47 protein-coding genes and 1 pseudogene are annotated in these 53,077 nt (G+C 40.8%); 38 read left to right on the top strand and 10 right to left on the bottom strand.

Annotated elements, in window-relative coordinates:
* Positions 1–342: 342 nt before the first annotated feature.
* Positions 343–588 (top strand): hypothetical protein, encoded by a 246-nt coding sequence (locus tag JQC92_RS05185; protein ID WP_204998646.1) that lies wholly within the window; start codon positions 343–345, stop codon positions 586–588.
* A gap of 290 nt (positions 589–878) precedes the next feature.
* On the opposite strand, the gene JQC92_RS05180 is transcribed toward JQC92_RS05185, so the two are convergent.
* Positions 879–1,835, bottom strand: coding sequence for a hypothetical protein (locus JQC92_RS05180; protein ID WP_204998645.1), 957 nt, complete (start codon positions 1,833–1,835; stop codon positions 879–881).
* A 496-nt stretch (positions 1,836–2,331) separates the two neighbouring features.
* On the opposite strand from JQC92_RS05180, the pseudogene JQC92_RS05175 reads away from it, so the two are divergent.
* Positions 2,332–2,561 (top strand): annotated as a pseudogene (locus JQC92_RS05175) (DUF6444 domain-containing protein); the annotation flags it as partial.
* Positions 2,562–2,649: 88 nt separating this feature from the next.
* Here JQC92_RS05175 and JQC92_RS05170 read toward each other — a convergent pair.
* The gene (locus JQC92_RS05170) at positions 2,650–4,638 is read right to left on the bottom strand and encodes an ankyrin repeat domain-containing protein (protein WP_204998644.1); all 1,989 of its coding nucleotides are present in this window, start codon (positions 4,636–4,638) and stop codon (positions 2,650–2,652) included.
* A 1,324-nt stretch (positions 4,639–5,962) separates the two neighbouring features.
* Between JQC92_RS05170 and JQC92_RS05165 the strand changes: the two genes are divergently transcribed.
* The 7 genes from JQC92_RS05165 (at position 5,963) to JQC92_RS05135 (ending at position 16,694) form a co-directional block, all read left to right on the top strand.
* On the top strand, positions 5,963–6,400 hold the full coding sequence (locus JQC92_RS05165) for a cupin domain-containing protein (RefSeq protein ID WP_204998643.1): 438 nt from the start codon (positions 5,963–5,965) through the stop codon (positions 6,398–6,400).
* Positions 6,401–7,294: 894 nt separating this feature from the next.
* Positions 7,295–8,659: a magnesium transporter gene (gene mgtE, locus JQC92_RS05160; protein WP_204998642.1), complete on the top strand. Its 1,365-nt coding sequence runs from the start codon at positions 7,295–7,297 to the stop codon at positions 8,657–8,659.
* Between the two features lie 92 nt (positions 8,660–8,751).
* Positions 8,752–9,663: a TolB family protein gene (locus JQC92_RS05155; RefSeq protein WP_204998641.1), complete on the top strand. Its 912-nt coding sequence runs from the start codon at positions 8,752–8,754 to the stop codon at positions 9,661–9,663.
* Between the two features lie 26 nt (positions 9,664–9,689).
* The gene (locus tag JQC92_RS05150) at positions 9,690–12,863 is read left to right on the top strand and encodes a glycoside hydrolase family 2 TIM barrel-domain containing protein (RefSeq protein ID WP_239480389.1); all 3,174 of its coding nucleotides are present in this window, start codon (positions 9,690–9,692) and stop codon (positions 12,861–12,863) included.
* Positions 12,864–12,866: 3 nt separating this feature from the next.
* A complete protein-coding gene (locus JQC92_RS05145) occupies positions 12,867–14,327 on the top strand; it encodes a solute:sodium symporter family transporter (RefSeq protein ID WP_204998640.1) in 1,461 nt (486 codons plus the stop codon).
* Positions 14,328–14,472: 145 nt separating this feature from the next.
* Positions 14,473–15,642: a galactokinase gene (galK, locus tag JQC92_RS05140; protein WP_204998639.1), complete on the top strand. Its 1,170-nt coding sequence runs from the start codon at positions 14,473–14,475 to the stop codon at positions 15,640–15,642.
* Positions 15,643–15,653: 11 nt separating this feature from the next.
* Positions 15,654–16,694, top strand: coding sequence for an aldose epimerase family protein (locus tag JQC92_RS05135; protein ID WP_204998638.1), 1,041 nt, complete (start codon positions 15,654–15,656; stop codon positions 16,692–16,694).
* A gap of 76 nt (positions 16,695–16,770) precedes the next feature.
* Here JQC92_RS05135 and JQC92_RS05130 read toward each other — a convergent pair whose 3' ends face one another.
* Together JQC92_RS05130 and JQC92_RS05125 are read right to left on the bottom strand one after the other, a co-directional pair.
* The gene (locus tag JQC92_RS05130) at positions 16,771–17,187 is read right to left on the bottom strand and encodes a hypothetical protein (RefSeq protein WP_204998637.1); all 417 of its coding nucleotides are present in this window, start codon (positions 17,185–17,187) and stop codon (positions 16,771–16,773) included.
* 306 nt (positions 17,188–17,493) lie between these two features.
* The gene (locus JQC92_RS05125) at positions 17,494–18,498 is read right to left on the bottom strand and encodes an NAD(P)H-quinone oxidoreductase (RefSeq protein ID WP_204998636.1); all 1,005 of its coding nucleotides are present in this window, start codon (positions 18,496–18,498) and stop codon (positions 17,494–17,496) included.
* A 224-nt stretch (positions 18,499–18,722) separates the two neighbouring features.
* Between JQC92_RS05125 and JQC92_RS05120 the strand changes: the two genes are divergently transcribed.
* The 4 genes from JQC92_RS05120 (at position 18,723) to JQC92_RS05105 (ending at position 23,124) form a co-directional block, all read left to right on the top strand.
* Positions 18,723–19,700, top strand: coding sequence for a cytochrome-c peroxidase (locus JQC92_RS05120; protein WP_204998635.1), 978 nt, complete (start codon positions 18,723–18,725; stop codon positions 19,698–19,700).
* 11 nt (positions 19,701–19,711) lie between these two features.
* A complete protein-coding gene (locus tag JQC92_RS05115; protein ID WP_204998634.1) occupies positions 19,712–21,313 on the top strand; it encodes a methyl-accepting chemotaxis protein in 1,602 nt (533 codons plus the stop codon).
* Positions 21,314–21,526: 213 nt separating this feature from the next.
* Complete coding sequence (locus JQC92_RS05110; protein ID WP_204998648.1) at positions 21,527–22,390, top strand: MaoC/PaaZ C-terminal domain-containing protein; 864 nt, start codon at positions 21,527–21,529, stop codon at positions 22,388–22,390.
* Between the two features lie 86 nt (positions 22,391–22,476).
* Positions 22,477–23,124 carry a two component system response regulator gene (locus JQC92_RS05105; RefSeq protein ID WP_129948650.1) on the top strand — a complete coding sequence of 216 codons (648 nt, stop codon included), beginning with the start codon at positions 22,477–22,479 and terminating at the stop codon, positions 23,122–23,124.
* On the opposite strand, the gene JQC92_RS05100 is transcribed toward JQC92_RS05105, so the two are convergent.
* Positions 23,117–25,855, bottom strand: a complete 2,739-nt coding sequence (locus JQC92_RS05100; protein WP_204998633.1) for an ATP-binding protein — start codon at positions 25,853–25,855, stop codon at positions 23,117–23,119. The two genes, JQC92_RS05105 and JQC92_RS05100, sit on opposite strands and share 8 nt — an antisense overlap.
* A gap of 440 nt (positions 25,856–26,295) precedes the next feature.
* On the opposite strand from JQC92_RS05100, the gene JQC92_RS05095 reads away from it, so the two are divergent.
* The 20 genes from JQC92_RS05095 (at position 26,296) to JQC92_RS05000 (ending at position 41,415) form a co-directional block, all read left to right on the top strand.
* Positions 26,296–26,694 carry a hypothetical protein gene (locus JQC92_RS05095; protein WP_204998632.1) on the top strand — a complete coding sequence of 133 codons (399 nt, stop codon included), beginning with the start codon at positions 26,296–26,298 and terminating at the stop codon, positions 26,692–26,694.
* Positions 26,691–28,142 (top strand): EscC/YscC/HrcC family type III secretion system outer membrane ring protein, encoded by a 1,452-nt coding sequence (locus JQC92_RS05090; RefSeq protein WP_204998631.1) that lies wholly within the window; start codon positions 26,691–26,693, stop codon positions 28,140–28,142. Before JQC92_RS05095 ends, JQC92_RS05090 begins: the two co-directional genes overlap by 4 nt.
* A 7-nt stretch (positions 28,143–28,149) precedes the next feature.
* Positions 28,150–29,355, top strand: a complete 1,206-nt coding sequence (gene sctD / locus JQC92_RS05085; RefSeq protein WP_204998630.1) for a type III secretion system inner membrane ring subunit SctD — start codon at positions 28,150–28,152, stop codon at positions 29,353–29,355.
* 9 nt (positions 29,356–29,364) lie between these two features.
* Positions 29,365–29,556 (top strand): hypothetical protein, encoded by a 192-nt coding sequence (locus JQC92_RS05080; RefSeq protein ID WP_204998629.1) that lies wholly within the window; start codon positions 29,365–29,367, stop codon positions 29,554–29,556.
* Between the two features lie 18 nt (positions 29,557–29,574).
* Positions 29,575–29,997, top strand: a complete 423-nt coding sequence (locus JQC92_RS05075) for a hypothetical protein (protein ID WP_204998628.1) — start codon at positions 29,575–29,577, stop codon at positions 29,995–29,997.
* Positions 29,998–30,049: 52 nt separating this feature from the next.
* The gene (sseB, locus tag JQC92_RS05070; RefSeq protein ID WP_204998627.1) at positions 30,050–30,655 is read left to right on the top strand and encodes a type III secretion system translocon protein SseB; all 606 of its coding nucleotides are present in this window, start codon (positions 30,050–30,052) and stop codon (positions 30,653–30,655) included.
* Positions 30,656–30,805: 150 nt separating this feature from the next.
* Positions 30,806–31,504: a helix-turn-helix transcriptional regulator gene (locus JQC92_RS05065; RefSeq protein WP_204998626.1), complete on the top strand. Its 699-nt coding sequence runs from the start codon at positions 30,806–30,808 to the stop codon at positions 31,502–31,504.
* Between the two features lie 10 nt (positions 31,505–31,514).
* Positions 31,515–31,730 carry a type III secretion system needle filament subunit SctF gene (gene sctF / locus JQC92_RS05060; RefSeq protein WP_129948641.1) on the top strand — a complete coding sequence of 72 codons (216 nt, stop codon included), beginning with the start codon at positions 31,515–31,517 and terminating at the stop codon, positions 31,728–31,730.
* Between the two features lie 27 nt (positions 31,731–31,757).
* A complete protein-coding gene (locus JQC92_RS05055) occupies positions 31,758–32,078 on the top strand; it encodes an EscG/YscG/SsaH family type III secretion system needle protein co-chaperone (protein WP_204998625.1) in 321 nt (106 codons plus the stop codon).
* A gap of 12 nt (positions 32,079–32,090) precedes the next feature.
* A complete protein-coding gene (gene sctI / locus JQC92_RS05050) occupies positions 32,091–32,450 on the top strand; it encodes a type III secretion system inner rod subunit SctI (protein ID WP_204998624.1) in 360 nt (119 codons plus the stop codon).
* A gap of 20 nt (positions 32,451–32,470) precedes the next feature.
* Positions 32,471–33,169 carry a type III secretion system inner membrane ring lipoprotein SctJ gene (sctJ, locus tag JQC92_RS05045; protein ID WP_239480385.1) on the top strand — a complete coding sequence of 233 codons (699 nt, stop codon included), beginning with the start codon at positions 32,471–32,473 and terminating at the stop codon, positions 33,167–33,169.
* A gap of 20 nt (positions 33,170–33,189) precedes the next feature.
* On the top strand, positions 33,190–33,849 hold the full coding sequence (locus tag JQC92_RS05040; RefSeq protein ID WP_204998622.1) for a type III secretion system domain-containing protein: 660 nt from the start codon (positions 33,190–33,192) through the stop codon (positions 33,847–33,849).
* Positions 33,846–34,712: a hypothetical protein gene (locus tag JQC92_RS05035; protein ID WP_204998621.1), complete on the top strand. Its 867-nt coding sequence runs from the start codon at positions 33,846–33,848 to the stop codon at positions 34,710–34,712. Before JQC92_RS05040 ends, JQC92_RS05035 begins: the two co-directional genes overlap by 4 nt.
* A 24-nt stretch (positions 34,713–34,736) precedes the next feature.
* A complete protein-coding gene (locus JQC92_RS05030; RefSeq protein ID WP_204998620.1) occupies positions 34,737–35,771 on the top strand; it encodes a TyeA family type III secretion system gatekeeper subunit in 1,035 nt (344 codons plus the stop codon).
* A gap of 85 nt (positions 35,772–35,856) precedes the next feature.
* The gene (locus JQC92_RS05025; RefSeq protein WP_204998619.1) at positions 35,857–36,219 is read left to right on the top strand and encodes a type III secretion apparatus; all 363 of its coding nucleotides are present in this window, start codon (positions 35,857–35,859) and stop codon (positions 36,217–36,219) included.
* Positions 36,220–36,278: 59 nt separating this feature from the next.
* On the top strand, positions 36,279–38,279 hold the full coding sequence (locus JQC92_RS05020; RefSeq protein ID WP_420851295.1) for an EscV/YscV/HrcV family type III secretion system export apparatus protein: 2,001 nt from the start codon (positions 36,279–36,281) through the stop codon (positions 38,277–38,279).
* 10 nt (positions 38,280–38,289) lie between these two features.
* A complete protein-coding gene (locus tag JQC92_RS05015; RefSeq protein ID WP_204998617.1) occupies positions 38,290–39,639 on the top strand; it encodes an EscN/YscN/HrcN family type III secretion system ATPase in 1,350 nt (449 codons plus the stop codon).
* Between the two features lie 8 nt (positions 39,640–39,647).
* Positions 39,648–40,049 carry a hypothetical protein gene (locus JQC92_RS05010; RefSeq protein WP_204998616.1) on the top strand — a complete coding sequence of 134 codons (402 nt, stop codon included), beginning with the start codon at positions 39,648–39,650 and terminating at the stop codon, positions 40,047–40,049.
* Complete coding sequence (locus tag JQC92_RS05005) at positions 40,042–40,527, top strand: hypothetical protein (RefSeq protein WP_204998615.1); 486 nt, start codon at positions 40,042–40,044, stop codon at positions 40,525–40,527. The genes JQC92_RS05010 and JQC92_RS05005 overlap by 8 nt, the downstream gene beginning before the upstream one ends.
* Positions 40,528–40,530: 3 nt before the next feature.
* Complete coding sequence (locus tag JQC92_RS05000) at positions 40,531–41,415, top strand: hypothetical protein (protein ID WP_204998614.1); 885 nt, start codon at positions 40,531–40,533, stop codon at positions 41,413–41,415.
* Here JQC92_RS05000 and JQC92_RS04995 read toward each other — a convergent pair.
* The 4 genes from JQC92_RS04995 to JQC92_RS04980 all read right to left on the bottom strand — a co-directional run bounded on the left by JQC92_RS04995 (position 41,393) and on the right by JQC92_RS04980 (position 43,550).
* Positions 41,393–42,550, bottom strand: a complete 1,158-nt coding sequence (locus tag JQC92_RS04995) for a C15 family peptidase (RefSeq protein WP_204998613.1) — start codon at positions 42,548–42,550, stop codon at positions 41,393–41,395. The two genes, JQC92_RS05000 and JQC92_RS04995, sit on opposite strands and share 23 nt — an antisense overlap.
* A gap of 115 nt (positions 42,551–42,665) precedes the next feature.
* Positions 42,666–42,932, bottom strand: coding sequence for a DUF3325 family protein (locus JQC92_RS04990; RefSeq protein ID WP_204998612.1), 267 nt, complete (start codon positions 42,930–42,932; stop codon positions 42,666–42,668).
* 13 nt (positions 42,933–42,945) lie between these two features.
* Complete coding sequence (locus tag JQC92_RS04985; RefSeq protein ID WP_239480384.1) at positions 42,946–43,263, bottom strand: PepSY-associated TM helix domain-containing protein; 318 nt, start codon at positions 43,261–43,263, stop codon at positions 42,946–42,948.
* Complete coding sequence (locus JQC92_RS04980) at positions 43,260–43,550, bottom strand: hypothetical protein (RefSeq protein WP_204998611.1); 291 nt, start codon at positions 43,548–43,550, stop codon at positions 43,260–43,262. Before JQC92_RS04980 ends, JQC92_RS04985 begins: the two co-directional genes overlap by 4 nt.
* 1,449 nt (positions 43,551–44,999) lie before the next feature.
* Between JQC92_RS04980 and JQC92_RS04975 the strand changes: the two genes are divergently transcribed.
* The gene (locus JQC92_RS04975; protein WP_204998610.1) at positions 45,000–45,788 is read left to right on the top strand and encodes a hypothetical protein; all 789 of its coding nucleotides are present in this window, start codon (positions 45,000–45,002) and stop codon (positions 45,786–45,788) included.
* A 32-nt stretch (positions 45,789–45,820) separates the two neighbouring features.
* Here JQC92_RS04975 and JQC92_RS04970 read toward each other — a convergent pair whose 3' ends face one another.
* Positions 45,821–46,732, bottom strand: a complete 912-nt coding sequence (locus JQC92_RS04970; RefSeq protein WP_129948622.1) for a LysR family transcriptional regulator — start codon at positions 46,730–46,732, stop codon at positions 45,821–45,823.
* A 199-nt stretch (positions 46,733–46,931) separates the two neighbouring features.
* Here JQC92_RS04970 and JQC92_RS04965 point away from each other — a divergent pair, with 199 nt between their 5' ends.
* The 4 genes from JQC92_RS04965 (at position 46,932) to JQC92_RS04950 (ending at position 53,012) form a co-directional block, all read left to right on the top strand.
* Complete coding sequence (locus JQC92_RS04965) at positions 46,932–51,485, top strand: ATP-binding protein (RefSeq protein ID WP_204998609.1); 4,554 nt, start codon at positions 46,932–46,934, stop codon at positions 51,483–51,485.
* 72 nt (positions 51,486–51,557) lie between these two features.
* Positions 51,558–52,103, top strand: coding sequence for a class IV adenylate cyclase (gene cyaB / locus JQC92_RS04960; RefSeq protein ID WP_204998608.1), 546 nt, complete (start codon positions 51,558–51,560; stop codon positions 52,101–52,103).
* Between the two features lie 67 nt (positions 52,104–52,170).
* Entirely contained in the window at positions 52,171–52,593 is a 423-nt protein-coding gene (locus JQC92_RS04955) for a GFA family protein (RefSeq protein ID WP_204998607.1), read from the top strand.
* A gap of 11 nt (positions 52,594–52,604) precedes the next feature.
* Positions 52,605–53,012, top strand: coding sequence for a hypothetical protein (locus JQC92_RS04950; protein WP_204998606.1), 408 nt, complete (start codon positions 52,605–52,607; stop codon positions 53,010–53,012).
* The last annotated feature ends 65 nt before the right edge of the window (positions 53,013–53,077 follow it).

Genomic DNA, 53,077 nt, shown 5'->3' with positions numbered 1-53,077 from the left:
CAGGGAACTGAATATAAGGCTGAATTAATCCCAGCCAAGTAATGAGTTTAAACAACAAAATGCTCAATCGAAGATGAAAATCAGCCAGTAAAAACAGTTAAGCACTAAGAGCTTTGAGCTCGTCGTACAGGTTTGTTTACTGGTTCGCGTAAATATCAGAGAGCCTGAGTTCGCTACTCAACATTGAGCTCGTACATAAGTACGCATTTATTCATCGATTAATAACAGTTTGTTGTTGACACGTGGGGAGTCCACATAAGTGCTTATATTGCCTCAATTCACCTGACAGGGTTAAGGTATTGTCTACTCCTTCATGCGAAGAAGAACGATGAAACCGGTAAAGTGAGTGACGCAAGAAACCTGCTTAGTGACAGTCTGCGCAATTTGGATTTTGCTTGTAAATTATGGGGATTATTTAAGGCATTGATCAGCGATGCCATCTCAAGTATCACTTCATTATCGACTAGTGAAGGTGATCTGATATTGAATAAAATCAACGAAGAAGTCACTTCGTTTTTTAATCAAGTCATGCAAATGGATACTTTCACTTTACGACAAGAGGCTATTTTAGCTGGAAAGTATCCATAATTTCAGGTGAAAATGAACTCCGAAACTTGAGTTATTAATAAAAAATAAAGAGTCATTAAAGAAAAGAATATATACCCATGATACCTGAAGATGCTGAAATCGAGCATCTTCAGGTATCATGGGTATATACGTCTAACTCACTTTATGTATGACAAAAAAACGTCAACACAAATCATGACGGTTTTAGCGTTCTCAATCAGAGTAATCTAAGCTTTTAATGCTGTGACATCTGTTTTGTCAAGGTCTGCGCCTCTGCTTGACCTTCCATGCTCAGTGATAACTCTAACGTGTTAATGTTCGCTAAAATTATTTGGGGTAGCTAAGGGTAAGCAGCGCTTATTTAATGGCTTAACACTGTTTCTAAGGTCGTTGAACGCTTTTATTTGTGGCATTAAACTTTTTGCGTTTGTTTCTGTTAGTTCAGTAGGATTTATGACCTCCCCACCATCGGTTAAATCAGTGCCATAATTTATCGTACTGTTACCACATACAGTAATTACGGCATTATTAGCTACGTGCGCACCGATGAAGTTGTTATCTCTCCCATTATTAACGGCTATATCTGCATTTTCGGCCGCTGAACCATATAACAAATTAACGCCACCAGACAGGGTTATCTGAGCATCTTTTGCCGCTGATTCAAATACCTTAACCCAGCCACCAGACAGGGTCATCTGAGCCTCATTTGCCGCTGAACCAGCTAGCAAAGTAATGCTACCAGGCAGGGTCATAATATGAGCACCTTTTGCCGCTGAACCATATAACAAATTAACGCCACCATCAACGCCACCAGACAGGGTTATCTGAGCATCTTTTGCCGCTGAATCATGTATATAATTCCAGCCACGAGACACGGTTATCTGAGCCTCTTTTGCCGCTGAACCATATATATAATTCGTGCCACCAGACAGGGTCATCTGAGAATCTTTTGCCGCTGAATCATATACCAAATTAGTGCCACTAAATAGCCTTATATCCGCACAAAAACCCTCATGACCCGATAAATCTTGATTTTCTATTACTCTGTCCACAGGACATCCAGATGAATCACCGTAGCCAAAGCCATCAGCAACCCCTAAATTATATTGAGCCCCAGCATTTCCTTGATTGGTCGATTTTGTTAACGTTTTAACGGATTCAACATTAGAATCTGTTTTTTCGTTTGTATTTCCAGCTTGCACAAAACCGCACTGGCTCATCAATAACAGACCACTAATAGTGGTTTGTAGGATTCTCTTAAATGTCATCAGTTCCTCACTTCAGATAAATGCCAATCCCCGATATTATCAGACCATAAAACGTAACCTTTCACCAAGCTCCTCTTGTTTTTTTGTGAAACAAGTCACTTGACCTAGCATTGTTACTTGAACGATCTTTTTATGGTGTTTTATGTACACATGAAAAACAAAAAATGCTTCGAGAAAGATGCTCCACAACCTGCCAATTTGAAAGATGCTAATTTGCTGATTCAAGAGTTATGGCAAAAACTTCGGGAATACGAAGATAGGTTAAACCTAGAAAACTCAGTTGGGTACGTTTTCAAGCGCAGAAAAAATTATCGGTAGCAAGGCAGAACGTGCAGCAAGTAGTTAATCTACTTGCAAATGTTCTAACGTAGATAACGGCAATTTTAGCCAGCTTGTAAGCGTAGAGCGATTCACCCAATAGGTGGTAAAATTTAATCAGATTATTTTTTTACTTTCATAAGCTTAAAAAGTTATTTAGCGTTCAACTGAGTTTTTTAGGTTAAAGCCGTCTTCTCAGAATTCATCAAAATCTCCGTCATCAGATACACCTGAAGCTAAGGCCGATAGAAAAAAGCTCAAACGCCTCGTAGCAGAAATAAGGTGGGCGCTCAGCCAGGCCACACGGGGCACAGAAGACCTTTAGCTGAACTGTCGGATGATGACATTGTAATTGAGTGCAAGCCTCAGTCTTATTGCAGTGCTTGTCATCACTCGGTTAAGGTAAATAATAAAATCTTCGATACGCATTATAGTAACCTTTGCAACGATTATTAGAGCTAATCATTCTAAGGTATTAAGTTAGAACAAGAACACATCAAGACTCAATTATTTCCCATTCCTCTGGGTTAAAATTTCCAATGTTACCAATTAATAATTTTTTTACGTCTTCATGCTCCAATCGTGAGGCATATTCAAAGGCTGTCCGTCCCGCTTTGTCTTGAATATCCGCCTTAGCTCCAGCGCTCAAAAGTAGTCTGACAATCTCGGTATACCCGCTTGCTGAGGCACATTCAATGGCTGTCCATCCCTCTTCATCTTGAATATCCGTCTGAGCCTTAGCGCCCAAAAGTAGGTTGACAATCTCGGTATGCCCGAATTGTGAGGCAGATTTAAGGGCTGTCCATCCCGCGTTGTCTTGAATATCCACCTTAGCTCCAGCGTCCAAAAGTAGTTTGACAATCTCGGTATGCCCGTTGTGTGAGGCACGTTCAAGGGCTGTCCATCCCTCTTTATCTTGAGTATCCACCTGTGCTCCAGCGTCCAAAAGTAGTTTGACAACCTCGGCATGCCCGTATCGTGAGGCAGCTTTAAGGGCTGTCCATCCCTCTTCATCTTGAGTATCCGTCTGAGCCTTAGCATTCAAAAGTAGTTCGACAATCTCGGTATGCCCGTTTAGTGAGGCACGTTCAAGGGCTGTCCATCCCGCTTTGTCTTGAATATCCGTCTGAGCCTTAGCATTCAAAAGTAGTTTGACAATCTCGGTATCCCCTTTGTTTGAGGCACGTTCAAGGGCTGTCCACCCCTCTTTATCTTGAATATCCGTCTGAGCCTTAGCGCTCAAAAGTAGTTCGACAATCTTGGTATGCCCGTTTAATGAGGCACATTCAAGGGCTGTCCATTCCTCTTCATCTTGAATATCCGTCTGAGCCTTAGCGCTCAAAAGTAGTTCGACAATCTTGGTATGCCCGTGTCGTGAGGCACATTCAAGGGCTGTCCATTCCTCTTCATCTTGAATATCCACCTGAGCCCCAGCGTTCAAAAGTAGTTTGACAACCTCGGCATGCCCGTATCGTGAGGCAGCTTTAAGGGCTGTCCATCCCGCTTTATCTTGAATATCCACCTTAGCCCCAGCGCTCAAAAGTTGTTCGACAATCTTGGTATGCCCTTGTCGTGAGGCACGTTCAATGGCTGTCCATCCCGCTTTGTCTTGAATATCCACCTTAGCCCCAGCGCCAAGAAGTAGTTCGACAATCTTGGTATGCCCGTTTAGTGAGGCACATTCAAGGGCTGTCCATTCCTCATTATTTTGAATATCCGTCTGAGCCTTAGCGCTCAAAAGTAGTTCGACAATCTCGGTATGCCCGTTTAGTGAGGCACATTGAAGGGCTGTCCATTCCTCTTTATCTTGAATATCCGTCTGAGCCTTAGCTCTCAAAAGTAGTTTGACAATCTGGGTATGCCCGTGTCGTGAGGCAGATTTAAGGGCTGTCCATCCATCTTCATCTTGAATATCCACCTTAGCCCCAGCGTTCAAAAGTAGTTCGACAATCTCGGTTTGCCCGTTTAGTGAGGCACATTCAAGGGCTGTCCATCCGTTCTCATCCTTTTTATATAAATTAACCCCATTTTTTAAAAGACCAATTACCGCATCTTTATTCCCTCCTCGGCAAGCGGAAAATAAATCAGCACTACTTCTATTTAGGCATGTTTCATATTCAGCAGCTTTTCTTGTAATTTCACCTTTTTTTTCACCTTTTTTTAGTTTCTCTGCAGGTTGAAACTTATACTGATCATCCTTAATTAACACATTAAACACCTTTTCTATTCGTGCGGGGGAATTTTCATCTTTGAGTACAAGCCTGATTGCTTGCGATTTATGTGCGGCCATAGCTATGGTTGTAACGATAGATGATGGTGAGTCAGTGTCTAAATACATGACATCACCTCCTTCTACAATTACCTCCTTAACAGAATACTCTTTTCCAATTGCAGTAACTTTCTTACATTCTAATGCATCACCGCTATCGCATAATGGAGGTTGCACCAATGAAATCTCACAGCTTTCACCTTTAAATGTAGACATAGACGTAGACATAGACGTAGACATAGAATCTCCAACCTTTATTACTGTAAAACATTTAATTAATTAATTAGAGGCTGTTGATATTTGTTCAATAATTCAGACATTCAAAACCCACCCTTTTTCTTAAATCTCAGAGCAAGATGACATTGACATATATACCCATGATACCTGAATATGCTCGATTTCAGCGAGAATGCACAGGTTGTTAATCAAGGCGACAGTGTGCGGTAATAGCAGTCAATTGTTAGCACTGGCAACACAGAGTAACAAGCTGTGTAACTCGCACTGCATGGTTCTCTCAGCACAAATTACTTTTTGTTACATTGGCTCCAAAGAATCCCGATATTCCTTCACCAATGCGCCTCAAATAATTTGCGTTGAGAAAGTCCTGAAACATGCATCTTCAGGTATCATGGGTATACAACCTCTAATAAAAAAATACCCAAGGTTATAAAATATTCTTTTACACCCTAAAATAAAAACAAATTATATTTCATCTCTAATCGCCCAATGACAGCTGTATAGATTATGGGATTATCTGTGTACGTCTCCGACGATATGTATTGATAGTGAAGTGAGGTATCTATGAACGATAATCCCACTACATAAGATAAGTACCTCAGGAAAACACCAATCCCCGAGATTATCAGGCCATTAAAGGCCCGCTCAGAAATGTCCTCACATTTAAATGAAATGCTCAAATGAGGCATCAAATATTACCGCTTAAAATCAGCATTTAGATCCAAGTAAAAACCATAACAGCAAAAGTGAAAGGCACAATCAAGAGCCTCTTTGCTCGCCGCAGCCGCACTATGCTTGGCAAGGCAGGTACTTACACCAGCAAAGCAGCAAACATCAGGCCAACATCAACAGCTCATAATGTAATGTAATTGACTGTAACCCTTGGTGCATAAGGCTTGTAGTAAATCTAACGCTTGCAGTAGTGGCCTGTTTAGGGCTATATTAGTTGGGCAGTACAGGCAGAGGTGCCGATGATTGCCCAGCTTTGCAAAAAACAGATAAATTTATCGGGTTAGATATTGGTTTCTGTAGTCGGGTAATAAAGGTTCATCCTCTATGACTCTGTAGACCTGATTAGTACGTTGAAACTTTAGGTATCGAAAGCCTAAAGTTTAATACTGATTCACTCTTAAAGGCATTTTTTTAAGAAAATTAAGTAATAAAGGTCATACCGAACGAAACACTCTTATGGACAAATGCTTGCTGCAATTTGTTTAAAATTAATACTTATTTATGTGCCCTATACTATTTTTATATGGAACGCAAGAGCAATTCGCTTAAGTACCCCTATAAGGATAGTAAGATGCAATCAAAAATTCTGGACATAAAAAATTATAATGTAGAGCTACAAACAAATGCTGCTGATACAACTACAGATGTAATTCAGTCTGTTATGTCTGAAGCCGGTGAGTATGGTTTTGTAGTTTTTAAACTTGATGAAAACCGCAAACAAAAGCCACACTTCCATACCTATGGTGATATTGATATATTCATGGTGGTAGAAGGTTCTGGTATTTTACATTTAGCAGAAGTCAAAGATGATCAAATTGTTTCAGGCTCTAATGAGTCTCTTCAGTTAAAACAAGGAGATATATACTCTGTAAAGCCATATTTTTTACATAGCATAGAAACTAAAAATGAACCTATTGTGATTGCGAATATTGCACCTCTTGCTCACAGTGATTTAAAAGAGGGAAGAAAGAATCAAATTGCCGTTGATCTTTTTTTCACGAAAAACTAGGCTCTAAAGCATCCAAATAGAGTTATTTATCTTATCATGTGCCAGTCAAACCAACTGGCACATTACAGTTTAATTATGTTCAGTTGTCATACAGATATTATTGTAAATGCAAGTTAACCACTGTGTATTAATCACTGTATGTTTCTTAATTACTTAAAAAACACCTCCCATCTTATCTATTGTTTTATCGAAGATAGTTATGAAAGCAATGGCTCAAAACCATTTTGGGGCAAAAGTTGGTTAAGAAAGTGCTTCGCACTTTAAAACGTCGCGGGCTTTCCACCCACACCCGAGCAAAGAGGAAACGCAGTAACGACAGTTTTGTATGTCGGTAATTCTCCAGCAAATCCCTTCTTGCATCCTCCCCCATGCCGCCCCACAAAGTTAAACGTTATTCCTCTTATGATAAAAAATACCTAACGTTTCCGATGGTGCATCCATACACCTCGTAACCTAGTGCAGCATCCATGCTGCACTTACTCTATTTTTCACCAACGAAGAATTACAACTTTGTCATGGGGAACATTGTAGCCTGCAAGGTTTCAGTTTTTTTCTAAAAGCTCTTACTTTATTAGATTGATATACTGTTTAATGGCTGATGCTCCCATCGAAGCTGTTGAAGATATTATTGAATGCAAAATGGCGTGGGCGAGACAGGACGTCGAGCTAAGCTCTGGGGTACAGGTCGTTCTCGCACATCCATGTGCTTCACGACATTCAGGCGTCCTGCCTATCAGATGTACCATCAGAGCTGTTAGTCATTTATTCAATCATATCTGAAATCGAGCATCTTCAGGTATGGGTATATACCTCGGATCTGGATCCCTTACCTCTGAAAAAAATCCCTAAATCCGCTACCCTTATTGCAATACATCATCTTGAGTTGGAGCCGCTATGCCATTAGAAATGTTGGATAATGAGCAAGCTGAACAACGTTTAATTCAATTAAACCATGCGTTGAATAGCGGGATGTTCGTGCATGTGCGCCAAATGATGTGTGATATGTCGCCATCAGATATTGCTCTTGTGCTTGAGTCTTCACCGCCTCAAACTCGTGAAGTGCTGTGGCAGCTGATTGATCCGCAACATACAGGTGAAGTGCTGGATGAACTGGGTGAAGAACTCAAAGACAGCTTTATTATGGAGATGTCTCCTGAGCGATTAGCAGTTATCGCTAAAGGTATGGATACCGACGATCTCGCATATGTACTAAGAAGCTTGCCTGACAGTCTGTATCAGCAAATTTTACAATCCATGACCAGTCAAGATAGGTTGCGCATCGAACAAGCCTTGTCTTATCCCGAAGATACGGCTGGCAGTATCATGAATACCGATAGCGTCACTATTCGTCCAGATGTGAATATCGATGTGATCCTGCGCTATCTAAGAGGTCGTGGTAGTTTACCTGATGCAACAGACCAATTATTTGTTGTTGATCGACGGGATAAATTTCTAGGTTCAATTTCGTTATCCCGCTTACTTACTTCAAGCCCGAATTCATCAGTGAAAGAAGTGATGAACACCGACATTGAAGGTATTCCTGTACTGATGGATGATGCCGACGTAGCGCAACTGTTTGAACGTCATGATCTTGTTTCTGCGCCTGTTATTGCTGATGACGGTAAATTACTTGGCCGTATCACCATTGATGATGTGGTTGATGTGATCCGTGAAGGTGCTGAACACTCGATGATGGGAATGGCGGGTCTAGAAGACGATGCAGATACTTTCGGACCCGTACTCAAAAGTTCAGTGCGACGCTCACTGTGGCTTATTATCAATCTGTTGTCTGCATTTTTAGCCGCTTCTGTGAGTAATTTATTTGAGGGAACGATTGAGCATATTGCAACGCTCGCAATTTTAATGACTATTGTACCGAGTATGGGCGGCGTTGCAGGTAATCAAACCCTAGCATTGGTGATTCGTGGTATTGCCTTGGGGCATATTGGGCAATTTAACACTCGTTGGTTAATCACCAAAGAGTTGGCCATTGGTTTTTTAAATGGACTGCTCTGGGCGACCATGGTGTTCATCGCTGTGTGGATTTGGAAGCACGATGTTGTGTTAAGCAGTTTAATTGCTTGCGCCATGCTGATTAACCTGACCATTGCCGGTTTAGCTGGAGCCGCCATCCCAATTGTTCTTAAAAAGATGAACATTGACCCAGCTTTAGCAGGAGGAATGTTACTCACGACAGTAACAGATGTTGTTGGTTTATTTGCGTTCTTAGGTTTAGCAACCTTGGTGTTATTGCATTAATTTTAGATGAAGTTTAATTTAATTAAGATTGTATACAATCTTCTAGTTATTCGGTAATGTGTAATAAAATTGTTAACAAAAAGAATAACAAGATGAAACGATTACTGACTTTACTTTCAATTAGCTTGCTTTCAAATTGTGCGATTGCTGGCGGTTATGATATTCAACTTTACCCTTTACATTTCGACGAAGCAAAACAAAAATGGTCGATCGGTAAAGGGAAATCCATTACAGAACGTGATGGTTATGATAACCAAGCTAGCTTTACTCGTAATAGTAAAAGCGTTGTTTTTGTTTCAGATCGTAAAGGTCAGTTCAATGATATTTACCGCTACGACATTAACACAGGAAAAATCACACAATTAACCGATACCCCGAACGAAAGCGAATTTTCACCAACAGATACTGAAAATGGGCTTGAATATGTCGTTGAGCAAGGCGTTCCGCATCAAAGTGTGTGGTATCAGCAAGGTAATAAACCTCGAACTCGTGCCATCAATAGCATGATCCCAACGGGTTACTATGCCACCAACCCTGAATTGGGTACTTTAATGTGGGCTCGTTACGCTTACAGTTTGTATTTTGAACCAAAAGGCGAAAGTGCCAACGAAGGCCATTTTGTTGCTTCTAATGTAGGAAGAAGCCTGCATGTGATCCCTAATACACTAACATTTAGCTATTTGCATAAGTTGATGGATGGTAACCGGATTGTCAAAAGTTTTAATCCAGCCTCTAAACAACACCAAGCTTTGGTCAGTTTGGGTACAGGCAGCGAAGACTATGCTTGGGGCGGTTTGAAAGCCAGTGGTTTATCATGGATTTTTAATGTAGAAAACGGCAAGTTACGTGCTTGGCCATATGAGCAAAATGGTAATGACTTTTCAAAGACTTCTTGGACACCAGTAGCTGATTTAATTCCTCCAACTCCGCAGCATCAAACGGCCAACCGAATTGCTATCAGTCCAGATAATCGTTTCATGACGATTATATGGAGCCGAAACTAATTTCAACAACATAAGAGAAGCGTATCATGGGTAGATTTAAATCAATCATCTCTAATACCTTGTATGTTGTTGGTATTACTTTTACTGCAGATGCCATGGCTAATGAACCATGGCGAGATCATACTATTTTTGAGGAAAATAAATTAGCACCGCATGCGAGTTTTTTTCCTCACTCGTCTAAAGCCAAAGCCATACTCGATGATGAGCGTCAGAGTAGTAATTACTTCAGTTTAAATGGCTTTTGGCAATTTCATTTTGCTGAAAATCCACAATCTGCGCCGCAGCAAATTTCGGCGGAAGCATTACCTAATGTGAAATGGAGCCACATCCAAGTTCCTGGTAATTGGGAATCACAAGGCTATGGAAATGCCATATACCTAGATGAACGTTATCCTTTTAGCACTCAGTGGCCTGATGTACCCACTGATTACAACCCGACAGGAAGTTATCGAAAGCAGGTTCAACTCCCTGAGGCCTGGAAAAACAAACAAATCTTCTTTCATTTAGGTGCAGCACGCTCTGCTTTTAGTCTTTTTATCAACGGTGAAAAAGTAGGGTATAGCCAAGGAGCTAAGACACCTGCCGAATTTGACGTTACTGAGTATCTGCGAGATGGAACCAATACCATTGGAATGAAGATCATTCGATGGAGTGATGCGAGCTATCTTGAAAGCCAAGATATGCTCAGAGTGTCAGGTATTGAGCGAGACGTTTATTTGTATGCGACTGAAAAACAGCGTATTCAAGATATCGAAGTTAATCAACAATTAACGAATGATTTAAAGCGAGCTCAAACTCAAGTCACACTTCAGCTAGCTAATCATGACTCAGAAACCCCAGTTACTGCTGAGGTGGAGTTACTCTCACCAACAGGTAAGTCTCATTCGTTATCTAGAAACATTGATTTAGACGATCAGCAAAGTGTGACATTTGATTTTGTGATTGAGCAACCTCAACTCTGGAGTGCCGAAACGCCTACTCTATACCAAGTCATTGCGACGCTTTATGATGAAAATGGCGAAATATTGCAAGCCAGTCGTCAACCCTTGGGTTTGAGAAAGGTTGCAATCAATAATGGTCAACTTACTGTTAATAATAAAGCGATTACTATCCGAGGGGTTGATCGCCATGAAACGGATCCAGTCACAACCCATGTCCTAAGTCGTCAGCGAATGGAGCAAGATATTCGCTTGATGAAACAAAATAATATTAATGCTGTACGTTCTAGTCATTATCCAAATGATTCATATTGGCTGAAGTTGACGGACAAATATGGCTTATATGTAGTTGATGAAGCCAACATTGAATCTCATCCGTTAGCGATTTCAGAAAAAACACAGATTGGTAATGAGTTGAGTTGGCTTCCAGCACACCAAGTGCGTGTTGAGCGCATGATAGAGAGAGATAAAAACCATCCGTCAGTGATAATTTGGTCGCTCGGAAACGAAGCTGGTGAAGGACGCATATTTGAGTCTTTATCGAATTGGATTAAGCAGCGTGACCCTTCAAGGCCAGTGCAATATGAACCTGCAGAGCATAAAACGTATGTTGATATTTATGCACCGATGTATCCATCAATTCAAAAAATCGAAAACTACGCAAAATCGAATCCGACTAAACCGTTAATTATGATTGAGTATGCTCATGCGATGGGGAACTCAGTTGGAAATTTACAAGATTACTGGGATGTCATTGAGCGATATCCGAGTTTGCAAGGTGGCTTTATTTGGGACTGGGTTGATCAATCTTTGTCTTATACCAATTCTAATGGTCAAAAATTTTGGGCCTATGGTAAAGATTACCACCCAGAAATGCCGACTGATGGTAACTTCCTAAATAATGGCTTAGTGGATCCTGATCGCAATCCACACCCACACTTGTCAGAAGTGAAGAAGGTTTATCAGCCCTTTACCTTCTCTAATTTTAATGTTTATGGTGATGCCGTCAGTGTTGAGTTATTAAATAAACACGATTTTATCAGTACAAATGGTTTCAGTTTATCTTGGTCATTACAGCAAGATGGCAAAGTGATACAAAAAGGACGCTTACCTTTACCACAGCTTATGCCAAAAGAGTCGGGTTTAATCTCATTGCCACTGAATTACGAGGTTCAACCAGAGTTTGAGTACCATCTGCTATTCGAAATTCAAATGGATAAGCCTCACCCTTTAATACCTACAGGGCATCTCATAGCTTTTGAGCAATTTCAAATTCAAGCTGTCACTCCGGCACGTAATAAAGCCGTAGAGCATCAACTTACTCAATACGATGCATTTTGGCAGTTAAAAGCCAATGACAATCAATATCGCATTTCAAAAGAGCACGGATGGTTAGAGCAAGTGCTGGCCAACAATCAGCCGATGCTGCAATTGCCCTTGGAAGCGAATTTTTGGCGACCACCGACAGATAATGATCTTGGCAACGATATGCCTAAATGGGCTAAACCCTGGCAAGACGCTGCTGGAGAGTTGCAGTTAGACGATATTGAGCGACAAGGTAAACAGTTGTTAGTGACCCATAAACACTCAACGATGGGGTTTACATTGGTCACACGTTATCAAATTGGTAGCGAGCAAGATTTAGTGATTACGACCGAATTTAAACCATCGGATAAAGCACTACCCGACTTGCCTAAGTTTGGTTTCAGAACTCAATTGCCGTTTAAATATCGCTTTATGCATTATTTCGGTCGTGGCCCTGAAGAAACCTACGCCGACAGAAAAACAGGTAATGCGCTTGGGTGGTACTCCTTACCTGTTGAGAAAGCATTTCATCGATATTCCCGTCCACAAGAGACAGGACAAAAAAGCGACGTGCGTTATGCCGCTGTCGTAGATAAAAATGGTGTTGGTTTACTTGCCACTGCCTCAACAACATTACAAACCAGTTTTTGGCCATTTGCTCTGAGTGATATTGATTTCAGAACGGGTGATGCACAAGATTCGGCATCAGGTTTGGTGCCAGTAACTCAAAATCATGGTGGCGAGATTTCGCTACGAGATTTTGTAACGTGGAACATTGACGCCAAACAAATGGGAGTAGGTGGTGACACTTCATGGGGGCGTCCTGTTCATAAACCTTATCGTATAGAGTCAAAGACAATGCGATTCAGCTTCAGTTTACTCCCTATTTCTGCGGGTAGTGATATTCAACGTATTGCTCGCAGTGTGGGTCAGTCAGAAGCTTTGGTACAGGATTAAATCATGGATACAGTGATTCAATTATCAATTTTCATTTTATTAACAGCTTTAGTTGCCATTGTTACTTACGTTAAATGTAAGCATGCTCCCAGAAGTAAGAGTGATAGCAAAGAGTATTTTCTTGCAGGTGGAGGTCTAAGCTGGGTGTTTATTGCTGGCTCATTAGTGATGACCAATATCAGTGCCGAACAGATAGTGGGAATGAATGGCGCTCAAACCTTGCTTGTTGCATGGTGGGAGATCGGTGCAGCTATAGGCATCATTATATTGGCCAAATGGCTCATCCCAATTTATTACAAGTACAACTGTACCACGACCACAGAGTTACTTGAGCGAAAGTACAATGACAAAGGCATTCGTGCCATGGTTTCTGTATTTTTTATGCTCGGATATGCATTTATTTTGCTACCCGTTGTGCTCTATACCGGCTCACTGTTTATGAAGTCGATGTTTGATGTTCAGTTGCCTGTGATTATGATTGCAGCCTTATTTGCTGTTGTTGGCGCAGTGTATGCTATTTTTGGTGGTTTAAGGGCTATTGCGATTTCCGACACTTATAATGGGTTCGGGCTGCTGATCATGGGAGCCATCGTTTCTTATCTTGCTATGAATGCGATTAATTGGGATTTTTCCGGTATTCCAGCCGATCACTTGACCCTAATTGGAGATAATAAATCTGATATTCCTTGGCATACACTATTTACTGGTATGATCTTCATTCAAATCTTCTATTGGGGAACCAATATGGTGATTACTCAGCGTGCGTTAGCTGCAGATTCAGTTGAAGAAGCACAAAAAGGGTTATATGCCGCTGTATTTGCGAAGCTACTCACTCCATTAATCGTCGTTTTACCCGGAATTGTTGCGCTAAAACTGTATGGGGATGTTGGTGATGTTGCCTATGGTAGGCTTGTTGGTGATTTATTACCTCATTGGATGTCTGGGGCATTTGCTGCTGTGATTGCTGGTGCCGTGTTGAGTTCGTTTAATTCATGCTTAAATTCAGCGGCTGCACTGTACACTTGCGATATTCACAAAAACTACATTAATCCTAATGCCGATGTGAAAAAGATAGCAACCCGTGTGGCACTTTTTTTCACTGTCGTTTCCCTTTCTCTTGTCCCTGTTTTTGCTAACTCTGACAGTATCATTGCATTGCTTCAACAATTAAATGGCTTATATTCTATGCCTGTTCTGGCAGCATTTATTTGTGCATTAGCCTTTAAAAACGTTCACGCAACTGCAATTAAAGTGGGCTTGATTTTTGGTGTGACTGTTTATGCGATATTCACATTCGTTTGGAGTCCATTGCATTACATTCACCTAATGGCGATTACATTATTAGTTACCGTCCTGTTTACGCTCATGTTAAGCCGCTTTTTAGGTGGGCAAAAGACCGTCTTAAAAGTCGATGATGAGTCACCGTCGACTGCTTACACTAAGGTGTCTGTTACAAACGCTTAAACAATTCCATTAAACGCTCTATCTCCTTGTATGGAGCGTTTTTTATTCCGTTAAAACTTCCAAACAACATTCAGTTACAAATTTATTTCAGACGTGATATAACTCACAGATACCTTCAAAAAAGTGTGTGGAAGTTGTATCAAATATGTCGAGCCCGGCCCAACGAGCAAAAAAACTATTTATAAGAACCTTTGGAACTAATGCTGACGATTGTTATCAAGCACCTGGCCGTATTAATTTAATGGGGGAACATACTGATTATAACGAAGGCTTTGTTTTACCTGCAGCCATAAACTTTCATGTCGTTATAGCAGCCAAGAAACGTGACGATGGTTTATTTAGAGCGGTAACAGATATCTTTCCTGATGAATTTATTGAATGGCAATTTGGTCTTGAAAATGAAGTAAATGATGACTCAGACACCCTTAGTCATTGGAGTCAGTATCTCAAAGGGTTTACCGCAACATTAGCTCAGTCAGGGTTATCAATTTCGGGTATGGACGTCGCCATAGTGAGTGATGTTCCAGTTGAGCAGGGGTTTTCGTCGTCTTCAGCTTTGGAAATTGCTTTTGGTACAGCCATTAACGACTTACACCAATTACATTTGTCACCACTCGCCGTTGCTCAACTGGCACAGCGAGGGGAATTTCACCATATGAAACTGACTTGTGGCATTAAAGACCATATGATCAGTGCCTTAGCTGAGGAAGAACAAGCGGTATTAATTGACTGCTTAGATTTAGATTATGATTCTATTTCATTACCTAAAGAATTAAGTTTAATCATTGTCCACTCTGGTAAATATGCTGAGGATATTCAACATAAATATCAAACGAGAAAGTCTGAGTGTCTAGAAGTCGCGGAGCATTTTGGGTTGGATAGCTTACGTCATGTTGAGTTATTCCAATTGGAGCGTGAAAAAAGCAATCTAGATGAGTCACTCTATAAACGTGCGCGACACGTTATTTCAGAAAATCGTAGAACACAACAAGCTGCTCGAGCATTAGAGATGAACAATACTCGAAGATTAAGTCAACTAATGGCAGATTCTCATCGCTCACTTAAAGATGATTTTGAGATCAGCCTGCCTGAGATTGATTTGTTGGTCGATATTATTAATAACGAAATTGGTGACCGAGGTGGTGTTCGTTTAACGGGAAGCGGTTTTGGTGGCAGTGTGGTGGCATTGGTTGAGCATGAGTTGACCGATGATGTTGTATTAGCCGTTGAACAAGAATATTACAAAAAGACAGGCATAGAAGCACAAGTATATTTATGCAGTGCGACCAGAGGTGCTTGTCGCATTGATGATTAGGGAATAGATCTATGGTCACCATTAAAGTATTAGAGCCTTGGAGCGACCCTCGTGGTGGTGAAATCGATAGGGTGAGAATTGATAATGGCATTATTGCCATGGAAGTGCTGAGCCTAGGCGGTATCATCAAAAGCTTATGGGTAGCAGGTAAAAGTGGGGATCGCCAAAATATCGTTTTAGGATGTGACTCTGCACAAGGCTACTTAGAGCAAAATGCGCATCTAGGTGCTATTGCTGGTCGTTTTGCCAATCGAATCGCAAACGGTGTTATTTCAAAAGACGGTGAGCGTTATCAGCTCGATATTAATCATACTGATCTTTGTCTTCATGGTGGTAGTGAAGGATTTAACCGTAAAAACTGGCAAATGGGCAGCTTACCTGATGGGGTTCGTTTGACGTTGCACAGTCCTGATGGTGATATGGGGTTTCCAGGTAATTGTCACGTACAATTAGATTACCGACTTGTGGGCAATAACCTCTTTGTTGAGGTGCAAGCTGATACTGATAAAGCGTGTCCGATTAATTTAACCCAGCACAGTTATTTCAACCTTGATGGCTCTAAATCTGTTTTAGAGCATGAATTACAAACGGATTGCGAGCAGTATTTAGCGACAGACGAAAACAGTATTCCTACGTCGAAAGCGAGCGTTTGTAATACCGTATTAGATTTTCGCCAACCTAAAGTTTTGTCTGATGTGGTGTTAGATAACGCATTGAGACAAACTCAAGGCGTCGACCATTGCTATTTAATGACTCCAAATGAAGGTCGTGAATTACAACGGTTCGGTCAGATTGTCAGTCAAAAAGCTGGGCTTTCGATGACCTTGTATACCAATCAACCTGGGGTTCAGGTGTATACATCAAACTTTTTGGCAGGAACGATAGGCAAGAAAAATCAATCGTTAAAACAGCATCAAGCTGTGTGTCTAGAACCACAATTGTTGCCTGACTCTCCTAATCAATCAGAATTATTAGGCAAAGGGTGGACTGAGCCAGATGAGATTTATCATCATATCAGTCGTTACCAATTTGATGCTCAACGTTCAGAATGAAGTGATTTACCTTTTTTAATAAAAAGTGGCGCAACATACCGTGCCACTTTATGGGTCGCTTTTTGATTAATGACAATTATTCTTCATATCCGTCATTATTCCATTCGTCTTGTTCGTAATCTACTTCGTCAGACTCTTCATCTTCCACAAAGTCTTCTTCTATGGTTTTCTTTGGGCTTGCCACTGCCTTCTCTGGCATGGAAGCAACTTCTTCAGTTAGCTCTAGATGATCTTTTTGAACATTAAGAAATTCTATACGTGCGTCTTTCCATGCGGCAGCATAGTTTTTCTGTGCCTGTTTGAGACTGGTATCATCAAGATCATAGAGGTTAGATTCAACGATATCTTTGACATACTCAATAATGGCGTGTCGGTTGGAGTTGTATAAATAGATTCTTCCGGGAGTCGCTTCCGGTAATGCTTGATCGTGAATTACAATGCTGTTTCCTCTGGAGGTGCGTAATTCACCATACCAAACTTTTAGTTTCGTCATGCTGTTCATATATGCCAATGCCCTTCATTTCAATTTCCAGCTCAAAAGCGGAAATATCACATATACAATTCAGAACTTACCCGTTTCATTGGGTCAGTTAATTTCCAGTAAAGTTCAATATTAAATTCTGATTTATAATTGAGCCAAAGCCTATAACATCAGTACTTCGCTCTAAATCATATTTACGACTTTAGCCGATTTTTTTTGTGCTTCAAGTTTTTTTTATTAAGTTTAATGTTAATTTAATTTTAACGTTTCGCTTAATAAACCAGCAGTTTGAGTAATCTATAAGGGGAAGATTACGTTTCAATGACAATGAGTTAAATCGAGAACAACCTTACCGACATGGTGACCTTTTTCTATTAATTCATGGGCTTTTGGCGCATCTTCTAAAAGAAAAATTTTATGGATAAAAGGTGTTAATTCTCCCGCTTCAATAAGCGGTATCACCTGTGATTTTAATTGAATCGCTATCTCTGCTTTTGCTTCGTCAGATTGAGGTCGTAAAGTGGAACCCGTCCATACGATTCTTTTCGCCATCAGTCGGAATACATCAACGTGAGCTTTCGCACCTCTTTTTAATGCAACGGTAACCATTCGACCATCCATTTTTAAAAGCTTCAAGTTCAGATTTACAAAGTCACCTGCGGCCATATCGAATACAACGTCGATCCCTTGAGGTGCAGACTCTTTAAGTCGTGATTCAAGTTCTGTATTGTGATAATCAAAAGCGTCATCAGCACCAAGTTGTTTGCAATGATGGCATTTTTCTGCAGAGCCAGCCGTTACAATGACGTGTGCACCAAATGCTTTCGCAAGTTTAATTGCGGTATTACCTAGCCCTCCAGAAGCGCCATGGATGAGAACAGTTTCTCCACTTTTAAGCCCGCCTCTGATAAATAAATTTCCCCAAACTGTAAATAAAGTTTCGGGTAACGCGGCCGCTATAAAGTAATCAATTGAATTTGGCATAGGTAAGCAATGATCTTGATGTGCGATGGCATAGTGGCCATAACCGCCTCCAGGAACGAGCGCACAAACCTTATCGCCAATAGACAATGAAGTGACATCATTGCCTTTGGCAACAATTTCGCCTGAAACTTCAAGGCCTAAAATAGGTGAAGCGCCTTTAGGAGCTGGGTATACACCTTGACGCTGAGCAATATCAGGACCATTGACTCCTGCTGCTTTGACTTTAATTAATACTTGTTGGTCATTAGGGGTTGGCATCGGAGAGCTGGTCAAAGTCATCGATTCAATCGTACCCGTAGAATCGTATTGGATGTGTTGATTTGAAGATGGCAATGTCATAAGGCATTTTTTACTTAGAATTTTGAATGATTGTAGCTGAAATTCAGGTCTTTTTTAGCATGAAATTGACTCAGCTTAAAATAAACGCATTTTTTATTTTGATAAGGGTCGAATGGTATGTTTTTGTACAGGCCATCACTTGAATCAATGGTATTGTTTATTCATAAAAATTAAATAAATACAACAAGAATAAAAGCCGCATAGACGGTGAAATTAGGTTTTAGATGAAAAAAATATTTCTTTTTTCTTTGATGACATTCTCATCAATTGTTTTCGCTGCAGATAAAAGCCAATTTGTTAGGCCAGATCATATCCCTTTCCCAGCTACTAACCCATACAGTGCGTCTAAAGCTGCACTGGGTAAGATGCTGTTTTTTGATCCAAGACTCAGCAAAAATCGCAATTTAACCTGTGCAAGTTGTCATAACCCGAGTTTTGGTTGGGAAGATGCAACTGTTGCAGCAGTCGGCAGCCAAAATACTCAATTAGGCAGGCATTCTCCGACTATTATCAATGCTGCATGGGGAAAAGAGTTTTTCTGGGACGGCCGGGCAAAAACGCTCGAAGAGCAAGCTCAAGGGCCTATCGAAGCAGCGGTAGAAATGAACATTTCTTTGGAAGAAGTCGTGGAGCGGTTAAGTGCTGTTGAAGGGTACCGTAATCTATTCTCTCGAGTATTTGGTGTTTCTGGTATCAATGAACAAAATATTCGTAAATCAATTGCAACATTTGAACGCACAATCGTATCGGGTGAAGCGCCTTTTGATCGCTGGGTTGAAGGGGATGAATCTGCTATCAGTAGCAATGCCAAAAGAGGCTTTGAACTGTTTAATGGCAAAGCGCAATGCGTAAGCTGTCACACTGGATGGAATTTTACTGACCATAAGTATCATGATATCGGAATTAATAGCGACGATGACGGAAGAATGTTGATCACTGGCAATCCTCAAGATGAAAAAGCATTCAAAACGCCAAGTCTCAGAAACATTACTCAGAGAGCTCCTTTTATGCATGATGGCTCTATGGAAACACTGCGTGAGGTCATTGTGCATTATGTAGCTGGTTTCAATCGTAGACCGTCACTGTCGAATAAGATCCAGCCGCTTAAATTAACTGAGCAGGAAATCACGGATCTAGAGGCGTTTTTAATGACACTAACTGGCGAAGATAAAGCGATTACGCTTCCCTTACTTCCGTATTAAGCAGGTTGAAAATGAAAATAAAACATAAAGTTATCGTTAGCTTTGCTAGCTTAATCTTAATATTTTCCTTGCTGAGTTTATATTTGATTAAACAGCTTCAAGAGCAAGGTCAGCAAACCGTATTTGCTTTTAACCAACCATTACAAGCTGTTGATAATAGTCATGGCGCATGGGAAACCTTTTTGGCTTTTGAAATGTATGCAGATGAAGTGTTGGCCATGACTGAGCCAGCCAATATCAATGAAGTTCAGCAAGAGATTCAAACATACAGTAAACAATTCAACCAACAAATTCAAAATGCAGCTGATGCCAGTATTGAAGAGCGTGCAAAAGTTCAAGCATTAGAAGTAAAAAAATCGACTAACGCATGGATAAAGCAGATCAGTGAGCATCTGGCTGGCACCAATAAAACACAACTGCTTGATCGCAGAATCTTAGCGGATGAAAAGCTAGAAATTCAGCTTAAATTGAAAGCGTTAGTGACTCAAACATTAAGAGAATCTCAGCACCTCGCACAAAAAGTAGAGAGTGACATTAATGATCAAATGTCCACGGTATATATTGTACTGAGCGTGATTGCATTGCTGGCGATTGTTGTGGCTTTGATTATCACAAACAGCATCGTGACACCTATTCAGAAGTTAACGGCAGCTGTTGTTGAGTTGACTCGTGGCGATGGTGATTTAACTCGTCGATTGGATGAGAATGCAACTGATGAAATGGGTTGTTTGTCTCATGAGTTCAATTTATTTATTAGTAAAGTACATCAATCCGTGTCAGAGATTGCCAGTTCAGTTGAGACCATGAATCAGCAGTTTGGCGAGTTTGCCTCAATCACCGAGCAAACGAAACAAGGCTCACTGTCTCAAAAGCAGCAAATTAACCAGATTAGCCAAGCGATGGATTCAGTAACAGCGTCGGTGGTAACCGTTAGTGAAAGTGTTGTAGTTGCTAAAGATCAAGCGTGCAATATTTTAACGGGTACACAAGGTAGCTCTAAACTCGTGGAACAAGCGACGGCCGAGCTGAATGTATTAACGGACAATGTGGATAAAACATCAGAAGTGATTTTCTCTCTTAGCGAATCAAGCGAAGCCATAGGTAAAGTGCTTGAGGTGATAGAATCCATTGCTGATCAAACTAACTTACTTGCACTTAATGCCGCAATTGAGGCTGCTCGTGCTGGTGAAGCGGGTAGAGGCTTTTCTGTTGTTGCGGATGAAGTGCGCTCTCTTGCATCAAAAACACAAGAGTCGACAACCGATATTCATCATACGATTAAGTTGATTCAAGAGCAGGCTGAAGAAGCGAAACAAATGATGGAAGTAGGTCGCCAAGGAACCAGAAACTGCGTAGCCAACAACGATGAGCTTTCAAATTCATTGGCGGATGTATTGAAACGAGTCAACAACATTCAACAAACCAGCGAGACCATCAGCCAACAGAGTGAACAGCAAGTTTCAGTCTCTGACGGTGTGTCTGAAAATTTAAGTAATATCGTTGTAATTGCTGAGCAGACGTCCCAAGGAACGGAATCATTGCAAAAAAGTAATGTTGAATTATTAAACTCTGTTGATAATGTGTCACAAATGGTTAAACAATTTAAAGTTTAATGACACATTTTGTAATAAGTTGAGTAGCAACTATTTAATAGAAGCTACTTAACTGTTTTCATTCGAAGCTATTTGATTTCCCTGCCATCATTATGGGTATATAATTATCCTCTTGTCATATTTATCTTGAGTACTACCTTTATAACGTTATGAGGTAGCAACTTGTCGTATGAGTAATGGAATATTCAGGAATCAAAGAGTAAAAGTATGGAAATTAGTGTGCCACATAGAGTCGAACTGCATCGTCTACCATCATTATTTAATTTGTACCGCAAAATTTTCTTCGGCCGTAAACCGGGTTGGGATCAGCAATCACTTCCGCAGATCCAAGTGTCTTTGCCAAACGTGTCGATAGACGAAAAGCAGGTCAGTAAATATGCACAGATCTGTGGTTTTAATTACGATGGCGTTACACTTCCTGCGACTTACTTACATGTCATTATGTTTCGCTTGCACGCAGAAATTTTTACTCAAGACATGGTTACCTTTCCACTTTTGGGCATGATCCATCTTAAAAATACGATTAAGCAATATCGAAAACTCCAAACAAGTGACATTTTTGATTGTGACTGCCAGCTTGTTGAAAGTGAAGTCACGGACTCGGGATTAGAATTTCTTTTAAGATCTCAAGCATTGGTCAATGGAGAGCTGGTTTGGGAATCTTTTTCAACGTACTTATACCGTATTGAGGGTGGGAAACGAGTTCGCCCTCCTCGTGGTAGCAAAATGGACTTTACAGAAGCCCAACTGTTATCTATTGATGCTGATTGTGGCTTAAAATACGCAAGAGCATCAGGTGATTACAATTTGATCCACTTGCACCCATTTTTAGCTAAGCGTTTTGGCTTTGATAAAGTACTGGCTCATGGAATGTGGTCAAAAGCTCGATGCTTAGCGTTACTTGAAAATAATATCCAACGAGATGCATTTTCAGTCAATGTTGAATTTAAATTACCATTATTTATGCCTTCAGACGTTAGATTCAATGCTGTAAATGATGAATCAGAAATTCAATTTGAATTGCGAGACAAAAAAGGCAAACGTCCTCATCTTATTGGCAAGGTTGAATATTTATAATTTAAAGAAATTTTGATGATATTTAATAAAGGGCTACAATTTGTTGTAGCCCTTTTACTTTAGAACAGAAAAATAGGAGCGACTTAATGTCTTTTGATCGCCTTAAAAGTATGAAGATTCTTGTGGTTGACGATCATTCTTTAATCTTTGATGGACTGCAAAGTTGTCTAGCTCCTTTCCCTGAGCTAAAACTGGTTGGTTTTGTTGAAGATGGCTTGTCTGTATATTCTGAGTGTATCCGCTTAGAACCTGATCTCGTTTTCATGGATCTTAAATTACCTAAGATGAATGGTATTGAGGTCATTAAACAGTTGAAGCAACGCTGGCCAGAGATTCTTATCATCATGCTTACTGCTGTAGAAGAAGAGAAAACGGCTCGGCAGGCTCTGGATATTGGTGCGAATGGCTATTTATTAAAGAATAGCCCTAAAAGTACATTATATGCAGCAATCAAGACGGTATCAAAAGGTAAAGTGTTCATTGACCCTAGTCTCAATGAGGAGCAAATTAGGGCATTGCAGATGGAAGAAGACGATGACGCTCCTGTATTAACAAATCGAGAAAAACAAGTGCTGACATTAATTTGTGAAGGCCGGAGAAATCGAGATATTGCAGAAGATTTAGTGATAGGCCTTAAGACGGTTGAAACGCATAGAACTAACCTTATGCGTAAACTGGATGCTCATAATGTGGCTGAATTGATGATTTGGGCACAAAGACTAGGTCTTAGATAGAATCAAACTCCATCGCTTTAATTTGTTCATTTAATTCGGCTAAGTCTCCAAGTTTTAAAAAGTTATTTTCTTCTAATCGTCGCTCGAGTTTTGTGGCTGAATCAGCAATTGATGTCAGCCCAGCTAACCCACCCGTTCCTTTTATCGTATGCAGAATATTTTTTGCCGCTTCCCAGTTATAGACTTCTAATGCACCTTTTAGACTTAAAAGCATTTCGAGCAGTTGGCTATACAATTTTTTGGTTAAATCTGTTCCCATAATATCGAGTAATGGCATGTCATTGTCATTATTTATCGTTAACGAAATATCTCGCTCAAGTTGAATGTCGACAGCAACCTCTAAAGCATGATTGAGTTCTCTGAGCGTAACTGGCTTCGTTACATAGTAATCCATCCCTGCTTTTTCAAACGCAGCTTGCTCTTGAGGTTCTGCGTTGGCAGTAAGCGCGATGATAGGGCAACGGTTATCTAACATATCCTCGCTGTTTCGCCAGATTTTTGTGGCTTGATAACCATTGACTTCAGGCATTCTTATGTCCATGAGTACTAAATCGAAAATATTCTTTTGCCCTAACTCAAGGGCGGTATATGCACTGGGTGCTGTGTAAACAAGCTGCCCTAATTCATTCAACATTTTAGAGATAATATCTCGGTTAATTGCGACATCATCAACGACCAGCACTTTTAGTTTCCATGGCAATAACACTGGCATAATACTTTGTGGAAAGTGCGGGATGTTATCGATGGTTTCTTGAGCCCTGCGTAAGAGTTTGTAGGGCATGTACATGAGTTCGGATTCATTGAGTAGCGTTTTATTGTCACTCGATTTGGGCTGAGCCCCCCAAATTTGGAGCTGATGATGAAGATAGGAAGGTGCAAAAACGTCGGAATTTGGCAGTGATATCGTTTCGCCAGCATCAATAATTGGGATGGACAATGTAAAACAGCTTCCTTTCCCTTTGGTACTGATCACCGATAAATTTCCATCCATCATACTGGCGAGTTTTTTAGAAATGGGTAATCCAAGACCAGAACCAAACTTTTGATGCTGTCCCTGAACGTAAGGTTGAAATACCGTTATGGTTTCTTTTTCTGTCATACCTGAGCCTGAATCGTAGATTTGGTACTCGAGCATTTGATTCGCACAAGTGAGAATCACCTTTATTTCTCCTCTATCGGTAAATTTTACCGCATTGCCTAACAGATTGACTAATACTTGCCTAACTCGTAGTGGATCTAATTGCATCTCTTCAGGCACACCAGAATTGATAAAAGTACTCAGTTTGATCCCTTTGTTAATCGCAATGGATTCTATGCTAGACATGGCTTCATCAATGACGGCGAGAGGTTGATAGCTCATTGACTTTAAGACAATTTCACCGGCCTCCATTCGAGAGAAGTCCAGCAAATTATTGACGAGCGACAAAAGAGAATGGCAGCAATCTGAGGCGGTATCAATTAAGCCTTTTTGTTTTTGGGTAATGCTGGTGGTTTGGATCAATTCAAGAGCGCCTAAAATTCCATTAAGCGGGGTACGAATTTCATGACTAATACTGGTTAAATGTTCTGTTTTTCGCTCATTTGCCGCTTGAGCGGCTTGGGAAGCCTCTAACAAATATTTGGTACGATTGGCGACCTGTTGTTCTAATTCCGAATGACTTTTTTGAAGTTGGTTCAACAGCTTGTTGTACGCTAAAGCAATCTGTCCCAGTTCGTCATTTCGATTTTCTGGTAACTTTTTACTCAAGTTCGGTTTTAATGGATCCGAAATTATTTCAACAATCTGCTTGATAGGCTGTCGCATTAATCGGTTAAAAGCAATTAGCATAAGTGCACAAATCAGCACCATTTGAAGCAGGGATTGAGGTAGTTTTTTCAGTAAGAGCATCAACGAATGCTGTTTAATAGATTGTTTGGTCACGAGAGTGATTAAAGACCAATCCATATTGTAAATCGGTGACTTTACGAGAATAAGCCTTTGACCCTCAACAATGTTTTGGTTTTTAAATTTTGAAGAAACTAATTGTTTAAGTTCAGCTTTATTTTCAGCAGAAAGTGAGCTTGGAATTTGACTGAGAAATTGATTGTTACTGGTTGTCAGTAATTGATACAGCTCTTTTTTTTCATTATGTAATTTATTAAGTAAGGGGTCTAATTTGATTAAAAAGCCAAGAGATACTTGCTTTTCTCGCTTCCAAACCAAAGCATAGCGATTGTTAGCCTCAATAAATGTTGTCCATGACAGTGCTGGAAGTTTCTGGTTGTTTATAAACTTAGAAATGAACGATAAGGCTTCATCTGTGAGTGGTTGTTTACTCAATACTTGTGTTTGATTCTGTTTAACAATGAGCCCTTGGTATTCATATTTAAGCAGTCTTGCTAATGATTCTGAAAAGCTAATTTGTTTTTCATGTTCAGGTTGCAAAACAAATTTATTTTCAGAGTTGAGAAAATAACTTTTTATGTCTTGTTTAGGGTTAAGTTGACGAGACGCTTCAGGAAAGTGTCTTAACACTTTATCCATCGCATATAAATCTTCCTGCGCCGTTATTACGAAATCATTAACAGTGTCTACACCAAGTTGGTTCGATAGGTAATGATCTGAAATAAACTCCTTAGTTTCTAATTGAATTGCAAATCGATAAGTTTGATATTCGTTAATTAACCACCAACTAAAAAAAAGAAATGCCACAGTAATGGTCATTTTGCTGGCTAAGGAAAGGTGTTCCATACTTTAATCTGCTCCCGGTTCAAATCAGATTCAGTAGTTATTGTTTACTGTAGTACCTTTAAGGAGGATATTCATATCGAAAAGATTATTCTGGATGAAGCTATGATGATTGATTAGACTAATTTAATTGGTAAAAGACACGAAAAATAGCGAATAAAAGTTATAACTTATCAATAAATTAGCTAAGAAAAACATTAGTCCTTCAAGATTTTATATTTCACATATACTAAATAAATAGTAAAAGATAATGCTTCAATATTCTTATTGCGAAATGAAATGCTAATTTATGTACTCTAAGCTGTAATAAGCATAGTCTTTACTGGCGAGAAACATTTATGTGGTAACCAAAAGTAACGAAAATATTGAATTAAGGTGAATACCCGATAGCAGAGCAATGATTCATATACTAAAGTGCAAATAAAGAGGGTGAAACGCGAACTATGTTAAAGAGACTATTAGAAACAGGTTTTCTAAAAGCTCAAGCTGCCAACCCTAAGCACGATCAGTGGAAACTTGCCGAGCGAAAAGCTCGAATTTTGGATCGAGAAGGTATTTTTTCGATCGCAATACAAATTAAACCAAAAATTGAACTGAATGAAACTTTACTTTGGTTAAGGAAAGCTACCTTAGTCATGGCTGCATATGATGGAGCTCAAGATTGTAGCTTACAGCTTGAAAGTGATGTTTGGCTGTTATGGCGCTACTACGACGAAGAAATAGGTGAAACGGAATTGCCCCAAAGTGTTGTTTCACACCTAGCAATTGCACAATACCTTGAGAAAGGCTTCAAGAAAAAAGTAGAAGCTAAGCGCAACTTTGTAATGAGAATGAGAACATGAAATCACTCATAGGTTTAATGCTGTTCTTGTTTACGACTTTGGTCCACAGTACAACTTTGGACCAAATTAAGTGGCAAGGAGAGCCGTTTGTTATGATCAGCCGTGGAACACCTCTGGCGGCTGTATTACATGAATTTGGCGGCAACTATGGGATTCCCATTGTTGTGAGCAGTAAGGTTAATGATGAGTTCAGTGGTCGTATCCAAAATAAATTGCCGTTAGATGTGATTCATGATTTGTCACGGCGCTACAGTCTTATTTGGTATTACAACACTGATGTTCTATATGTTTACAAAACCACTGAGCTAATGAGTGAAGTGATACCACTCAGTAATATCGCTTCAAAAGATGTATTGGATTATCTCAATGGTACAGGCGTACTTGCGGACCATGCTTGCACGGTAAAACCACAAGAAACCATCGTCAGTGTTCAATTAGTTGGTGTACCTGTTTGCGTTAATACCGTCAGTAAGCTGATTGAAAAATTGGACTCTAACGCAAAACAAGCGGCCGTCAATCATGAAGAAGTTAAGGTCTACCATCTCAATTATGCTTCAGCGGGTGATGCTGATTATAGCTATCGAAACTCGCCAGTTAAAGTGCCTGGACTTGTAAGTGTTCTTAGAGAAATGAGCTCAGAATTGAAAAAGTCAGCTGATGAATCAGGGCCAGTTTTTGCAGCAGATCCAAGACAAAATGCAATAATTCTTCGTGGCAGCGCTGATGATCAAAAAACGTATGCAGGCATCATCAAGCAGTTAGATGTGAAGCCACAAATGATCGAAATATCAGTATCCATATTTGATGTTGATGCCTCCAACTTCAAAAATTTAGGGGTGAACTGGTCCGCAGCTGCGAGCTTGGGGGGAGGCACTGTAAGTTTCAACTCTGGAGACAGTGATCAAGGCTTTTCGACTGTGATAGGTAATACGGGCAACTTCTTGGTCAAACTTGATGCTTTAGAGAAGGTTTCAAAAGCTAAAGTGCTTTCAAGACCTTCAGTGGTGACCTTAAATAATGTCCAAGCCGTATTGGATAAGAATGTGACGTTTTACACTAAAGTCACCGGTGAAAAAGTGGCGAAGCTTGATTCCGTGACAACTGGATCGTTACTAAGAGTGACACCAAGGCTTATTAATGAATCGGGTGGTCACAAGGCGGTGAACTTAGTTTTGAATATTCAAGATGGTCAACAAGCGGCAGCCATTGGAGGCCAAGAACCATTACCACAAGTACAAAACTCTGAAATTTCGACACAAGCTACATTAACTTCAGGTGAGAGTTTGTTGATTGGTGGTTTTGTTCAAGACGTTGATCGTTCGACTAAAAATAAAATTCCTCTATTGGGAGATATACCAATACTAGGGAAACTATTTAGCTCAACAAATCATGAAGTAGAGAGCGTAATGAGGTTATTTTTGATTAAAGCAACACCCGTTAACCAATGAGTGAACTATGCCATCAAACTTTAAAATCTTATGGTTAAACGGTCCGTTAAAAGGGCGCCAACTAGTACTACCTCAAGGCAAATTTACTGTTGGGCCTGACGGTGATGTGTTAGCTGAGCTTGAATCTACGGATTTACTTGAATTTAGTGTTGAAGATGAAAGCGTTACTTTAGAAACTGACGTAGAAGTACTGATTGGTGGCGAAAAACGTGAAGGAAAAGAGGCTTTGCCGCTTTCTGAAGTTATTGAAGTTGACGGTATCCTATTTGTTTTAGGGAGCGCAGCCCAAGACATTGAAGAACCTGAATTACCTAAGAAGAAAGGCAAGAAAAAGAACGTTTCATATATCGCTTTACTTGGGATCTCGTTGATTTCAACTATATTGATCTTAATGCTATTAATTGATCCGGTGCAAGCACCACAGCATGAAATGACACCAAAAGAGTGGGTGTCAGAACAGTTAACGTTAAATGAACTCGATGGAATAAAGGCCATTTGGGCTACAAACGGAGTAGTGACATTTAATGGTTTTTGTGAAGACTCAAGAAAGCTACAGCAATTTATTGATGGCGTTAAGTCTCATGGAATATTGTTCATCGAGCATGCAGAGTGTACCGATCAGTTAGTAACTGATGTAAAACAGATTCTTACGCAAAACGGTTTTAAAGGTGTAACAGTTCAACAAAACTTAACACCCGGTAGTGTAACGATTTCTGGTGCAATTCAAGCTGGAGATAGGTGGGATAAAACCGTAAGCATGCTAAAAGGAATAAATGGTTTAGTGAGCTGGCAAGTTTTGAATGAATCAGGGGCACAAATCAAGCCACTGATTGAGACATTAAGAAAAGATAAATTAATTCAAAACCTTATGCTTTCACAATTAGACGACTCGATTGTCATAACTGGGGAAGTCAGTCAAGAAAAGCAACAGCAGATCATTGGGCTAGCAAGAGGTACAAAAACGATTCAGCAAACAGGTACTAAAATAGTATTTCAAAACATCCCTGTTCGTTCGGAGGTGAACCGTATTCTGACTTCTTCAGTTATCAGTTACGGTGGTAGTACTGAAGCCCCATTTGTTGAATTGGAGAATGGACTTAGACTATCAAAGGGAACTCAACTGGATAACGGTTACATGGTTGAGTATATCGATATTGATGGTATTGATTTAATGAAAAATGGTCAGATAACTCATGTGCCATTGTTATTTTAGGAATGGAAAATGCCTAGGATCACTAAATTAGAAGATGACATTAAATCTAAAGTCTCTTCAGAAGATGAATATAAGCTGCATTTTGCAGAGGTGCGTAAGCGAATGAAGCAGTCGCATCATAGAAACAAAATTGATACAGAAGAAGCAGTAGATGCCGCTGAGAAAGTAATAGAACTATTGTTTAAAAGACTTAAAAAATGACATTAAAAAGGCCTAACTATGGACGTTTTTCAAGATTTAAAAGCGGTAATGAATGACATCAAGCAACGTAAAAATGCGATTAATGAACAGTTAAAAGAGTTTCAAGGTTTACAGGCAGAAATCCGAACGTTAGTTCAAAGAGCAAAGACGGATCCTGAAGCAAGAGAAAAGTTGCTTCGACTCCAGCAGGCATTTCCTCAGGGGTTTGAGCAACAGCAAGAAAGAGTGTTAAATAAAGTGAGCGAGCTTGGTAAGAACTTTAAAAAGCTCGAACAAGAGTTTACCAATTTAGGCAGTAAGCCAAAAACGCCAGAAGAGCTTAAAGAGCAAGCTGAGGAAATGGAAAAGCAACAGAAAGCGGCTGCTGAAGCGGCGAAAAATGAACCCAAAGAAGAGCCCAAGCCTGTTGTTAAGAAGAAAAAGGTTAGAAGTTATCTTTAGCAACTTTTTAAGAGTTTATCTTACTAAGAAGTATGCAGAGTAAGGTGGTGGTATGTCAGTCAGTAATGTAAGTGCACAGCATGCAAGTGCTCATTCGCAAGTTAATTCAACTGGTGAGCTCAGTGGATCGGAAGGAATTAACTCTAATGCACCTAATGGCTTAGTCGCTGGAATCAATGGCATCGCCAACTCATTGTTTACAGAAGGGCTATCTGTCTTATACAACAATATGGACGTACTTCAAGATCAAGCTAATGATCAGTTTAAAGAGATGTCTGCTCGGCAAGAGGATGCGAGAACTACACATGAAATGTCCGCTAGAATAGGCGACATTATGAAGCAACTCCCAAACAATGAAAAATCAGTAAAACTTCCACCTGATATCGTCAAATATATGCAACAAGCTAATATGACTGTTGCAGGTATGCCAATCGATGAATACCTAAAAAAATACAAAAAGAAGTTCAAAAGCGGTCAACTTGGCGATATTCAAGCGTCTTTAGATGCAAAAAATAGTGAAGATACTGATTATGCTGCTCAGCAGCAGTTAAAAATTCAAAAGATGCTGCAGACCTATAACGTAACGGTTTCGCTCATCAATGCGATGCAAACGTTACTGTCAGAAATGAATAAAAACATCGCATCGAATATCAGATAACTATTATTACTTGGTAAAAACCAAGCAATTGCGCACAAAATTAAGGTTAATACCCGATAACAATTATTGAGTTAACGACTAGACTGGTAGTACAGGTTTATGAAAAGACTTGGATACGAAAGGCAAGACGTGACTAAGGTTGCTGTTTAAATGAGTGCAATACAAGTAATTTTGTTCAAACATGACGGGAAGCTTCGCTGCCAAGGTGAAGTTATTGATGTTTCTGCAAATCAGCTTGTTATTACAACAGATGATGCCTCAGCTTCAGCTATTAGCCGCGACTGTTGGATAAACGTGTTTTGTTATCCGGGTGAAATGCATGAGTTGTATCACGAAGTGATGGACCTAATAGGACCAGAAGTTAAAGACATGAACTTCAAACTTGGTGAAGCGAAAATTATCCCTGTTTATGACCAACTCATTACAGTAATAGAACAATTAAAAGATAATAAAACCATGATGATGAAGTTTGTCTTCATCTATTGTTTGAGTGTCGATAATGCTTATTTTTCTGGGGTGCTGAGATATTTTCTGGCTCATAACGACAAGGTATTGAGCTTTTTAGAGAGCAATTTTATGAAGCCTTGGTCAGTATCCCAATTTGCCGAAGAGTTAGAAATGGAAGTGAGAAAGCTTAACTTCTTTTTTTACAAAAACTATGGAGTTTCGGCAAAACAGTGGATCTTAGAAAGGCGGTTAAGTTTTGCTCGGCAGCAATTATTGTTAACAACAAGAAAAGTCGCTGATATTGCATTAGATAGTGGGTTTAGTAATCACGCTCATTTTACGGATGCATTTAAAAAGCGCTATTCTTGTAGTCCAACAGAATTGCGGTCAACTATAGCCTAAGGAGGACACGATGGATTTAAGTTCAGTGGTGTATCAACTTTCACAAATGTCTGCAAAGTCTGCAAAAGATGTGCAAGGAAACATGCAATCTGGTGATATCAATAATCCAGAGAAAATGGTGAAAGCACAATTTGCGATTCAGCAATACTCGAATTTTGTAGGTTATGAAAGTGCAATGATTAAAACGATTAAAGACATGATTCAAGGCATTATTTCTAAAATCTAGTAACAAAATTGAATTTGGTGGCATGAGATGAAAAAGAAAGATGTATTGCTTAGTGAAGATAAACAGCTGCTTGTTGAGTGTGCAGTTGCAGCAGGAAATCACGGTTTAAAAGAGCAAGCATACGCCATCATTAAAATATTTCCTGAACTGATCCTTGATGAAGAAGACAGGAAAATATGCACAAGTGTGATTTATTTTGCTCTTAAAGAAGCTTCTAAAGCTGTTAGAGAGCTTGAGTCATGCAACAGTGACACTGCACAAGCTTTAGCCATGCTGTTTTCTGGTCCGATATCCAGTAAAACACAGCAAGATATATTAGCGAAGAAGCTCATTTCAGTGAGAAATTAGCGGGAGGTAGTTATGTCAATGACAGAAGCCGTAAACCAAGTTCAGCAAATAGCGCAGAACAAAATGGTCAAAAAAGAAGTGCCTGAGCCTTCGGTAGATATGGTTAACAAGTTCGAAAGCATGATGAACTTGGGTACCGCTCAGATTGATCAAGCTGCTCGAGTCGGTTCAGTAGGCTCTGATGAAGACTTAATTAAGAAAATGGCCCCTAAAGATAAAAGTGAGCTTGATAAAGCTGGCCAACAGCTATCGCCATTATCTTATCTTGAAGGGCAAAGACTGATAATGAAAGGCATGGTTGAGGTTGATTTATTTGCAAAAATTGCAGGTTCGTTATCTCAATCAATCAATAAGCTAGCGAGTATGCAATGAGAATTAAGTGCTATTTGGTTATGGCTCTTGTGTTACTATTGGTCGGTTGTAAAACTGAACTCTATCGCAATTTACCGCAAGACGAAGCGAACCAAATGGTGGCTTTATTGCGCCTTAATAATATTGAAGCTGAAAACGAAATCGATCAAAAAACGGGTATGGCGACATTAATGATCGATGAAGACAAATTCATCAACGCCGTTGCATTATTGAGGCAGAATGGTTTTCCAAGACCTAAATACGCCAATATCGAAGATATGTTTCCATCAGGGCAATTGGTAACCTCACCAGCACAAGAACACGCTAAAATTGCTTTCTTGAAAGAGCAACAGCTTGAACGAACCTTGAGTAATATTGAAGGCGTGATAAGTGCAAGAGTTTCAATTGCTGAGCCAACACAGGATGATGAGTTTCAAGCTCAACCTGAAAAATCAGCATCGGTTTATATCAAGTATTCTCCTCAAGCAAACTTAACAACCCAAGAGAATCAAATCAAAGGGTTGATTCAGAATGCGATACCTGGTCTTTCTTTCGACCGAATCAGTGTCTTTCTTCAAGCCGCCAATTACGGTTTTCAATCAGCACCAGCTCAACAGCAACAAGATGACTTCACTCGGTTTATTAAGAAAATTGAAGACAATAAATTGCCCGTAATTATTGGTCTGGTCTTACTCGTTTTATTAAGTGTATTCGGCTTTTTATTCTTGAGACGTAAATAGAATAGGCTTTTGGGGGTGCTATGATTTCAGGTTTTTTCTCACCTAACGAAGAAGAAGGCATTGAAATAAAGCAATTTTATCAATTGCTTTGGCGTCCTACCGTTGCTATGCATGACAGCTGGTGGAGTAAGCTAGGTCTGCAAATGTGGAAAAAAGGTGCGGGCCAAAATAATGTTTTATCTCAACGAATAGAACAATTAGTGGTGCAGCGCTTAGGTATCATTGATAAGCCGTTACCTTCAGCTTTTACTCTTGACGAGCAGTTTCTGTTGAAGAGTAAAAATAGGTTACCCGTTATTTTGTCAGTATTAGGGCTCTATTGTCTGAATTGCCCTGACTACTTATCACTAAAAGAACATCGGCTTGCCCTGGAAAGTGTACTTTCTGAAGAGCAAGTACAGCAAGCGTGGGCTCTATGGCCACAACGACCAACGTCAAAATTTAAAGAGCTTGTTGATAATATAAAATCTGAGTGTTTGCTCGAGCAAGCTCAAAAGATTTCAATTGCGTTATTAGACGAAGAGCTAAAAGAAAGTTCACTATGGCACTGTATTGCAGTGACTCTGCCTGTGGTAGAGGTCGAGATGGAACCAGACGACTTTAAGGCTCAGGTTACCTTGTTAAAGGAAACTGATCTTAATTTGATTCGATGGTTAACCCGACTGGAGCGCATGCTATGAATCCATTTCTTATTGACATTCAACAGTGCGAAATAGCCAGAGGCGAATCCGAATTCATCTCTTCAGGTGAGTTTAAACAGTCAATCGAGCTTCAATCGATGGAGAAGCAAGTGAGGCATCGCATCCAAGCTTCACTTAAAGATGCTCATATGCAACGAGAGCAATCTCGTCAGCAAGCAGAGCAATATATTATTGACGCACAAAGTGAAGCTGAAAAATTGATGGTTGAGTGGGAGCAACAAGCCAAACAGCAGGCCGTGGCTGGTGCAGTGGCTTGGGTGCAAGATGAGGTAAGTTTTAGACAACAATTACTTGAAGAATTAAGTGCAGGCATCGCCTCACAAATTTATACCGTCATTACCCATTGGGCTTCTAATCTCGAAAAAGCGGATTTAATTGCAGCTCAACTTACTGAAGATGTCATTGAAAAGCTAGGAGAAGGCTCCTTGACCTTATTGGTCGCTGAAGAAGATTTTGAGTCTTTAAACCGTAAACTGGGTAATGAGTTCAAAGTGAAAACTGATACTGCATTAGTCGCAGGTACAGCAGAAATACAGTCAGCTGCACTCAGTGCTCGTATTGATTTAAATCGACATTTGGAATTGTTGTTAAAAGCGTTTGTATTTGAAGTGAGCAAAGAGACAAATGCAGAGAATTACCCAGACAATGCGATTACAGAGCAAGTGACTCAGTTTAATGCTGATGAGGAAACAATAACGTCATCAGTTGATGAAGAATTAACAAGCACAGATGATGGTACCAGTTTTGTTGATGACTCAGAAGAATTAGAAAATAACTTATTTGAGGATAACTCAGCGCAAAATTTCGAAACGGATGACTCTGATTACAACGAAGCATATTAGCATCGTTGCGACTAGGAAGATGATATGAGAGTAGATGGCACTACTTCAGTTAACTTTGATACTCAGGCAGATTCAAAACCTGTTAATGGGCAAGTGCATCCTGCAAATACCACATCTTCTTTAGCCGCAACAGAGTTTGCTGAGATCGCTATGATCGCAAATGAATCCATGGAGGAAGCGCTCGAGGATTTAAGTTTAGGGTTTAGTAACTACTTAAAACGATTAAATAGTAAAGAGCGAAAGGACGAAGTCAGGTTCAATGCATTGGAAGAGTTGGTTGCTCAAATGGAAGGCGAGCAAGCCGATGGCATTCTTGCGAATGCAATCCAGTTGGCAGCATTAGGCGATGCTGACTCTATCATGGTCAATATTGAGCAAATGAACCTTGATAGCGGTAATGTCATGTTGCTCATGGCGAACGTGATTGCTCAAAGTGGCCTAAGCGAAGAAGTTCGTAAGAAACTACGCAAAAAATTACAAGAAATGTTGGCAGAGGAAGGTGCAGAACTCGCACTTATTGCCGCAATGGAAGGGTTACCGCTGGACCAAGCAGGGCTTCAGTCTCTTCAAGGGTTATATCAACGTGCAGCAAGAGGCGATGGTGGTCTAGCTAAGTGGTTTAGTTTGCTTCGCGATATGCCAGATAGAAGAAAAAGAATTCGGGTATTGCTCAGAGCGTTGTCAAATTCACTGAATGAAGAGAATACAGGCAGCAACATGGTTAAGTTGGTCACTGTTGTTGATGACCTGAGACGCTTATTGCTGTTCATGAGTGTTGAAGATTACTGTAAAGCGCTATCAAGAGCATGTCAGATTGACGACGCATCAGTGCTTGATGCAACACTTGACTTGGTTGAACAATCTTGGGTTTACGGGGAGTGGCTAGAAGAAAAAATTACCAAGATGAAAGTGCCAGATAGTAAGCAAATAGGCTTCTTGAGGCGCTGGCGAGATTTGATGCAACAATTACCAACAAAATGCTATCGAGATCCTGAGCAAAAAGAACATATTACTGATGCCATGATGGACCTATTAGATCAGTGGTGCGAAGACGAATAGGAAAAAATAGGCGTAGATGTATATCTCGTCCTAAGCTTATTGAGATTAAACCTTGATTTAACTAAGACTGAGAAAGGCTTAAGCAGTGGATTTACGTATTACCCGACATTTAGAGACTTTCTTTCAGCTGCAAAACCGCTGGCCAGTTAAATTAGACGACCAAATGGAATATCACTGGGCACCATATGGTCTCATGCTTGAAGTAAAAGACGAAAGGTTGTTAATGACATCATGGTTACTGGAGACTCAAGTTAATGATTTAAAGCACTGGGTTGAGCATTGGCACCCCAGAGCATTTATGGGCGTTCCACAGCGGTTATTTATCATCAAACACAAGTTAATGATCAGTTGCCTGTGTCCAAAAACGAGCGAAGGGCGAGATTGGTACAAAATGATTCAGCTACAACAGCAGTTTTTGAGTAAGGTCAGTCGTGGGAGCCAATTTTGAATAAAATTCAACAGCTGCTGGCAAAAGCCGCAGGCCGTCATGATATTATTTTAGCTGTCATGCTGGTAGTTGCGGTTTTCATGATGATCATACCGTTACCGACCCCTCTGATCGACGTGTTAATCGCTGTTAACCTCGCACTTTCTATTATCCTAATGATGATTGCGATTTATATTCGTGATCCCTTGGAATTTTCCGTATTTCCATCGGTACTGTTGGTGACCACACTCTATCGACTTGCACTGACTATCAGTACCAGCCGATTAATCCTTCTACAGCATGATGCTGGTCAAATTGTATTTACGTTCGGTAACTTTGTTGTTGGAGGAAATCTCGCTGTCGGTATTACCATTTTCGCCATTATCACTATTGTTCAGTTTATTGTAATTACCAAAGGTTCAGAGCGTGTGGCTGAAGTAAGTGCACGTTTCTCTCTGGATGGTATGCCGGGTAAACAAATGAGTATTGATGGTGATATGAGGGCCGGTACTATTGATGCCAAAGAAGCCAAGCGATTAAGAACCAAAGTACAGAAAGAAAGTCAGTTATATGGTGCGATGGATGGTGCCATGAAGTTTGTAAAAGGTGATGCGATTGCCAGTATCATCGTTATTTTTACCAACATCATTGGTGGTATTGCGATTGGTGTTATGCAAAAAGGCATGTCGGCATCAGAAGCCTTGAACACTTACGCTGTACTTTCAGTGGGTGATGGCTTGATTGCACAGATTCCTTCACTCCTTATTTCGATTACCGCAGGTTTAATTGTTACACGTGTGCCGGGTGAGACTCGACAGAACTTGGGTAAAGAAGTGGTAATGCAAATAACGAAACAGCCATCATCACTACAGATGGCTGGATTAGTGATGATTACGTTTGCTCTGATACCGGGGTTTCCACTTTGGGTTTTCGGTTCGTTAGGTGGATTGACATTTTTTCTCACATGGCGTTTATCAAAAAAAAATCAACAACAAGCGGAAGCTGGAGGGGAGGATAAAGCCTTCCCGAAAGATGGAGAAGAAGCTGATGATGATGATGCCAATATGCAACCGGGGGCCGTGCCTCTCATGTTGGTATTAGGCTCAGACTATCCGCATCAAAGTATGAAAGAAACCTTACACCGGCTCCGATGGTCTTTATTCGAGAAGCTTGGAGTTCCATTGCCCGAAATTCAACTGCAGGTCGTCAATACAAAGAAAAATTGCCAGTGCGACATTTTGTTGTATCAAGAACCCGTTTTACAGCTAGAACTGGATGTAGAAGAGTCGTTACTTAATGAGCGTTTTGTCGATATGGACACGCGCAGTTTTGTAACCTCTTACAACGGAGAAACCTTGCATTGGATACGAGATTCACAGATTGAGAAAGCGAAAGAAGAGGGGCTCATTGTTGTCGAAGGGGAGGCGATTCCAGCTTGTTTGATCAATAAAGTAATCGATCGATTTATTGGTGAGTTTATTGGTGTGCAAGAAACACGGTACTTGATGGACGCCATGGAAAATAAATATGGCGAATTGATCCGAGAGCTACAACGGCTTTTATCCGTAGGTAAAGTCGCTGAAATTCTTCAACGCTTGGTTGAAGAAGGCATTTCGATTCGTGATTTAAGAACCATCTTTGAAACCTTGGTTGAATGGGTCCCTAAAGAAAAAGACGTCATTATGCTCACTGAATATGTGCGTATCGCATTACGCCGACATATTCGTCGTAAATTCGCAACTCGCCAAGGCTGGATCTCTGCATTAATGATCGGTGAAGGCATCGAAAACTTGATTCGTGAATCTATCAGGCAATCGACTGCTGGTTCATACTCAGTATTGAATACGACACAAACCCATATGATCCTCACGGAAATCAAAACGTTGTTGCCAACAGATAAACCTTGTGTGTTGTTGACCTCTTTGGATGTACGTCGTTATCTACGCAAAATTGTTGAAAGAGAACTGTTTGCAACCCCAGTGCTTTCGTATCAAGAATTAGGTGATGATGTTGAAATTAAAGTGCTTGAGCATTGTGATTTAGTGGGTGAGTCGCTTGATGAAGCGATGAACGCAGGTTAGGGGACTAAACATGATCAAGCTACCTAACAAGACTGAACTCGCCAAAGCCATTGAAGAGAAAATTTATTTTAATCCTTTCAATGTAGAAAACAGCATACCAAGTGTTCGCTATTTTGGGCACATCAATGAAGTCGGAGCAACATTGGTGCACTCGAGTTTGGCTGGTGCTCACCAAGGTGACTTATGCATCATTGCTGACAAACTACAGGCAGAAGTAATTGCCGTGAAGGGAGATGAAACCATTCTATCTCCATTCGATGCCACTACAGGGTTGCAAGCCGGTGAACCGGTTGAATTACTCGGCCATGGTCATCAAATCCATTTGGGAGAAGGTTTACTCGGGCGAGTCGTCGATGGGCTCGGGCGTCCTATTGATGACAAAGGTGAACTCACTGCTACTGCGATCAGAGACAATAAAGGCCAAGCGCCAAATCCTCTCAGCCGTTCTTTAATTAAAAACATTTTACCTATGGGAGTGAGAGCGATTGATAGTACGCTCACCTGTGGGGTTGGCCAACGGGTTGGTATTTTTGCTGCGGCAGGTGGTGGTAAAAGTACACTGCTTGGCATGATAGCGTCTAATTGCGATGCTGAAGTAATTGTATTGGCATTGGTTGGTGAACGGGGAAGAGAAGTACGTGAGTTCATGGAGTATAACCTCACTGAAAAAGCCCGTGCACGAACAGTGATGGTTGTGTCCACATCTGATAGACCGCCGCTTGAGCGAATGAAGGCTACGATGACGGCTACTACGGTAGCAGAGTATTTCCGAGATCAAGGTAAAAATGTGCTTTTGATGGTGGATTCTCTGACTCGTTTTGCTCGTGCTGCCAGAGAAATTGGTTTAGCCGCAGGTGAGCCTGCTGTATCAAATGGATTCCCTCCAAGTGTGTTTGTAAAACTGTCTTCTTTAGTCGAGCGTGCAGGACCTGCAAAAGTTGGAAGTATCACCGCTATTTATACGGTATTAGTGGAAGGCGATGATATGAATGAACCCATTGCCGATGAAGTTCGCTCACTGCTGGATGGTCATATTGTGTTGTCGAGAAAACTTGCTGGTGCAGGGCACTATCCTGCCATTGATATCAATGCCAGTGTCAGCCGTGTCATGGATATTATTGTGACAGAGGAACAACGTAAAGCGGCATCTAAATTACGCAAAATGCTTGCGAAATACGAAGAAGTGCAATTACTGATCCGTGTTGGTGAATATGAATCAGGTCAAGACGCAGAGACTGATGAGGCAATAGAACTTCATCAGGCCATACTTGAGTTTTTACAACAAGGCACGGATGAGTTTACGCCCTACGATGAAGCGTTGGGTTTGATGAGTCAAGCTGTAGCCTATAATGGTTATTAGGGGCTGTAATGGCGAGCTCTAATATTGATGACAATGATAAAGAAACATTGAGGCGGATATTGGATATTCGTTCTCGCAAAGAAGATAAGCTGAGAAAACGTTTGAGCGATACAAAAAAACAAGCTCAGCAAATGGTAGCGAACAGAAGGCAAAAAGTGATTGAAAGGCATCAGTTAATTGATGCGATTCGACACTTAACTTTGCCAGATAAGTCCTTGGATTTCAGTGGTATGAATGAATTTAAAGTCGACTTAGCCAAACGTTACCAAAATGAACGAGAATTAGCAGAAGAGATAGTCAGAGTTCAAGAGCAAATAGAAGCAATTGGACAAACGATTAAGCAAATTAACAAAGAAATTTTTCAATTGGTGAAAGATCAAGAGAAGTTACAGGCGGTGTTTGATGAGTAGTTCAATTAAATCAACTGAAACACAACATACGAAACCTGTTGAACATGATCATAAGAAAAAAGAAGTTGAACCTCAGTCTCAACACAAAGAACTCTTTGCTAATCTGCTTAAAGGGCGGAAGTTTGAAGAGCCGAAAGACGATAACTCAACAAAAAAAGTCTCTAAAGCAACAAAACGTGTGTTGGCTAAAGATGGGGGGACTTGCAAAATGGGAAGTGCTGAAATATCCCGTCAAAAAGATATGCTCTGTTATCGCCTTGTTAATGGTCCAATGGCAGGGCTGATTATTCAAGCAAATTACGATAAAAAGGGGTTGAGAATTCGACTCTTTCCTCACAATAGTAAGCAAGAACACGCAATCAAAAATGTCATGAGGCCATTAGAAGATAAATTACAAGGCCGTGCATATCGAATAAGGCTCGAGTGTGTCCCTCCCAAGAACACTCATAAGTCTAACACTCAAATTTTCATGGGGTAGTTTATGCAAAGCAGCTTACTCATTAAAATAAGCCAAGTGATTGGCAAAGGCTTGGAAGCGCAAAACTGTCGGTTAGAGTTAAAGCCCATTTCTGGTGATGGGATGTTTTGGAAACATCAAGATTACCCCGATGGTGTAGGAGTGTGGATCCCTTTATCCGATTGGAAGAAAGCTGTTTTGGAGCAGACAGGGGTATCGGTTTTAGAAAAAATGCCCGAAGATTTTGCACCTTGTATCAGTGCGGTGATATTTGAAGTTGTTGGAAGTTGGATAGTAGAAGCGGTAGCTGAAAAGCCAGAAACATTTACGCTGGAAGAGACGATTGCCCCAGTGTTAACACTCGGCGGTGTACGTTGTGCGTTGGTGAATTGGCCGACTCAAATATGGCAACCAATGGTGTCACATTGGGCTCCGTTTGTTGGAGAGTCTCCAACGATCAATTTAAGCTTAGTTGCTGGGTATAGTCCTCAAAAAAGTAATAAACCCAGAATACCAAAAGTAGGCGAAGGTTTTTGGATTGACAATGAGTGTGAGGTTGAAGAAGGGCAAGCTCTATTGTGGTGGCAAGGGCCTGTAGCTAAAATTCGCCTAAGCAGTGAGTTAGCTGGTGGTGTTGGAAGTATGATGGTGGATGATGTCTTGCCCGAAGTCGATTTTCATTACCCGCCACTGTTGACTGAATTAGCTAAGGTTGAAATGAATTTAGCGGATATCGGAACCATGATGATAGGAGATGAGTTACCGATTAAAGTTTTGCAACAGGGAGAAGCCAGAATTGTAAGACAAATCGATGAGCTTCATAGCCAAACTTTAGCAACAGTATCTTTGCTAAGAAGCCCATCGGGGTTAATTGCAAAAGTCGAATCTATTGAACCTGAGGAAGAGTAGTCACCGCAGCTTCAACCATTTGACGAATTTGATTAACGATGTTCATTTCAGTTTCTCCATCGTGGTTTTTAATTCTTGGTGTATGAATGTGCCCATTCGGAATGTTTACGTTCATTTGATTCATTAAACGAATCGCACGATATGAGATTTCATTCGAAAGATAGCCACCACCCGAGCCCTGAACTGAAGTTTCTCCATTAAGCTCTGCAAGTGATTTAGCCTCAATATCACCACGTTTTAGGGTGGTGATTTTAGCGTTATCAATAGCCGCCCAATCACCTTTAACACTTTGCATTGCTTTAACAGGTAAAGTGAATTCGACAAATTCATTGCCGTTCAAAATATTGCCTCTTAGCATCGGGGTTACAGGGTTATCAGCCGTTGCTCCTGTATATACATTTAAATTGTCAGGTGCTTTAGCACTGCGATTACGACCGGGGAAACGTTCTAAATCGAAATCCTTGCGTCCCATGCTCACGGTAAACAACATATCGATAGTATTGTTTCGATATAGCGGCGTTAAGATCGATTCAATCATACCCTTATCAAAATCAGCAAAGCGAACAGGGATCATTACGGTTTCAATTTGAGCTTGCTTGCCATTCACTTGAAAACGATAACCATCAAGTGCTAATGCCGTGAGCCCAGAAGGATTAGACTGTCCGATATCCTTGTCTAAGAAAAAGGGATCGAATCCAGTTAGCAAAATTTTGATATCAGCTTTGTCATCAAAGGCAACATCATTTATGCCACGTGAAGATTGCTCTGTCGCTTTGACTAAAATGTTACGCTGCCAATCTGCTAGCTTAAAACCTGCGGGTTTTGTCTTGAGTGTTTCGCGCATTGCAAGGCGAGACCAATAAAGTGGTCTGTCGTCATTTGAGCCCGATTGCACATCTCGTACCGCTTGTTGCCATAGGCGTTGGCCTTGAATAGCCACCAACTTGGTGAGCTGCTTTTCTTCTTTGCTAGCTTTCACTTTATGAATGAGTTGATCATTTAACGCATTGTACCTAAGCGCAACAGTCGGTAACTCTTGTAGTGCTGTGGGGATGCGTTGTTCCTCGACATCGAGCGGCACAGCAATTGCTGTAGCACTGGCAAGAACAGAAAGCGCTAAAAGTTGTTTAATCATGTTTTTATTATGCATTACTTAGGTGAAATCTTAGGGTTAAAGATGACACGATAGTGATATAAAAGTAAACACAGTTAACAAAGAAGTCATCGAGACTTCCTTTTTTATGTATGTTTTATCTTTTGGCCAGATAGCTCAGTGCAGTGCCTGATATCAATATCCAAACTGAAATCCAGCATAGCCAAACAACATAAGCCATGCCCACATTAGATTGCTGGATGATAAGAGGTTGTGTCGCAAATAGTAAAGCGAAACCTAACCATTTGAACATCAGGCTTTGTTTGTCAGATAAGCGTTTATGAAACACAGTGTTAAAGTGTTTAGTTTGGCTAAACACAAAACACAGTATTGCAACGAATGAAAGCAGGTTAATCATTAACATGAAGCCGCTCCTTTTACTCCAACAGGACTGGAATCTTTGCTGGTGGCCCTGGGTATTGCCAGCGGATCTCGGCTTTAGGATTTCGTTCGTTGCCTAAATTGATGTTCCAGCGAGAGGCACCTTCCGGTTTTGAATGTAAAGCTGCTAACGCTGCTGGGATTACATCGGATTTAGGTTGCTGTGAGAGTTTTTCTGGTTGCATCCACAAATCAAGCTCATCAGCATAGTAACTGAGGGTGCCTGTCACAAATACCGCAAACAGCAACCAGCTGAGTAGCAATCCGCTGTAGGTGTGCAGCCAAATCATTGAATGTCTAAAGTTACCTTTCATGACATTTTCTCCACAGGGAACAAGTAATAAATGGCCATGAAAGCAATGCCTGCTAAGACAAGAACACGAACAGAGTGGATGGTCTTTTTACAGCTAAAACACCAAATGAATGCGATAAAAGCAAACACGTAGCTGCACATTAAGCCAATAAAAATGGCATCGTGAACGTTATCGGTGAACAACCATAGTGAGATGGGGATCATGCCGAAGCTGGCACTGATGCCAACCGCATAACCGCCAAAAATGGCCATTAACGTGCGAATAAATACAGGAAACGAAAATGACATAGTGCAGCTGCGTTATTAAAGGTAAACACAAATGCAAATGATAATAGGTTTCAAATGATGGTTCACGAAAATTTTACTTGTGAGGAATTTAATTTCAATTTTTGTCGACAGGATCAAATTTATTGAAGTAAAACCCCAACGCCGACCCGACGAAGCTGAAAACTCCTCATTCCTTTTGGATAAATGCCTAACGCCTTAGTTTACGTGTTCTGATTATTCCTTGAACGCAAAACTTCAATGCCGCAGGGTTATTAAGATTACATCTAGTGATTGATAATTAAACTTCTGCGAAGTTTCGAAAGTCGTGGTGTTGCACACCACACCGCCTAAAGGGGAAACGAAGTAACTACAGTTTTGTATGTCGGTAATTCTCCAGCAAACTCCCCTTTGGAAACCCCAGTGCCGCCCCACCGAAGCTGAGCGTTTCAGAGCTTCAAAGGGGATAGTCAGCCTTTACATAGCATTTGAATGTTTATAGGCCGTCACACCTGCGAAGGCAGGTGTCCAGTGTCTTTAATCTGTTTAGGTTTATTTAACTGGGTGATCAACATACAAAGCTGTCGTTATTTCATTTCCCGTTTTCGCGAGTATGACGTAAATGCTTTTTTTTAATCTATCGAGAATCCAGCAGACTACAACAGTTCTCCATGACTAAAACTTCTTCGAAGTTTCGAAGGTCGTGGTGCTACACACCACACCGCCCAAAGGGGAGTTCTCCAGCAAACTCCCCTTTGGAAACCCCAATGCCGCCCCAACGAAGCTGAGCGTTTCAGAGATAATTGAATAAATGCCTGACGTCTCAGATGGGACGTCCTGTCCCACTGAGTCTAGCTCGACTTCCCTGTCGAGCTCACGTCATTCTGATATTCAATTATCTCTCCAACAGCTTCAAAAGGGATGTTCAGCCCTTAAGCTGTGTTTGAAACTTCCTATATCGTCATTCCAGTATGTTTTTAGCTGGAATCTATTGCCTTTTTGTTGTTTTTAAAGGTTCGAAGAAAGGCGCTGGATGCTTGACTAAAACATTCGAACATGACGTTAATGCTCCATTTAGAAACAACGGAAAACCTATCAGGCTACAACAGTTCCCCATGACAAAGTTGTAATTCTTCGTTGGTGAAAAATGGCGTAAGCGCAGCATGGACGCTGCGCTAAATTCCGAGGTGCATGGACGCACCATTGGAAGTGTTAGGCCTTCTTCTGAAATAAAGAGGTTTTCATAAGAGGAGTTGCGTTTTACTTTGTGGGGCGGCATGGGGTGATGAAAGAGGGGGCTTGCTGAAGAGTCCCTTCTTGCTCGGGTTTGGGCTGAAAGCTCAAGGTTTTAAGTGTTTGAAATATATTAATTGGTACAATAAATGGTTAAAACTCAAAATACTGACTTACTTAAAGAAAATCACTTTATAGGATGGTATATTTATTGCCGTTAAAGTTGATTCGGAGAATAGGATGAAGTTTGATTATCTATGGCAAATTCTGTTTATATTATTAGGTGCTTTCGCTAGTGCATATGCAGGATATTATTACGCTAACCAGCCAGAAGAAGATATAGTATTAGAATATCAAGAGTTTAAAAATAAAAATTTAAAAAAAGTTTTCGGTGAAACAAAAGCTATTAAAATATTTCACGGCGAAAAAGAGATCGAAGCATTAGGTAATGTTCGTTTCAGTATTTTGAATAACTCTTCTAAAAACATAGATAAGTTTAAAGTCTACTTTGAAGTCAATAATGCTGATGAATTGCCTTTATTTCATAGTTTAACTTCACCTGACTCTTATCCTAAAGAGGCTGTTACTCTCATATCAAAAAACGAAGGTGTTTATATTTTTGAAGTAGAGTATTTAAATCGAACTAAGAAAAGATGGGATAGTTTGGATTTCGTGTTTTATTTCGCAGATGCAACAACTCCAAAAGTTCATATAAAGACAGGAACTAAGGGAGTAGTGTTAAAAAAATATGAGTATAAAGAGAAAACAGTTTTTGAAATTATTTTAGGATCTTTAAAAAGAATTTGGTGGGTTTTACTAGCCTATTCTTTCCTTATTTATTTTTTAATGAAAAGAGCCAATATTCGCCGTAAGTTGCACAAAAAAAAGATTGATCAGATATTAATTGATACAATTGAAAAAGATAATGATTTAACATCTGAACAGAAAATAGAAAAAATCAATGAAGTTTTGACAAGCTCTCCCAAGTTTTCAGAAGTAATGAAACATTGGAAAGTGAAATTTGAGTAAAAATAATCATGTTTCAGTTTGATTAAATGCAATCACCCCATCAACGACTGCAATGCCTCTTGACTCGAAAACCTCTTAGCAAAGAAATCCAAAAATGCACTGATGTTCGTCGCCAGTTGGCGACGACTGGAATACACGCCATAAATCTTAAACGGCTCAATGGGCCACTCTTGTAAAATGGGCACTAAAGAACCACTGGCGATCTCTGCCTTACAATTAGAATTAGACAACATCCCAATACCAAAATCGTCCATCACCATGCGTTTCACCATCACTGCACTGTTGGCTCGTATCTTACGATTAAAGTTCACCATGGTTTTACGTGCGCCTTTACCCAATGGCCAAATGGGGGCTGAGCGAGATGTGCCCATTAAAACGCCATCATGCTCCATCAGATCTTTTGGTGTCGCCGGGGTGCCTTTGATCTTTAAATAACCAGGGCTGGCTACTAAAATAGGTTGTCTTTCAAACAGTAAGCGTGCCACTAGGTCAGACGATTGCAGTGGTCCGTATTTAATGGCGATATCGTAACCTTCTCCGACCAGTCCAACATCAGCGTCGGTAAACTGGATATCTAGGGTGATATTAGGATACAGTCGCATGAATCCGCTTGCCAGATTGGCAATCAGCTCCTGACTGAAGGATACAGGGATAGCGATACGCAATGATCCCGACACATCACTATGAGTATTTTCAATCGTCGCTTTAGCGGCTTCGATTTCATTACCTATAGTGTCGCAGTGTTGATAAAACAATGCGCCGACTTGTGTCAGGCTTAAATTACGAGTATCACGCTGCAGCAGCCTGACCCCCAACTGTTCTTCAAGCTGGGCAACTTTTCGGCTAATGGTAGATTTCGGCAGCCCCGTTTCACGGGCAGCTTGTGAGAAACCCTTTGCTCGAACAACGGCTGCAAAGAGCATCATCCCATTCAAATCAGGCATGTTTTTTTTACTGTCTCAAATATGGAACAAAGCGTCTAACCCAGTTTAATGGCAATTTGCGACAGATAAAAGTTATATTTAACCCTTATAAAAATAATTCTATTTCGTTGTTACTCATTTGTTACAGATAACGGCGAAATATAGAGGCTAGGAGAAGTACCTATTCATCGGTAGGTACTAAAGCAGAGGATCTTTTAGGATGACCAGCAACAATCAGCCCACTGAAACGACTCAAGTGCAAGGCACTGACGTGCTATTTATGAAAGCGGAACATTTAGCGAAAGATTTTTCGTTGTTCCCTAAGCACAGTAAACAAAGCTTGTCGCAGCAAGTGAAAGGATTAATCGACGAGGACACCATTCAAGCTAACTTGAAAAATTTAGCGCAATTGGATGTAGATGGTTACGTAACGAAAGTTATCCAGCCAACTCAAGATAAAAATCGCCCAGGTGCAAAACGCATCATTGCCGACTTAAAAGGCAAAATTGTAACCGATACTCTTATTGGCTCTTTTTATAGTGCTGAAGTTGAGCTTAACTTTGGCGCACGCACTCGCCGTATCGGTTTTATCGCTCAAGAACGTTCAACTTCAAATGGCGCTTGGATGCCTGAGCATCATTTAGCAGCTTGTAAAGCGATTCGTCACTTTGCTGAATTGTCTATGCCAATTGTGTATTTAATTGACACTCCAGGGGCTGACGCAGGTGAGGTTGCAAACAGCCAAAACCAAGCGCACTCAATTTCTAAAGCTATTGCTGAGTCGGCAAATGTTGACGTACCTACTGTAGGTATTGTTATCGGTGCAGGCTATTCAGGTGGTGCGATTCCATTAGCGGCAGCAAACATACTGCTTTCGCTACGTGACGGTATTTTCAATACCATTCAGCCACAAGGTCTTCAAAGCATTGCGCGTAAATACAACCTGTCATGGCAAGAATGTGCAAAGTCAGTTGGTGTATCACCAGAAGAGTTGTATACCAATGGTTGTATCGACGGTATTGTCGACTTTACTCCGTCTGACAAAGACGAACGTCAACACAATTTACGCCGTGCCATCATCAGTGGTATTGAAGCGGTAGAGCGTGCAGCCGTTGATTTCGTTCGTGATTCTGCTGATTTACGTGAGCATTACGACCGCAGTTTAAACCGTTTCTTGAATCCTTCTTCTAACCTTGCTTCGCTTGAAAGCAATGCTGAGCTAGAGGTTGCGAGCAACCCAACGATGCACCTTAACCTGTTTGGTAGTGCATACCGTTACCTACGTTACCTAACGCTTCGCAGTCGTATTCACTCGATTCCGCAAGCAGAGTATGGTCGTCTTTCAGACGTAGGTGTACCACAAGGTGACTTGCTTGCTCGTATTCAACAAGAGCAAGATAAGGTATTCCATACGTGGTTATCTAGCCCAGACAAATTGGTCTATGACGATGAGTTAAATAAGCTTTGGGGTAACTTTACCGCTAAGCGTGATGACGTGTCGACTGAACGTAACATGCTGACGCGTTTCATCTTAGGTGAGCCAAAAGAAAACTACAAAAAAGCCCGTAAAGCATTGTTGTTCAACATCGGTTGGTCGCTTTACCACCGTTGGAAGTCGAATGCGGCGAACAACTTTAAAGGCTTGATCCAGCATCTTGAGAACTTACCTGCTGAAGTGACGCAGAAAGATTGGCCTGAGCTGAATCAGCTGACGGTACTCGATGTTGTGGTAAATGACGAGCTACGTGAAGATTTCATCTGGCAATGTCATAACATCCTTATCTTCAACGCATTGTATGACAATGTTGTAGTGAACTTAGCGTCTATCGCAAAAGAAGCCATGATGGCGAAGAGCTTGTCTCGTGCTTCAGTAGATGGCTTACTGCATACGTCTATCGATAAAGCGATTTCAGTACAAGATATAGCTAACGATAAGAATAAATTCTACAAGTGGCTGAAGTACTTTATGGGTCAGTCAAACCGTGCTGAACTTCTAACTCGTGTTGAGTCTTGGAAGAGTGTTGGTTTCCCACAGTTAAACGACAGTTTATTCGTAGTACTTACGTACTTCTTTGAGCGTCTACTTCCTGAATATTTTGACAGTGAAGAAGACACCAGTAAGTACACTGGTGCCATTAACCCAGTTCGTATCGGTCGTCGTAAAGACTTCTGGAACCGACTCACTATGGGTTACCAAGATCTACTTATCCAGAAAGTACTGCGCGACGAAAAACGCTCAGGCAAGATGGGTTGGGAAAACATCATCTCGAAATTCTTCACGCAATTCGAAGAAATCGACGGTGATAAGATGTCAGCTAACATGCTGAACTTCCCTGGCTTCCGTCTATCAATTGAAGATGCGCTGGATAAAGGCATTCGCCCTTGTGGTTTAATCACAGGTCTTGGTGAGTTCGAGCACGAAGGTCAGAAGATCCGTGCCGGTGTTGCTGTATCGAACACCGCATTCCAAGCGGGTGCATTTGATATGGCCAGTGCTGAGAAATTCAGCTCACTACTGATTGAGTGTGCTAAGCGTAAGCTGCCAGTTATCTGTTTCATCAGTTCTGGTGGTATGCAGACCAAAGAAGGTGCCTCTGCACTGTTCTCAATGGCAGTAGTGAACGACCGTATTACTCGTTTCATTCGTGATAACGAGCTACCAGTATTAATGTTTGGTTATGGTGACTGTACGGGTGGTGCACAGGCGAGTTTCGTGACTCACCCATTAGTGCAAACTTACTACCTTTCAGGCACAAATATGCCATTCGCTGGTCAAATGGTGGTTCCAGCTTATTTACCATCAACCTCGACACTTTCGAACTATTTATCGAAAACGCCAGGTGCGATGAATGGTCTTGTTGCTAACCCATTTAGCGATACGTTAGAAGCACAGCTTTCAAGCATTGATCCATTAATGCCGCAAGCATCGCTGCAAATTAACGATGTGATAGCTAATGCGCTTTCTACTCTGGTACCTGAAGTGGAAGCTGAAGAACAAGAGATTGTGCAAGACGATCCACGTCAATTAATGAAACCAATCGACAAAGTATTGGTTCACGCACGTGGTTGTACAGCGGTTAAGCTTATCCGTAAAGCACACGACAACAACATCAACGTAGTATTAGTAGCATCAGACCCTGATATGACGTCTGTTCCAGCTGACATGCTTAAAGAGAACGACAAGCTGGTTTGTATTGGTGGTAATACGTCTGACGAAAGTTATCTTAATGCTTACTCAGTACTTAAAGTCGCTGAATATGAAAGCGTTGACGCATTGCACCCTGGTATTGGTTTCTTATCAGAAAGCCCGCAGTTTGCAGCACTTTGTGTAAACAATGGCGTTAACTTCGTAGGTCCGTCGGTTTACTCAATGACAACCATGGGTAACAAGTCGAATGCGATTAAAACCTCACAAGCGCAAAATGTACCTGTAGTTCCTGGTTCTCACGGCATTCTGAATAACGCTGAGCAAGCAGTGAACGTTGCAAGTGAGATCGGCTATCCAGTACTGCTTAAAGCGGTTCAAGGTGGTGGTGGTAAAGGTATTCAAATTGTTGAACGCCCAGACGACATGATCAGCTTGTTCCAACAAACAGCAACCGAAGCTGCTGCAGCATTTGGTAATGGCGATCTTTATTTAGAGAAGTACGTTACTTCGCTGCGTCATATTGAAGTTCAGCTTCTGCGTGATAAATTTGGTAATACTAAAGTATTGGGTCTGCGTGATTGTTCAGTGCAGCGTAATAACCAAAAAGTCATCGAAGAGTCAATGTCGACGATGTTGCCAGAAGAGCTGAAGCAACAAGTGCTTGAGTACACTCGTTCATTAGGTGTAGCAACAGATTATATGGGTGCTGGTACGGTTGAGTTTATCTACAACTTAGATGCCAACGAAGTGTACTTTATGGAAATGAACACACGTCTGCAGGTAGAGCACCCTGTGACTGAAGCGACATCTTGCATTGATATCGTAAGCGCACAGTTTGACATTGCAGCGGGTCGTTCAATTGAAGAGTTAGAGCCAAAAGATGTTGGCTATGCGATGGAACTTCGTATCACAGCTGAGAAAGCGGCACTGGACAGCAACGGCATTTTACAGTTAATGCCAAATCCAGGTCATATTACTGAGTGTAACTTCCCTGTGCGTGATGATGTAGAGATCATCTCTATCGCCGCAACAGACAAAGAAGTATCACCATACTATGACAGCTTGATTGCTCAAGTGATCATGCGCGGTGAAAATCGTCAGCAAGTGATTGACCAGTTTATTGAGTACCTAGATCAAGTTTCTATCAAAGGTATTGCGACTAACATTCCATTGTTGAAGCTGATTCTGAAAGACAAGACCTTCCAAGAAGGTGTTTACGATACCAATTACTTACCGCGCTTAATGGCAGAGATTGATATCCCAGCACTGATTGAAGAAATGGAAGCGGCGGCAGATACTCAAGGTGTCGATACTGAATCATTGCGCGTTGGTGAGTCAAATGAGCTTAAAGTTCTAGCACAAGGTGCGGGTATCTTCTATAGCTCTCCAGCACCGGGTGAGCCTGATTTTGTTGCAGAAGGTGACATTGTTACTACTGATCAGACGCTTGCGCTGACAGAAGCAATGAAGATGTTCTCTCAAGTGACTCTGGCGAGCTTCAACCGTAAAGGTACAGAGTTGTATCCTGAAGATAAGAAATACCGCATCGAGCGTATTTTGAACTCGAACGGTCAGCAAGTATCACAGGGTGATCTTCTGTTTGTAGTTTCTCCAGTTGAAGAGTAAGCTCTAGCACTCATTCAATGAGTAAAAAAGTCCCCAGCTAGTGCTGGGGATTTTTGTTTTTAAGGAAGCGCCTTGTCTCACCAACATTTCGTCGGTAAATACGAAGTCGAATTTAAATATCGTATAAGTTCTAAATTTCAATTTCTTAAAGTGCTAAACACAATTCCTCATGAGGTAATGCTGGTCGATAATGTTGAGAAAGATTGGTTTTTTGATACACCAGATAGACAACTCAAACAGCAGAATAAAAGTGTGTCGATTCGAGAAATGCAGCCTTCAGGAATTAAACTTTGGATCGTTAAAGGGCCTGAAGCCGATCGTTGCGAAGCGACGGATATTACCAAATCTGATCATGCCAAGAGTATGCTTAACACTATGGGTTATGAAGTGTGTTTAACCATGAGTAAAACCCGCAGTGTATATTTTGTGGGTGAGTTCCATATTACCGTCGATCATCTTGAGGGTCATGGTGATTTTGCTGAATTCGCAATTATGACTAATGATGAAGGCAAGCTTGAAGGTTATCGTGTGGCATTAAAGCAATTAGCCAGTCAGTTTGGATTGACAGACGATGATGTAGAATATCGTTCATATCGAAATCTTGTTACAGAAATGTAGTTGATTTATTGAACTGCCGAGCTTATTTTAGCTGTTAAATCATCATGCTAAGATAGGGGGGGAAGCAATGGAACAACTCAATGCTAAAGGCCAGTGTTTATGTGGCTCAATTCAAATTACCGCAACTAAAATAAGCACTAATATCGGTGCTTGCCATTGTTCTAGTTGCCGCCAATGGGGTGGTGGGCCTTTACTGGCGGTTGATTGTGGTAATGCTGTTCAGTTCAGCAATCAAAAAAGCATCAGTATTTATGACTCCTCATCATGGGCTGAGCGTGGTTTTTGCAGTCAATGTGGCAGCCACTTGTTTTACCGTTTGAAACACAATCAACAACATATTATGCCCGTTGGCTTATTCGAAGATTCCAAGCTATTCAATTTTGATCATCAAATCTTTATCGATGAACAGCCAGAGTATTATTGCTTCTCAAACCAAACTCACAATATGACGGGTGCAGAAGTTTTTGCACAATTTGCACCGCAGGACTGAGGTATAAGGTGATGGAACATAATAAACCATTATTTGCTGCGACGATCTTGACGGTTATTGCTGCTTTAGCACACATTGCTTGTATTGCTGTTGGCGGTGATGCTTATCGTTTTCTAGGTGCTGGAGAACAACTGGCACAAATGGCGGAGCAAGGTCATTGGTACCCAACCTTTATTACGCTCATCATAACTGGTGTTTTGTGTTTGTTCGCAGCCTATGCGGCATCGGGAGCAGGGTTGTTACCTAGATTGCCTTTGTTGAAGCTTGGTTTAGTTGTGATCAGTAGTGTATTTTTGCTTAGAGCATTAGGCTTTGTGTTCATCATGCCGATGTTTCCTGAAAACAGTGTTACTTTCTGGCTACAGCAAATCTCGGTCAATTTAGTTTCACTGTCGCTTTATGTCAATTATCTAATATAATCGGCTACAGTATCAATGTCTCCAGCGTATTGCTTTTCTTCAAAGCAGCCGCAAGCCTACGTAAT

It is taken from the genome of Parashewanella hymeniacidonis (genome assembly GCF_016900895.1).
In the GTDB taxonomy this organism is placed as follows: domain Bacteria; phylum Pseudomonadota; class Gammaproteobacteria; order Enterobacterales; family Shewanellaceae; genus Parashewanella; species Parashewanella hymeniacidonis.
The sequence above is the reverse complement of the archived record's forward strand: the minus strand, read 5'-3'. Positions and strand labels throughout refer to the sequence as shown.

What these genes read in the sequence shown, in the direction of transcription:
- JQC92_RS05180 (WP_204998645.1), bottom strand. Translation starts at nt 1,835, where the DNA reads ATGACATTTAAGAGAATCCTACAAACCACTATTAGTGGTCTGTTATTG.
- JQC92_RS05170 (WP_204998644.1), bottom strand. Translation starts at nt 4,638, where the DNA reads ATGTCTACATTTAAAGGTGAAAGCTGTGAGATTTCATTGGTGCAACCT.
- JQC92_RS05165 (WP_204998643.1), top strand. Translation starts at nt 5,963, where the DNA reads ATGCAATCAAAAATTCTGGACATAAAAAATTATAATGTAGAGCTACAA.
- mgtE (WP_204998642.1), top strand. Translation starts at nt 7,295, where the DNA reads ATGCCATTAGAAATGTTGGATAATGAGCAAGCTGAACAACGTTTAATT.
- JQC92_RS05155 (WP_204998641.1), top strand. Translation starts at nt 8,752, where the DNA reads ATGAAACGATTACTGACTTTACTTTCAATTAGCTTGCTTTCAAATTGT.
- JQC92_RS05150 (WP_239480389.1), top strand. Translation starts at nt 9,690, where the DNA reads ATGGGTAGATTTAAATCAATCATCTCTAATACCTTGTATGTTGTTGGT.
- JQC92_RS05145 (WP_204998640.1), top strand. Translation starts at nt 12,867, where the DNA reads ATGGATACAGTGATTCAATTATCAATTTTCATTTTATTAACAGCTTTA.
- galK (WP_204998639.1), top strand. Translation starts at nt 14,473, where the DNA reads ATGTCGAGCCCGGCCCAACGAGCAAAAAAACTATTTATAAGAACCTTT.
- JQC92_RS05135 (WP_204998638.1), top strand. Translation starts at nt 15,654, where the DNA reads ATGGTCACCATTAAAGTATTAGAGCCTTGGAGCGACCCTCGTGGTGGT.
- JQC92_RS05130 (WP_204998637.1), bottom strand. Translation starts at nt 17,187, where the DNA reads ATGACGAAACTAAAAGTTTGGTATGGTGAATTACGCACCTCCAGAGGA.
- JQC92_RS05125 (WP_204998636.1), bottom strand. Translation starts at nt 18,498, where the DNA reads ATGACATTGCCATCTTCAAATCAACACATCCAATACGATTCTACGGGT.
- JQC92_RS05120 (WP_204998635.1), top strand. Translation starts at nt 18,723, where the DNA reads ATGAAAAAAATATTTCTTTTTTCTTTGATGACATTCTCATCAATTGTT.
- JQC92_RS05115 (WP_204998634.1), top strand. Translation starts at nt 19,712, where the DNA reads ATGAAAATAAAACATAAAGTTATCGTTAGCTTTGCTAGCTTAATCTTA.
- JQC92_RS05105 (WP_129948650.1), top strand. Translation starts at nt 22,477, where the DNA reads ATGTCTTTTGATCGCCTTAAAAGTATGAAGATTCTTGTGGTTGACGAT.
- JQC92_RS05100 (WP_204998633.1), bottom strand. Translation starts at nt 25,855, where the DNA reads ATGGAACACCTTTCCTTAGCCAGCAAAATGACCATTACTGTGGCATTT.
- JQC92_RS05095 (WP_204998632.1), top strand. Translation starts at nt 26,296, where the DNA reads ATGTTAAAGAGACTATTAGAAACAGGTTTTCTAAAAGCTCAAGCTGCC.
- JQC92_RS05090 (WP_204998631.1), top strand. Translation starts at nt 26,691, where the DNA reads ATGAAATCACTCATAGGTTTAATGCTGTTCTTGTTTACGACTTTGGTC.
- sctD (WP_204998630.1), top strand. Translation starts at nt 28,150, where the DNA reads ATGCCATCAAACTTTAAAATCTTATGGTTAAACGGTCCGTTAAAAGGG.
- JQC92_RS05080 (WP_204998629.1), top strand. Translation starts at nt 29,365, where the DNA reads ATGCCTAGGATCACTAAATTAGAAGATGACATTAAATCTAAAGTCTCT.
- JQC92_RS05075 (WP_204998628.1), top strand. Translation starts at nt 29,575, where the DNA reads ATGGACGTTTTTCAAGATTTAAAAGCGGTAATGAATGACATCAAGCAA.
- sseB (WP_204998627.1), top strand. Translation starts at nt 30,050, where the DNA reads ATGTCAGTCAGTAATGTAAGTGCACAGCATGCAAGTGCTCATTCGCAA.
- JQC92_RS05065 (WP_204998626.1), top strand. Translation starts at nt 30,806, where the DNA reads ATGAGTGCAATACAAGTAATTTTGTTCAAACATGACGGGAAGCTTCGC.
- sctF (WP_129948641.1), top strand. Translation starts at nt 31,515, where the DNA reads ATGGATTTAAGTTCAGTGGTGTATCAACTTTCACAAATGTCTGCAAAG.
- JQC92_RS05055 (WP_204998625.1), top strand. Translation starts at nt 31,758, where the DNA reads ATGAAAAAGAAAGATGTATTGCTTAGTGAAGATAAACAGCTGCTTGTT.
- sctI (WP_204998624.1), top strand. Translation starts at nt 32,091, where the DNA reads ATGTCAATGACAGAAGCCGTAAACCAAGTTCAGCAAATAGCGCAGAAC.
- sctJ (WP_239480385.1), top strand. Translation starts at nt 32,471, where the DNA reads ATGGCTCTTGTGTTACTATTGGTCGGTTGTAAAACTGAACTCTATCGC.
- JQC92_RS05040 (WP_204998622.1), top strand. Translation starts at nt 33,190, where the DNA reads ATGATTTCAGGTTTTTTCTCACCTAACGAAGAAGAAGGCATTGAAATA.
- JQC92_RS05035 (WP_204998621.1), top strand. Translation starts at nt 33,846, where the DNA reads ATGAATCCATTTCTTATTGACATTCAACAGTGCGAAATAGCCAGAGGC.
- JQC92_RS05030 (WP_204998620.1), top strand. Translation starts at nt 34,737, where the DNA reads ATGAGAGTAGATGGCACTACTTCAGTTAACTTTGATACTCAGGCAGAT.
- JQC92_RS05020 (WP_420851295.1), top strand. Translation starts at nt 36,279, where the DNA reads ATGCTGGTAGTTGCGGTTTTCATGATGATCATACCGTTACCGACCCCT.
- JQC92_RS05015 (WP_204998617.1), top strand. Translation starts at nt 38,290, where the DNA reads ATGATCAAGCTACCTAACAAGACTGAACTCGCCAAAGCCATTGAAGAG.
- JQC92_RS05010 (WP_204998616.1), top strand. Translation starts at nt 39,648, where the DNA reads ATGGCGAGCTCTAATATTGATGACAATGATAAAGAAACATTGAGGCGG.
- JQC92_RS05005 (WP_204998615.1), top strand. Translation starts at nt 40,042, where the DNA reads ATGAGTAGTTCAATTAAATCAACTGAAACACAACATACGAAACCTGTT.
- JQC92_RS05000 (WP_204998614.1), top strand. Translation starts at nt 40,531, where the DNA reads ATGCAAAGCAGCTTACTCATTAAAATAAGCCAAGTGATTGGCAAAGGC.
- JQC92_RS04995 (WP_204998613.1), bottom strand. Translation starts at nt 42,550, where the DNA reads ATGATTAAACAACTTTTAGCGCTTTCTGTTCTTGCCAGTGCTACAGCA.
- JQC92_RS04990 (WP_204998612.1), bottom strand. Translation starts at nt 42,932, where the DNA reads ATGTTAATGATTAACCTGCTTTCATTCGTTGCAATACTGTGTTTTGTG.
- JQC92_RS04985 (WP_239480384.1), bottom strand. Translation starts at nt 43,263, where the DNA reads ATGAAAGGTAACTTTAGACATTCAATGATTTGGCTGCACACCTACAGC.
- JQC92_RS04980 (WP_204998611.1), bottom strand. Translation starts at nt 43,550, where the DNA reads ATGTCATTTTCGTTTCCTGTATTTATTCGCACGTTAATGGCCATTTTT.
- JQC92_RS04975 (WP_204998610.1), top strand. Translation starts at nt 45,000, where the DNA reads ATGAAGTTTGATTATCTATGGCAAATTCTGTTTATATTATTAGGTGCT.
- JQC92_RS04970 (WP_129948622.1), bottom strand. Translation starts at nt 46,732, where the DNA reads ATGCCTGATTTGAATGGGATGATGCTCTTTGCAGCCGTTGTTCGAGCA.
- JQC92_RS04965 (WP_204998609.1), top strand. Translation starts at nt 46,932, where the DNA reads ATGACCAGCAACAATCAGCCCACTGAAACGACTCAAGTGCAAGGCACT.
- JQC92_RS04955 (WP_204998607.1), top strand. Translation starts at nt 52,171, where the DNA reads ATGGAACAACTCAATGCTAAAGGCCAGTGTTTATGTGGCTCAATTCAA.
- JQC92_RS04950 (WP_204998606.1), top strand. Translation starts at nt 52,605, where the DNA reads ATGGAACATAATAAACCATTATTTGCTGCGACGATCTTGACGGTTATT.